At 38.3% G+C, this 57,671-nt stretch carries 62 protein-coding genes, 1 tRNA gene and 2 pseudogenes (1 of these 65 only partly in view); 37 read left to right on the top strand and 28 right to left on the bottom strand.

Going from position 1 to position 57,671, the window contains the following annotated elements:
• The first annotated feature begins 142 nt into the window (after positions 1-142).
• Complete coding sequence (locus XEN7305_RS26140) at positions 143-1,831, top strand: AIPR family protein (protein WP_006512573.1); 1,689 nt, start codon at positions 143-145, stop codon at positions 1,829-1,831.
• Between the two features lie 65 nt (positions 1,832-1,896).
• Here the strand turns inward: XEN7305_RS26140 and XEN7305_RS27170 are convergent, their stop codons facing one another.
• The 4 genes from XEN7305_RS27170 to XEN7305_RS26120 all read right to left on the bottom strand — a co-directional run bounded on the left by XEN7305_RS27170 (position 1,897) and on the right by XEN7305_RS26120 (position 4,173).
• Entirely contained in the window at positions 1,897-2,535 is a 639-nt protein-coding gene (locus XEN7305_RS27170; protein WP_006512572.1) for a rhodanese-like domain-containing protein, read from the bottom strand.
• 44 nt (positions 2,536-2,579) lie between these two features.
• A complete protein-coding gene (locus XEN7305_RS26130) occupies positions 2,580-3,263 on the bottom strand; it encodes a class I SAM-dependent methyltransferase (RefSeq protein WP_006512571.1) in 684 nt (227 codons plus the stop codon).
• 143 nt (positions 3,264-3,406) lie between these two features.
• Entirely contained in the window at positions 3,407-3,940 is a 534-nt protein-coding gene (petC, locus tag XEN7305_RS26125) for a cytochrome b6-f complex iron-sulfur subunit (RefSeq protein ID WP_006512570.1), read from the bottom strand.
• A 17-nt stretch (positions 3,941-3,957) separates the two neighbouring features.
• Positions 3,958-4,173, bottom strand: coding sequence for a DUF2892 domain-containing protein (locus tag XEN7305_RS26120; protein ID WP_006512569.1), 216 nt, complete (start codon positions 4,171-4,173; stop codon positions 3,958-3,960).
• 148 nt (positions 4,174-4,321) lie between these two features.
• Between XEN7305_RS26120 and XEN7305_RS26115 the strand changes: the two genes are divergently transcribed.
• The gene (locus tag XEN7305_RS26115; RefSeq protein WP_006512568.1) at positions 4,322-4,777 is read left to right on the top strand and encodes an FAD-dependent oxidoreductase; all 456 of its coding nucleotides are present in this window, start codon (positions 4,322-4,324) and stop codon (positions 4,775-4,777) included.
• Between the two features lie 23 nt (positions 4,778-4,800).
• Complete coding sequence (locus XEN7305_RS29215; protein ID WP_006512567.1) at positions 4,801-4,950, top strand: hypothetical protein; 150 nt, start codon at positions 4,801-4,803, stop codon at positions 4,948-4,950.
• Between the two features lie 51 nt (positions 4,951-5,001).
• Here XEN7305_RS29215 and XEN7305_RS26110 read toward each other — a convergent pair whose 3' ends face one another.
• The 3 genes from XEN7305_RS26110 to XEN7305_RS26100 all read right to left on the bottom strand — a co-directional run bounded on the left by XEN7305_RS26110 (position 5,002) and on the right by XEN7305_RS26100 (position 6,684).
• Positions 5,002-5,505, bottom strand: coding sequence for a molybdenum cofactor biosynthesis protein B (locus XEN7305_RS26110; RefSeq protein ID WP_006512566.1), 504 nt, complete (start codon positions 5,503-5,505; stop codon positions 5,002-5,004).
• 122 nt (positions 5,506-5,627) lie between these two features.
• Positions 5,628-5,966 (bottom strand): photosystem II reaction center protein Psb28, encoded by a 339-nt coding sequence (gene psb28 / locus XEN7305_RS26105; RefSeq protein WP_006512565.1) that lies wholly within the window; start codon positions 5,964-5,966, stop codon positions 5,628-5,630.
• A gap of 154 nt (positions 5,967-6,120) precedes the next feature.
• On the bottom strand, positions 6,121-6,684 hold the full coding sequence (locus XEN7305_RS26100) for a calcium-binding protein (protein WP_006512564.1): 564 nt from the start codon (positions 6,682-6,684) through the stop codon (positions 6,121-6,123).
• Positions 6,685-6,955: 271 nt separating this feature from the next.
• Between XEN7305_RS26100 and grxC the strand changes: the two genes are divergently transcribed.
• The 4 genes from grxC (at position 6,956) to XEN7305_RS26080 (ending at position 10,660) form a co-directional block, all read left to right on the top strand.
• Complete coding sequence (gene grxC, locus XEN7305_RS26095) at positions 6,956-7,216, top strand: glutaredoxin 3 (protein ID WP_006512563.1); 261 nt, start codon at positions 6,956-6,958, stop codon at positions 7,214-7,216.
• Positions 7,217-7,282: 66 nt separating this feature from the next.
• A complete protein-coding gene (gshB, locus tag XEN7305_RS26090) occupies positions 7,283-8,257 on the top strand; it encodes a glutathione synthase (RefSeq protein WP_006512562.1) in 975 nt (324 codons plus the stop codon).
• A 123-nt stretch (positions 8,258-8,380) separates the two neighbouring features.
• Complete coding sequence (locus XEN7305_RS26085) at positions 8,381-9,415, top strand: ABC transporter permease (protein ID WP_006512561.1); 1,035 nt, start codon at positions 8,381-8,383, stop codon at positions 9,413-9,415.
• A gap of 27 nt (positions 9,416-9,442) precedes the next feature.
• Positions 9,443-10,660 carry a DUF790 family protein gene (locus tag XEN7305_RS26080; protein ID WP_006512560.1) on the top strand — a complete coding sequence of 406 codons (1,218 nt, stop codon included), beginning with the start codon at positions 9,443-9,445 and terminating at the stop codon, positions 10,658-10,660.
• A 49-nt stretch (positions 10,661-10,709) separates the two neighbouring features.
• Here the strand turns inward: XEN7305_RS26080 and XEN7305_RS26075 are convergent, their stop codons facing one another.
• Entirely contained in the window at positions 10,710-12,059 is a 1,350-nt protein-coding gene (locus XEN7305_RS26075; RefSeq protein WP_006512559.1) for a tetratricopeptide repeat-containing serine protease family protein, read from the bottom strand.
• A gap of 143 nt (positions 12,060-12,202) precedes the next feature.
• On the bottom strand, positions 12,203-13,663 hold the full coding sequence (locus XEN7305_RS26070; RefSeq protein WP_006512558.1) for a tetratricopeptide repeat-containing serine protease family protein: 1,461 nt from the start codon (positions 13,661-13,663) through the stop codon (positions 12,203-12,205).
• A gap of 458 nt (positions 13,664-14,121) precedes the next feature.
• Here XEN7305_RS26070 and XEN7305_RS30465 point away from each other — a divergent pair.
• A pseudogene (locus XEN7305_RS30465) lies at positions 14,122-14,732 on the top strand (Uma2 family endonuclease).
• A gap of 179 nt (positions 14,733-14,911) precedes the next feature.
• Here XEN7305_RS30465 and XEN7305_RS26060 read toward each other — a convergent pair.
• The gene (locus tag XEN7305_RS26060) at positions 14,912-15,478 is read right to left on the bottom strand and encodes a COP23 domain-containing protein (protein WP_006512557.1); all 567 of its coding nucleotides are present in this window, start codon (positions 15,476-15,478) and stop codon (positions 14,912-14,914) included.
• A gap of 156 nt (positions 15,479-15,634) precedes the next feature.
• Here XEN7305_RS26060 and XEN7305_RS26055 point away from each other — a divergent pair, with 156 nt between their 5' ends.
• From XEN7305_RS26055 to XEN7305_RS26045, 4 genes and pseudogenes are all read left to right on the top strand, one after another.
• On the top strand, positions 15,635-16,189 hold the full coding sequence (locus XEN7305_RS26055) for a Uma2 family endonuclease (protein WP_006512556.1): 555 nt from the start codon (positions 15,635-15,637) through the stop codon (positions 16,187-16,189).
• Between the two features lie 44 nt (positions 16,190-16,233).
• Positions 16,234-17,715: a serine/threonine-protein kinase gene (locus XEN7305_RS26050; RefSeq protein WP_006512555.1), complete on the top strand. Its 1,482-nt coding sequence runs from the start codon at positions 16,234-16,236 to the stop codon at positions 17,713-17,715.
• Positions 17,716-17,772: 57 nt separating this feature from the next.
• Positions 17,773-17,907: pseudogene (locus tag XEN7305_RS30460) on the top strand (DUF790 family protein); the annotation flags it as partial.
• 262 nt (positions 17,908-18,169) lie between these two features.
• Positions 18,170-18,520 (top strand): hypothetical protein, encoded by a 351-nt coding sequence (locus tag XEN7305_RS26045; RefSeq protein WP_006512554.1) that lies wholly within the window; start codon positions 18,170-18,172, stop codon positions 18,518-18,520.
• Positions 18,521-18,580: 60 nt separating this feature from the next.
• On the opposite strand, the gene XEN7305_RS26040 is transcribed toward XEN7305_RS26045, so the two are convergent.
• On the bottom strand, positions 18,581-19,312 hold the full coding sequence (locus XEN7305_RS26040; RefSeq protein WP_006512553.1) for an ATP-binding cassette domain-containing protein: 732 nt from the start codon (positions 19,310-19,312) through the stop codon (positions 18,581-18,583).
• Positions 19,309-19,932 (bottom strand): tetratricopeptide repeat protein, encoded by a 624-nt coding sequence (locus tag XEN7305_RS26035; RefSeq protein WP_006512552.1) that lies wholly within the window; start codon positions 19,930-19,932, stop codon positions 19,309-19,311. Before XEN7305_RS26035 ends, XEN7305_RS26040 begins: the two co-directional genes overlap by 4 nt.
• A 387-nt stretch (positions 19,933-20,319) precedes the next feature.
• Here XEN7305_RS26035 and XEN7305_RS26030 point away from each other — a divergent pair, with 387 nt between their 5' ends.
• Positions 20,320-21,072 (top strand): hypothetical protein, encoded by a 753-nt coding sequence (locus tag XEN7305_RS26030; protein ID WP_006512551.1) that lies wholly within the window; start codon positions 20,320-20,322, stop codon positions 21,070-21,072.
• 298 nt (positions 21,073-21,370) lie between these two features.
• Positions 21,371-22,336: a glycosyltransferase family 2 protein gene (locus XEN7305_RS26025; RefSeq protein WP_006512550.1), complete on the top strand. Its 966-nt coding sequence runs from the start codon at positions 21,371-21,373 to the stop codon at positions 22,334-22,336.
• 182 nt (positions 22,337-22,518) lie between these two features.
• Here the strand turns inward: XEN7305_RS26025 and XEN7305_RS26020 are convergent, their stop codons facing one another.
• Positions 22,519-23,751: a glycosyltransferase gene (locus XEN7305_RS26020; protein WP_006512549.1), complete on the bottom strand. Its 1,233-nt coding sequence runs from the start codon at positions 23,749-23,751 to the stop codon at positions 22,519-22,521.
• 161 nt (positions 23,752-23,912) lie between these two features.
• Positions 23,913-25,688 carry a glycosyltransferase family 39 protein gene (locus XEN7305_RS27165; RefSeq protein WP_006512548.1) on the bottom strand — a complete coding sequence of 592 codons (1,776 nt, stop codon included), beginning with the start codon at positions 25,686-25,688 and terminating at the stop codon, positions 23,913-23,915.
• A 70-nt stretch (positions 25,689-25,758) separates the two neighbouring features.
• Between XEN7305_RS27165 and XEN7305_RS26010 the strand changes: the two genes are divergently transcribed.
• Entirely contained in the window at positions 25,759-26,391 is a 633-nt protein-coding gene (locus XEN7305_RS26010) for an acyloxyacyl hydrolase (RefSeq protein WP_238569049.1), read from the top strand.
• Positions 26,392-26,422: 31 nt separating this feature from the next.
• On the opposite strand, the gene XEN7305_RS27975 is transcribed toward XEN7305_RS26010, so the two are convergent.
• The 4 genes from XEN7305_RS27975 to XEN7305_RS25990 all read right to left on the bottom strand — a co-directional run bounded on the left by XEN7305_RS27975 (position 26,423) and on the right by XEN7305_RS25990 (position 29,646).
• Entirely contained in the window at positions 26,423-26,671 is a 249-nt protein-coding gene (locus XEN7305_RS27975) for a type II toxin-antitoxin system PemK/MazF family toxin (RefSeq protein ID WP_006512546.1), read from the bottom strand.
• A 55-nt stretch (positions 26,672-26,726) separates the two neighbouring features.
• The gene (locus XEN7305_RS26000; protein ID WP_006512545.1) at positions 26,727-26,972 is read right to left on the bottom strand and encodes a DUF2283 domain-containing protein; all 246 of its coding nucleotides are present in this window, start codon (positions 26,970-26,972) and stop codon (positions 26,727-26,729) included.
• A gap of 125 nt (positions 26,973-27,097) precedes the next feature.
• Positions 27,098-28,816: an ATP-binding protein gene (locus XEN7305_RS25995; protein WP_006512544.1), complete on the bottom strand. Its 1,719-nt coding sequence runs from the start codon at positions 28,814-28,816 to the stop codon at positions 27,098-27,100.
• 77 nt (positions 28,817-28,893) lie between these two features.
• Positions 28,894-29,646 carry a DUF6816 family protein gene (locus XEN7305_RS25990; RefSeq protein ID WP_006512543.1) on the bottom strand — a complete coding sequence of 251 codons (753 nt, stop codon included), beginning with the start codon at positions 29,644-29,646 and terminating at the stop codon, positions 28,894-28,896.
• Positions 29,647-29,673: 27 nt separating this feature from the next.
• Here XEN7305_RS25990 and XEN7305_RS25985 point away from each other — a divergent pair, with 27 nt between their 5' ends.
• Together XEN7305_RS25985 and XEN7305_RS25980 are read left to right on the top strand one after the other, a co-directional pair.
• The gene (locus tag XEN7305_RS25985; protein WP_006512542.1) at positions 29,674-30,789 is read left to right on the top strand and encodes a phosphotransferase enzyme family protein; all 1,116 of its coding nucleotides are present in this window, start codon (positions 29,674-29,676) and stop codon (positions 30,787-30,789) included.
• A 56-nt stretch (positions 30,790-30,845) separates the two neighbouring features.
• Positions 30,846-33,572, top strand: a complete 2,727-nt coding sequence (locus XEN7305_RS25980; protein ID WP_006512541.1) for a trypsin-like peptidase domain-containing protein — start codon at positions 30,846-30,848, stop codon at positions 33,570-33,572.
• A gap of 2 nt (positions 33,573-33,574) precedes the next feature.
• Here XEN7305_RS25980 and XEN7305_RS25975 read toward each other — a convergent pair.
• From XEN7305_RS25975 to XEN7305_RS27160, 5 genes are all read right to left on the bottom strand, one after another.
• Positions 33,575-33,656 (bottom strand) — tRNA-Leu (locus tag XEN7305_RS25975).
• 128 nt (positions 33,657-33,784) lie between these two features.
• Positions 33,785-34,606, bottom strand: a complete 822-nt coding sequence (locus XEN7305_RS25970) for a pentapeptide repeat-containing protein (protein ID WP_006512540.1) — start codon at positions 34,604-34,606, stop codon at positions 33,785-33,787.
• A gap of 132 nt (positions 34,607-34,738) precedes the next feature.
• Complete coding sequence (locus XEN7305_RS25965; RefSeq protein ID WP_006512539.1) at positions 34,739-35,335, bottom strand: sensor histidine kinase KdpD; 597 nt, start codon at positions 35,333-35,335, stop codon at positions 34,739-34,741.
• 92 nt (positions 35,336-35,427) lie between these two features.
• A complete protein-coding gene (locus XEN7305_RS25960; protein WP_006512538.1) occupies positions 35,428-36,105 on the bottom strand; it encodes a response regulator transcription factor in 678 nt (225 codons plus the stop codon).
• Between the two features lie 64 nt (positions 36,106-36,169).
• Complete coding sequence (locus XEN7305_RS27160; protein WP_006512537.1) at positions 36,170-38,713, bottom strand: PAS domain S-box protein; 2,544 nt, start codon at positions 38,711-38,713, stop codon at positions 36,170-36,172.
• Between the two features lie 334 nt (positions 38,714-39,047).
• Here XEN7305_RS27160 and XEN7305_RS25950 point away from each other — a divergent pair, with 334 nt between their 5' ends.
• The 13 genes from XEN7305_RS25950 (at position 39,048) to XEN7305_RS25890 (ending at position 48,455) form a co-directional block, all read left to right on the top strand.
• Positions 39,048-39,830 carry a pentapeptide repeat-containing protein gene (locus tag XEN7305_RS25950; protein ID WP_006512536.1) on the top strand — a complete coding sequence of 261 codons (783 nt, stop codon included), beginning with the start codon at positions 39,048-39,050 and terminating at the stop codon, positions 39,828-39,830.
• 188 nt (positions 39,831-40,018) lie between these two features.
• Positions 40,019-40,732: a V4R domain-containing protein gene (locus tag XEN7305_RS25945; RefSeq protein WP_006512535.1), complete on the top strand. Its 714-nt coding sequence runs from the start codon at positions 40,019-40,021 to the stop codon at positions 40,730-40,732.
• Entirely contained in the window at positions 40,729-41,085 is a 357-nt protein-coding gene (locus XEN7305_RS27155) for a hypothetical protein (protein ID WP_006512534.1), read from the top strand. Before XEN7305_RS25945 ends, XEN7305_RS27155 begins: the two co-directional genes overlap by 4 nt.
• Positions 41,086-41,094: 9 nt before the next feature.
• Positions 41,095-41,598, top strand: coding sequence for a hypothetical protein (locus tag XEN7305_RS25935; RefSeq protein ID WP_006512533.1), 504 nt, complete (start codon positions 41,095-41,097; stop codon positions 41,596-41,598).
• A gap of 2 nt (positions 41,599-41,600) precedes the next feature.
• Positions 41,601-42,266 (top strand): V4R domain-containing protein, encoded by a 666-nt coding sequence (locus XEN7305_RS25930; protein ID WP_006512532.1) that lies wholly within the window; start codon positions 41,601-41,603, stop codon positions 42,264-42,266.
• 66 nt (positions 42,267-42,332) lie between these two features.
• Complete coding sequence (locus XEN7305_RS25925) at positions 42,333-42,815, top strand: 2Fe-2S iron-sulfur cluster-binding protein (RefSeq protein WP_006512531.1); 483 nt, start codon at positions 42,333-42,335, stop codon at positions 42,813-42,815.
• A 35-nt stretch (positions 42,816-42,850) separates the two neighbouring features.
• On the top strand, positions 42,851-43,321 hold the full coding sequence (locus XEN7305_RS25920; protein ID WP_006512530.1) for a phycobilisome protein: 471 nt from the start codon (positions 42,851-42,853) through the stop codon (positions 43,319-43,321).
• Between the two features lie 24 nt (positions 43,322-43,345).
• The gene (locus XEN7305_RS25915) at positions 43,346-43,666 is read left to right on the top strand and encodes a 2Fe-2S iron-sulfur cluster-binding protein (RefSeq protein WP_006512529.1); all 321 of its coding nucleotides are present in this window, start codon (positions 43,346-43,348) and stop codon (positions 43,664-43,666) included.
• 75 nt (positions 43,667-43,741) lie between these two features.
• A complete protein-coding gene (locus tag XEN7305_RS25910) occupies positions 43,742-44,536 on the top strand; it encodes a tetratricopeptide repeat protein (protein ID WP_006512528.1) in 795 nt (264 codons plus the stop codon).
• A 110-nt stretch (positions 44,537-44,646) separates the two neighbouring features.
• Positions 44,647-45,465 (top strand): serine/threonine-protein kinase, encoded by an 819-nt coding sequence (locus tag XEN7305_RS25905; protein WP_006512527.1) that lies wholly within the window; start codon positions 44,647-44,649, stop codon positions 45,463-45,465.
• 136 nt (positions 45,466-45,601) lie between these two features.
• Positions 45,602-46,774 carry an amino acid ABC transporter permease gene (locus XEN7305_RS25900; protein WP_006512526.1) on the top strand — a complete coding sequence of 391 codons (1,173 nt, stop codon included), beginning with the start codon at positions 45,602-45,604 and terminating at the stop codon, positions 46,772-46,774.
• A gap of 20 nt (positions 46,775-46,794) precedes the next feature.
• Positions 46,795-47,847 (top strand): DUF3326 domain-containing protein, encoded by a 1,053-nt coding sequence (locus XEN7305_RS25895; RefSeq protein ID WP_006512525.1) that lies wholly within the window; start codon positions 46,795-46,797, stop codon positions 47,845-47,847.
• A gap of 5 nt (positions 47,848-47,852) precedes the next feature.
• Positions 47,853-48,455, top strand: a complete 603-nt coding sequence (locus XEN7305_RS25890) for a CPBP family intramembrane glutamic endopeptidase (protein WP_006512524.1) — start codon at positions 47,853-47,855, stop codon at positions 48,453-48,455.
• A 396-nt stretch (positions 48,456-48,851) separates the two neighbouring features.
• Here the strand turns inward: XEN7305_RS25890 and XEN7305_RS25885 are convergent, their stop codons facing one another.
• The 3 genes from XEN7305_RS25885 to XEN7305_RS25875 are packed head-to-tail and all read right to left on the bottom strand — an operon-like array spanning position 48,852 to position 51,300.
• Complete coding sequence (locus XEN7305_RS25885) at positions 48,852-49,715, bottom strand: urease accessory protein UreD (protein WP_006512522.1); 864 nt, start codon at positions 49,713-49,715, stop codon at positions 48,852-48,854.
• A gap of 23 nt (positions 49,716-49,738) precedes the next feature.
• The gene (locus XEN7305_RS25880) at positions 49,739-50,731 is read right to left on the bottom strand and encodes a glycosyltransferase (RefSeq protein ID WP_006512521.1); all 993 of its coding nucleotides are present in this window, start codon (positions 50,729-50,731) and stop codon (positions 49,739-49,741) included.
• 11 nt (positions 50,732-50,742) lie between these two features.
• Positions 50,743-51,300 (bottom strand): hypothetical protein, encoded by a 558-nt coding sequence (locus tag XEN7305_RS25875; protein WP_040899701.1) that lies wholly within the window; start codon positions 51,298-51,300, stop codon positions 50,743-50,745.
• Positions 51,301-51,570: 270 nt separating this feature from the next.
• Here XEN7305_RS25875 and XEN7305_RS25870 point away from each other — a divergent pair, with 270 nt between their 5' ends.
• The 5 genes from XEN7305_RS25870 to XEN7305_RS25855 all read left to right on the top strand — a co-directional run bounded on the left by XEN7305_RS25870 (position 51,571) and on the right by XEN7305_RS25855 (position 53,613).
• Entirely contained in the window at positions 51,571-52,395 is an 825-nt protein-coding gene (locus XEN7305_RS25870) for a hypothetical protein (RefSeq protein ID WP_006512519.1), read from the top strand.
• A gap of 55 nt (positions 52,396-52,450) precedes the next feature.
• Entirely contained in the window at positions 52,451-52,576 is a 126-nt protein-coding gene (locus XEN7305_RS30110; protein WP_006512518.1) for a hypothetical protein, read from the top strand.
• 92 nt (positions 52,577-52,668) lie between these two features.
• Positions 52,669-52,851, top strand: coding sequence for a hypothetical protein (locus XEN7305_RS25865; RefSeq protein ID WP_006512517.1), 183 nt, complete (start codon positions 52,669-52,671; stop codon positions 52,849-52,851).
• Positions 52,852-52,955: 104 nt separating this feature from the next.
• Entirely contained in the window at positions 52,956-53,117 is a 162-nt protein-coding gene (locus XEN7305_RS25860; protein ID WP_158500463.1) for a hypothetical protein, read from the top strand.
• 121 nt (positions 53,118-53,238) lie between these two features.
• Positions 53,239-53,613 (top strand): hypothetical protein, encoded by a 375-nt coding sequence (locus XEN7305_RS25855; protein ID WP_006512515.1) that lies wholly within the window; start codon positions 53,239-53,241, stop codon positions 53,611-53,613.
• 94 nt (positions 53,614-53,707) lie between these two features.
• Here the strand turns inward: XEN7305_RS25855 and XEN7305_RS25850 are convergent, their stop codons facing one another.
• Both XEN7305_RS25850 and XEN7305_RS25845 read right to left on the bottom strand, forming a co-directional pair.
• Positions 53,708-54,877: an FtsW/RodA/SpoVE family cell cycle protein gene (locus XEN7305_RS25850; protein ID WP_006512514.1), complete on the bottom strand. Its 1,170-nt coding sequence runs from the start codon at positions 54,875-54,877 to the stop codon at positions 53,708-53,710.
• 101 nt (positions 54,878-54,978) lie between these two features.
• Complete coding sequence (locus tag XEN7305_RS25845; RefSeq protein ID WP_006512513.1) at positions 54,979-55,473, bottom strand: thioesterase family protein; 495 nt, start codon at positions 55,471-55,473, stop codon at positions 54,979-54,981.
• A gap of 609 nt (positions 55,474-56,082) precedes the next feature.
• Between XEN7305_RS25845 and XEN7305_RS25840 the strand changes: the two genes are divergently transcribed.
• Both XEN7305_RS25840 and XEN7305_RS25835 read left to right on the top strand, forming a co-directional pair.
• The gene (locus XEN7305_RS25840; RefSeq protein WP_040899739.1) at positions 56,083-56,808 is read left to right on the top strand and encodes a 2OG-Fe dioxygenase family protein; all 726 of its coding nucleotides are present in this window, start codon (positions 56,083-56,085) and stop codon (positions 56,806-56,808) included.
• 37 nt (positions 56,809-56,845) lie between these two features.
• Positions 56,846-57,671: the 5' portion of a cysteine desulfurase-like protein gene (locus XEN7305_RS25835; protein ID WP_006512511.1), read on the top strand. Its footprint extends 497 nt past the window's final position; only the first 826 of its 1,323 coding nucleotides appear in the window; the start codon lies at positions 56,846-56,848; its stop codon lies beyond the right edge, outside the window.

Below are 57,671 nucleotides of genomic sequence, written 5' to 3'. Positions count from 1 at the left end.
ACTATACTTCCGACGATCAGCCACAGGCTGGCACTTCGTGAGCTTGCAAAATAGACCGAATTTGATTTATTTTTGGCCGCAAGCTTATAGTTATGCTAGATGAGAGAAGCGGACAAGGAGAGCAATCGATCAGCTGAAATTTATGAATATTTTCGCCTCTATTATTGATCAACGTTTGGGATCAGTCATTGAATCTATTCGACAACAGGCTGCTGAAGAACTAGGTATTAAAGAAGCAGGCAGGCTTAAGTCTCTGGCTTTTGTATATTTGTGTGTTCAAACCATCCTGGATTTAGAGGATTCAAGTGCTTTTGATTGTTTAACCGAAGGAGGTGGAGATTTTGGCGTGGATGCGATGCATATTTCCGAGGAATATGACGGTGAATTTACGGTTAGTTTATTTCAGGGGAAATATAAAAATAATCTCAAAGGCAATGCTAATTTTCCCGAACAGGGGGTCACAGCTCTCATCAATGCGATTCAGTATTTGTTCGATCCCACCGCAGAATTAGAGCATCTTAATCAACGTTTACTGACTAAAGTAGAAGAAGCTCGTAGTTTAATTCGTGATGGATACATTCCACAAGTACAAGCATTGACCTGTAACAATGGTTTGCTCTGGACTAATGCAGCGCAGGAAGCAATTGATCGGACTGGATTTGGGAATCAGGTTACCTGGGAACATGTCAATCATGAGCGCTTGGTAAAAATTCTACAGGTATCCAAACCAGTCAAAGATACTTTGCAATTAAGCGGTAAAGCCCTAGTTGAAGATATGAATTTTAGCCGCGTACTAGTGGGAAGAGTTGCCGTAACTGAAATCAGGGCTCTTATAGAGCGACATGGAGAACGGTTATTAGAACGCAATATTCGCCGTTACTTAGGGTTAAAAGGAAATCGTGTTAACGAAAGTATCCGCAGTACTTTAATGAGTGAGGAAAAGAACAATTTTTATTTTTACAATAATGGGATTACCCTAACTTGTGATGGTTTTTCCTACAATGCACTACAAAATGGTGATTATCAAGTCAGGTGCGAGAATCTGCAAATCATTAATGGAGGACAGACATGCATGACAATTTTCAAAACGCTCCAAGAGCCTAATGTTTCAAGTCTAGTATATGAAAATATCCAAGCCTATGTTTTGCTCAGACTCTATCAATTACCCAGTGATAATGATGAATTGGTACGGAAAATTACCTATGCTACCAATAGCCAGAATCCAGTTGATTTAAAAGATCTGCGGGCTAATGATGATCTTCAGCAAAGGTTAGCAATGGATATGGAGCAATTGGGTTTTAATTATCGCCGTAAGCGTTCTGAGACTAGTATTAAAACGACGGATATTACCTCGGGAGTGGCAGCTCAGGCATTGCTATCTATTTGGCGGCAAAAACCCCATCAAGCGAAGTTTTTTACTCGTGAACATTTCGGTAAATTATACAATTTAATCTTTACGGAACAGCTTAATGGTGCACAAGTTGTAATTGCAGTTTTACTGTACAGGATTGCAGAAAATCGGAGAAAAAGACCAGAACCTAATGATCCTGAATTGGTCCGCTATGCTTCTTGTTTTATTGCGATGCAAATGGGGCGAAGGCTGTTGAAGGCGATGAATCTTCAATTGAAGGAGCTTAACCACCAAAAGTTTCAGGATGCTCACCATATTATTGGGGAAAATGGGAAAGAATTTTTCAAGGTTTCAGTATATGATATTAAACAGGCACTTCGGGAGTTATATGGAGAGCAGGAAATTTCTTTGCAACAACTTTCTGCTACCTTCAGGCGTGGTGATTTGATCGAGAAGCTGCAAAATTTGGAAATTTGTTGAGCTGGATTAAGTAGTAGTGAAATCCCATAAAATATAAAACTCTAATAAATTGTTTTATCTGGCTATTATTCTTCTATTTGTTCCCCTGCTGCTTTCCAACCTTCAAAACTAGGAGGAAAACCTCTAACATTACTGTATCCAAGCATTTGAAGAGCTATAACGCCCATTGCAGTTCGATAACCCGTCGAACAGTAAAGAATCACAGGATGATTTTTCGGAATTTGGTTGAGATTTTGAGTTAGATCTCGCAAAGGAATATTAATTGCTCCTTTAATATGTCCAGAAGCATATTCTTCTGGTTCACGAACATCTACTAATAATGCTTGCTTTTCTTTCGCAAGAGTCTTGAGTGTGTCAATCTTTTTGACAGTGTAATAATTGTCAGGAATTGAAACCAGAAATTGTTGTACCTTGCTTAAGACTTGTTTATTCTTAAATCCGCTATTTCTCATCGCCCCATGCATTTCATCTATCCCAGACATTCCAAGTCTTGAGTGGGGACAGTCTGAAATTATGTCTGGACAATCACTTCGATTAAGATGGCGATAGGTTAGCTCTATTAGAGAATTTTTGTTGTCTACTGTCTCCACTTGATCTTTGGTTTGAGACGTAGTGATAGCAGCAACAGCAGGACTGATGCTTAAAAAACTACTAAAATATAACCAAAGTCCTAGTACGAAGGTTGTTAGAAGTTTCATCATCATTAATACATTGAAATAATAATTAGGTAAATTTTTTCGATTGACTACTACTTTGCGCAGAGTGATGGCACAGGTTTCTTGCTGAGGATTCCAGCAATATGGGGACTAACGATGGGAAAAGAAAGATGGAACTGCTGATAACTAACTATTTCCCAATCAGAATTTGCCAAACTTTGCCATGTTTCGCGGTTTGGGTGACAGTTATCAAAGATAGTTTTCCAAACTGGCTCAATCCCATCTTGAATTCTTCGTGTCCAACTGCCACATTCTCCAGCAACATGCTCGATGAAGATAAAATTTCCTTCTGGTTTGAGGATGCGTTTAATTTCTTGGAGGCTACGATCAAGATCCTTAACAGAACATAGAACATGAGTACTAACAACCGTATCGACACTCTTATCTTCGATTGGTAAATCTTCCGCCATTCCTTGATGTAGGGCGATCGCAGAAAGTCCGTGCTTTTGGGCTTCTTTTTCTAGATAAGAATGCATATAGGGATTGGGTTCTACTCCAATCCAATCAATTTTTTTGGGATAATAAGCAAGATTTGCTCCTGCACCAGGCCCAATTTCTACAACTTTATGGTTTAAATTGCCTAAAAACGCTTGTTTGAGTTCTCCTAAGCTCCCATAGTCAGGATAATCGATTAGCTTAATTGCCTGATCATCAGCAGCATTAGCTTTGCCCATACCCCAGGCGAATAGACGTTTTTGGAGCGTTGAGAGATTCATAATTTCATTCTTCAACTAAAATTTCTATCGGGATTTAATTTTTAAACAGTAAATAGGGAATAGGCAATAGATATCGGGAAATACCCTTAAATATTAATTATTCCTATTCCCTCATTGTCTTATTAGCTATCGGATAATTGTGATTAAACCCACCAAGGTTTGTCTCCTGTACGAGGATCGGTTTCTGTCCAAGGAGTAATCCGAATATAGTCTTCTTCAACTGTTACGTGAGCTAGTCGCAAAGGAAGAGGTGCTGGCCCTCGGACTACGTTCCCAGAAGAATCATAACGAGAACCATGACAAGGACATTGGAATTGATTTTCATTAGGATTCCAAGGAAAAGTACAACCTAAATGAGTACAGTTATCGACAATTCCCCAAGGATGTAATGTGCCATCCTCATTGACAGTAAGATAGGTTGGTTCTCCAGCCAATCCCGCGACCAAAGCACGAGTTCCCGGCGGTTTGTCAAGAATCTGACTAGCAGGAATTATATTCCCAAACTTATCTTTGGCAATAATCGAACCGTCCTCGCCTCCTTCTTGAGGTGGCACAAAAAACTTAGCCGCAGGATATAAGGCAGCACCGGCAGTAGTTGCGATCGCTGCTCCGGTAATAAAGTTAAGTAATTGCCTTCGTGACATTGAAGGCGATTCTAGAGGTAGACTTTCTTCCATTGTTAAACTCCTTTTTTCTAATTACCTTGGGGATTTTGTTTCCGAGTGTTGATCCCAAATAAGCCATAGAGCAGGCAAGAGCCAGCCAAAGCGCTAATCGCCATGACAACGCCAACAATAGTTAAGCCGACGCCTAAAGTAGAACTACTATAGACTAATAAACCGAAATAGAATAAAACACTAGCTATAACCAAACGGATCAAGCGATCTACAGCACCTAAATTGTTAAACATGATGTTTATCTCCTTTTCAAAATATGCGTTTAATATTTCGTAAAAGCGCAATTTTAAATTTACATTTCTTAGTAAATCTATATTTATTATATAACTTTTTAGTAATATGACAATATAATCAATAATTTTTGTAGAGATAGAATGAATAATGGCTCATGTTGTAGTAATAGGAGGAGGACTCGGTGGTTTACCAACTGCTTACGAATTGCGACATTTGTTACCAAAAGAACATCAGGTAACATTAATTTCGGATAAAGCACAATTTACCTTTATCCCCGGACTGATACGAGTTGCCCTTAATTTAAAACCCTTAGCAGAGATTCAACTTGACCTACAAACTCTTACCGAACCAAGAGGTATTCAGTATCTAGCAGGTAAAGTGATAGTTTTAGATCCAGAACAACAAATAATCACCACAGATCGAAAGCAACAAATTCATTACGATTATTTAGCGATCTCCACGGTCGCTTCCCTCACTTTTGACGCAATCCCAGGACTAGGGCCTCATGGCGGTTATCCCCATTCTGTCTGTACACCCGAGCATGCATTACAAGCTAGATCGGCTTGGCTAGAGTTTCTAGAAAATCCAGGTTCTGTGGTGTAGGTGCAAAGTATTTTTTGCTTAAAATGAACTATGGTTTAGGCATGCCTTGGTTCGAGAAATTGGGACTGCGTCTTTTATTTGGATTGTCGATGTTGAAATCTTTAGAAACGGCAGAAGAAAACAATTTACTTAAGGCGAAAATCTTGAAAAGCCAAGAGGTAGCCAAGAGCTAAAAGACAAAAGAATTATATCTTGGCTGTCAATCGCGATCGCGTTGAGATGAACTAACTTTTTAACTGTTGTACCAGATGAGTAATCTCTGGCAAAATTAATTCCGACATTGCCAGTTTAACTGCATTAGAAGAACCAGGAAGAGAAAATATCAACTTATTTCGATAAACTCCCGCAGTAGCTCTAGACGCGATCGCCCGTGAGCCAATATCCTGATAACTCAGATAGCGAAACAATTCCCCAAATCCTGGCAAAGTTTTCTCTAAAAGGCTGGAAATGGCATCATAGGTAGTGTCTCGTGGGGCAATTCCTGTGCCTCCATTAAAGATTAAGACATCTAATCGGGGATTTGCAGCCAAATCGATGATTTTAACCTTAATCGCTATTGGTTCATCCTTGACAATATCGTAAGCAACTATCTGATGGTTAAGCTCAGTGAGTGATTTTTGAATTATCTGACCGCTTTTGTCTGTGTCTGGGTTGCGGGTATCACTAACTGTAATCACAGCACAATTGACAATTATTTCTTCTGTATCAGGATGGGGCTGAGAATTCATAATTTTAAAGTTATTCACAGAGGGAAAAATATGTTAACAAGCTTTTGACCAACAAAAAGTTCCCCATTGCCCAATGCTAGGGGAGACATTTTGGCTTAAATAACTTCTTGATAACTTTGAGTTTATTCCGACTTTTGCAATCCTAAACCATTTTCCGCCGCATATTTATCCATAAAGCGAATAAAACGTTCCCATTCTTCAGCAGATCTCATGAGTAAGGTAGCTTCAATGGCTGATGCCTTGCCATTAATAAATTTACCTTTAACATCTCGGCTCACAATTTCCCCTTCGTCATCGATTAGATACATCCCTGTAATCTCATCAGTGCTATCTTGATCTAGTGCTTTAGGTGCTTCAAAGTAAAAGATAGCTTTTCCCCCATCAAGATTACGGGAGCGGGTAACTTTGATATCTGGGACTGCGTCTTCTATAACCCCTCTAGAAAATTGAATACTTGCCATAACTTTACTTTACATTGTTTAATATGTCTCTACATAATCATCTCATAACCTGTCACCCCTAAATGCAAGCAGTTAACTAGCTTAAATCGAAATAATTTTGTCTGGAGAGTCAATGATATTTGGAGATATGCACATATCGGAATAAGCTTAAGCTTTAAACGAAGATAAAATCCTGAGAGATAATCACATTGGTTGTATTTTCTACGTGACCAATCACATCACCATGATAGTTAATGTCAATTCCATTTCCCCAGGGAGTTAATGTATAGTCGTGAGCACTGCCATGGACTTGGATTTTATCTCCTTCATTCCAATTGAAGTCGGTGATAGTCGCATAGCCAGCACCTTCATAATAGGCTTCGTAACTGTCACCTAACACGAACTTATCGGCACCATAGCCTCCGCTCAAGACATCGTACTCACCATAACCAGAATCAAAGAAATCAGGATCAGAGCCAATCAAAGTATCGCTTCCGTAACCACCTGAGAGTGTATCATGGCCATAACCCCCAACTAGATAATCATGTCCATTTTCCCCGTAAAGTAGGTCATCACCACTGTCTCCATAGAGATCATCATTTCCCGACCAACCGAATAGATCATCATTTCCTCCATAGCCGAATAGAGTATCATTTCCTTCTCTCCCATCCAACCAATCATGACCATGAGTACCATGTAAATAGTCGTTATAGTAACCGCCGCTAAGTGTAATTGACATTTTGATTTACCGATTAATTTCAAATTGTTTGTTCTGTAAACTCTTATGTTTAAGCCAGAAGGAAATATGCAGTTTTGAAATCAAGAAGAAAAATAATAGGGAAAGATTTAGTTAAATAAGTTCATTTCTGCGATCTCGAAGAGATCCGCTTCGCGCGCCGCGAAGTGCCATCTTTTAGCCGAGCACTATGAAAAAATAATTAGTTGCCTTTACAATAGGAGTTACAATACTTAATACTTTTTGGGTGATTTTTCACCATAAACAAAGAAATATGACAAGCAAAGTAGAAATTTACACCTGGACTTATTGCCCCTTTTGTATCCGCGCCAAGGCCCTACTCGACAAAAAGGGTGTTGATTACGAGGATTATGTTATCGATGGGGATGAAGTAGCCAGAAGCGCCATGGCAGAGAGATCTCATGGGAGCAGGAGCTTACCACAAATCTTTATCAATGATCTCCATATTGGCGGTTGTGACGATTTGCATGATCTAGACAGACAAGGAATATTGGATAATTTGCTCGCAAAATAATTTTCCATTACCGAACTATCAACAGCCTCATATACAATGAGGGACTGTATTTAAGGGATAAAAAGAGTGAAGTTAGCATTTATTATCGATCCAATCAACAAGCTTGATCCAGGACATGATACCAGTGTGGCCTTGATGGAATCAGCTCAAACGATGGGTCATCAAGTTTGGGTGACCCAAGCCAATCAGTTAACGATTATTGATGGCAAAGCCTGGGCGACGATGCAACAAGTGCAGCTTAAACCAGTATCATTAGTTGATGGTATATGGCAAGCCGAAGCAGATTGGTATCAACTATCGAACGAGATTCTGACTTGTCTTGATGAGATGGATTGCATTTGGATGCGTACCGACCCTCCAGTAAATGTTCCCTATCTCTATACCACTTACATTTTAGATTTAGTTGATCCTGCTCAAGCTTTAGTCATTAACTCTCCCCAAGGATTGAGAAATGCCAACGAAAAAATCTATGCTTTGCAATTCACTTCAGTCATACCCGAGACTATTGTCAGCCAAAGTAAAGCCGTAATTGAGAAATTTGTCACCGAGAAAGAAGCTGCTGTGCTCAAACCTTTAGGTGGCAAAGCAGGAGAGGGAATTTTATTCTTAAAATCCGGCGATCGCAATTTTAATTCACTCATCGAGATTAGCACCAAACAAGGTCAAGAACCCGTGATGGTGCAAGAATATTTGCCCGCAGCCAAAGATGGCGATAAAAGAATTATTCTGCTTGATGGAGAACCTATTGGAGCTGTCAATCGAATTCCCACAGGCAAAGAGTTTCGTGGCAATATGGCAGTAGGAGGAAGAGTTGCCGCTGTAGATATTACCGAACGGGAACAAGAAATCTGTAAAGTGCTGGGACCGAGGCTACGCAAAGATGGCTTATATTTTGTAGGAATTGATGTTATTGGTGGTTATTTGACTGAGGTTAATGTCACTAGCCCCACAGGCATTAGAGAAATAGATCGCCTAGATAATGTTAATTTGGGGACAAAAGTTATCACCTGGATTGAAAAGACCGTGAAACAGCGGAAGTAAGTAATAAGTAATAAGTAATAAGTTTTTAACCTCAAACCTATCACCTATCTAAAACCTACCACCTAAAACCTAAAACCTAAAACCTATCTTAACTAAACCATAAATCACTAAGTCCTGTATCTTATGATTGCTCATAGAGATGACTCTATTAGTCTTGCTAGTATTCTAACTAGTGAAACAACATTATATATCGTAAAACGCTTTCTCCAGGCTATTTTAACTCTTTTTCTAGCCTCTGCTTTGAGTTTTGCCATCATTCAGCTAGCACCAGGAGATTATCTCGATACATTACGCAATAATCCACAAATTTCTCCTGAGCGTTTGGCAGAATTACAGCGACAATTTGGCTTGGATCAGCCTGCCATAATTCAATATTGGCGTTGGTTAGTTAGGGTTATAACTCGTTTTGATTTTGGGGAGAGCTTTGTTTATTTTCGTCCGGTAGCTTCCCTGCTCCGTGAAAGAATCGGCGCTACTTTACTACTTGCAGTTTCTTCCATTATTATCACTTGGGCGATCGCACTACCCTTGGGTATTATTAGCGCTGTGAAGCAAAATACCTTTGTTGATCGAGCTTTAAGGGTATTAAGTTATTTAGGTCAGGGCTTTCCTAGCTTCATCACAGCTTTAGTCCTATTGTTTTTTGCCCAATTAACTTCACCTCTGTTTCCCATCGGCGGCATGACGAGCATTAATCATTCGGATTTTTCCCCTTTGGGTAAGGTTCTTGATATTGGTTGGCATATGATTCTTCCGACTATTGCTTTGAGCGTTACTAGTTTTGCGGGGTTACAACGTCTGACTCGCGGGCAGTTACTTGATGTTTTGCGACAAGATTATATTCAAACCGCTAGAGCAAAAGGACTACCTGAAAATAAAGTTCTCTATGTCCATGCTTTGCGCAATGCGATCAATCCCTTAATTACTCTGATTGGTTTTGAGTTTGCCAGTCTCTTGAGTGGTTCTTTTATCGCGGAATTCTTCTTTAATTGGCCTGGGTTGGGTCGTCTAATTTTACAAGCAGTGCAGGCGCAGGATCTCTATCTCATTATGGCGAGTTTGATGATGGGTGCCACGATGCTGATTATTGGTAATTTGTTGGCAGATTTACTCTTGAAATCGGTTGATCCTCGGATTAAGTTGGAAGACTTGAAGTAACTCAAAATAAATTTTTTAGGTGAGAAAATGCTCCCTTCAGATTTACTAATTTACCGACAAAACGGCGAAACAGTAGTTCCCAAAAAGTTGCCCCTCGATAGTCGAAGCATTGGCTTAGCAAGCGATCGCATAGAATGCTTTCAGGAATATGTGGGCAAAACTCAGGGTGAACTGAATGAACAATTAGCCAAAATGGAAGGTGATAGTCCCGATTATCGGGTAAAAAGAGGACTAGCCCATATTCTCAGGAGCAGCTTTTCTACTTTTGAAATTGTTAGCCCTTTAGAACCACCCGAGCTGAGACAAACAGTTTTTACTGAGGCTGCCAAGCAAACTCCCATTCCGAAAAATCGCAGTCAAGTTTTAGACACCATATCCCATAAGCTAACCACAAAATTAAATCGCAAAGTGCCTCGTGAGGACATAGAAAAGGGATTGTATGCCGATTTGCAAGAAAATCGGATTTTGACGGAATTTGACCCACCAATTCCTGATGCCTTGATTCATCGTTACAATCTTTCTCAAGTTCAGGGTATTTTCTATCGTGCCAGTAATATAGTGATCAATGCCCATCGCAATGATCCTGGAGAATATAAACTTCTGTTTCGCTATCTTAAATTATTTCAATTGATGTCCTATATTGAGGGCGATTCTGATACCGGTTTTACGATTACTTTAGATGGGCCAGCAAGTCTTTTTAAAGCTAGTACTAGATATGGATTATCATTGGCCAAAATGATTCCTGCCTTGCTTCATGTTAGTAAATGGAGCCTGCAAGCGAAATTACAACAAAAAGATCCCTATTCGGGCAATGTTAAAGCTGGAAGATTTGCGATCGAAAGCGATCGCTGTTATTTGGTGACTCATTATCCCCCAGGAAAACCCTATGACAGTATGTTGGAAGCCTCCTTTGCCAAGAGTTGGGCCAAAGCCAAGACCGAATGGCGTTTAGAAAGAGAAGTGGATCTGGTTCCTCTTCCGGGAAGCGTCATGATTCCGGACTTTCGGTTAGTTCATCCTGATGGTAGAGATTTTTTGTTGGAAATAGTTGGTTATTGGCGACCAGAATATTTAAGGAAAAAGTTCTATCAAGTTAAAAATTCTGATGTCACAAATCTAATTTTAGCTGTTTCTGAAAGGTTGAATTTAGAAAAGGCTGGGGTGAGTTTTACTGATCTACCAAATCGGGTTATTTGGTTTAAAAATAAACTACAACCTAAATCTGTATTGCAAGTGTTGGAGTGAAAAAATGCAGTGCCAATGTAATGTGAACTACATTACCTGGCAATTTTCATCATTGCAATTCTCTAATTCTATCGAGAGCCTCTTGATACCAATAACCTGTATTTCCTTGTTGTTGATATAAATCTGCTGCTTGTTGAAAATCTTGAACTGCTCTTTGATTATCTCCTAAATTTTGATAGATATAGCCGCGACCGTAGTAAGCATTTGCATGTTGAGAATCGAGACGAATTACTTCACTATAATCCGTGATCGCTTTGTCATATTCTCCCAAATTGATGTAGCTACTACCGCGATTATTGTATGCCTCTACAAAGTTAGGATCGAGACGAAGTGCTTCATTATAATCTGCGATCGCCTTATCATATTCTCCTAGTTTACTGTAACTAATACCACGACTGTTATATAGAGATGCATTATCAGAATCAATACGGATAGCTTCATCGTAATCTGAGATCGCTTTATGATGTTTCCCTAACTCATCATGAGCATATGCCCTGTACCATAAAAAAGTAGAATCATTTGGATTTTGTCGAAGTACATCATCAAAATCTTTAATTACCGCAGGAAAATCTTTTAACCAATAGTAGGCTTCCCCTCTTCCCGATAAAGCATCAAGATCATTAGGATTACTAGCCAAAGCTTGATTAAACTCTTCAATTGCCCCTCGATAATCTTTCTGATTTAACTTCCGTCTGCCCACACTAACAAAATCTTGAGGCGGATCAATATTTGTGGGGATCGCAAAATTATTCCTAGCGGCAAGATAAACTTGTAAAGGAATCCCTAACCCATAAGCAGTTCTTCCTGTCTCATCTGAAGTTGTTCGTCCGTTAATTCCCACCAAACGACCATTATCATCGAATATGCCACCACCAGAACTACCGCCCGTTGTGGGATTACTGTGAACTATCTGATAACCATATTCTCCTGTTGCGAGTTTACTGACTATATTGGCATCAAGAAACATATAAGCTCGTTCTGGGATGCCAGGAATCGGATCAGGGTAACCAACTATATAGCTACTAGTTCCTGCAATAATACTTTGAGAATTACCCAACTCGGCTACTTTATAGCTTGTATTGCTAGTAAATTTAATTACGGCGAGATCGACATCGGGAAGATTTTTCACCTCAGCTACGCGATGGGTTGCTCCGTCAATGGTTGTCACCTCAAAGCTTCCTTCCTCATTGACCACATGCCAACAAGTTAGGATTGTATAACTATTGCCATCGCGTTGAATTATGGTTCCAGTGCCTGTGAGTTTTCCTTCTATTTGCACTGTAAACTCTTTCGCTTTCGCGGCAATTTCAGCACGCTCTAAAGCGAAAACGGGCTGAGATTGAAGAGTGATCGTGGTGACAATTCCCAGAACAGGAACTAAAGGTAGATATCTATTCACAGTAGAAGAAGTTTTCGTAACTTATGCCAGTGTTATTTTCATTCTACGTAAAAACCCCGAAGATAATCTAGGAAATTACATTAATCGCAAACTAAGTCATCAACAAATCAATATATCTGCGTTTATCTGTGTTCATCTACTGACTATTCATATAATTGCAAATCTCTAATTGTATCCATTGCTTCTTGATACAACTGAGTATCTCCTTGTTTTTGATATAGGTCGGCTGCTTTCTGAAAATCATCAATAGCTTTCTTCTCATCACCTAGATCATTGTAGCTAAGACCTCGGAGAACATATGCATCTGCAGAGCTAGGGTCAACACTGATGCCTTTTGTACAGTCTGCGATTGCTTTATTGTATTCTTCTAGACGGTAGTATATGAGACCCCGAGACAAGTAAATTTCTGTAATTTTAGGGTTAAAACTTATGGCTTCTGTATAATATCCAATTGCTTTATCGTATTCTTCTAGATTCATGTGGAGCATCCCTAAAAATGAATAGGAGGCGACTGCAAAATCTGAACCCAGACGGATGGGTTCTTGATAATCTGCAATTGCCTTATCGAACTCTTTTCTCGATGCGTAGATAGTACCTCGCAAAAGATAAGCTAAGCCAAAATCAGGATTAATGCTTATTGCCTGTGAAAAATCAATGATCGCTTTATCCTTTTCTTCTGAAATCATATAGGTGACTCCTCGATACAACAAAGCATTAATGTTATTCGGATCTCTTTGCAGCACAGCATCAAAATCTTTATTGGCCATTGAGTAGTCCTTCAATATAAGGTAAGCTTCACCCCTTCCCGATAAAGAATCTAGGTCATTAATATTACTAGCTAAAGCCCGATTAAATTCTGCAATAGCACCCCGATAATCCTTCTGTTTTAATTTCCGTCTACCTAAACTGACAAAATCTTGAGGTAGCGTAATATTGGTCGAAATAAATAAATTACCTCGTTCTGCTAAGTAAATTTCTAGGGGAATTCCCGCACCATAAACTTTCCCCGTATTTCCTTCCGAGATAAAGCGACCATTAACTCCAATTAAACGAGCTTCACTATCAAAGATTCCTCCTCCGGAACTTCCAGGAGTGAAAGAACCATTATGAATAATCTTATAACCCTTTTCTGCTTTCGACAGCCTACTTTGTATTTCTGCACTGCTAAATAAATATGCTCTTTCGGGAAAACCAGGAAAAGGATTAGGATAACCAACCACATAAGTGTTTGTTCCTGGGTTAATTGTTTCCGATTTTCCTAATTCAGCGATAGAATAGGTTTTCCCACTCGTAAAAGTAATTACTGCAATGTCAATATCAGGAAGGTTTTTGACTTCTGTTACTTGATAGGTTTCTCCGTCAGGAGTGATCACCTGATAGTTTCCTGGAGTATCCATGACATGCCAACAAGTGATGACGGAATAACTATTTCCATTACGTTCGATAATTGTTCCTGTGCCCGTTTCTTCTCCATCGATTTGCACTGTGAACTCCTGAGCCTTCGCTGAAACTTCAGCAGGTTCTAAAGCTGATAAAGGCTGAGATTGCAAGGCAATAGTGGTCACAATTCCCAGAAGAGGAACAAAATAGAGATATCTATTCACAGTAGAAGACTTTCTCTTAATTTAAGTCAGGATTATTTCAATTCTACGTAAAAACTCGGAAGAGAATCTAAAAAACTATATTAACTTTAAATTAAGCTTTATGAAAGAGTGATACTAAGCTCTCGTTTATTAGTACAAAAATACCTAGCGCTACAGTTAGAGAATTTTCCGCCCAGCACAAAAATATAGCACTACGTAATTTGATTAGGACATTAGTGAACGCTAAAGCCTATGATCAGTAAACTTTTGACTCTTGAATTTCAAGAAACTAAAAAATTAATAGAATAAGCTAAAAGCCCTGCTATGACTAGTTTATGCCCCTTTTTTTCGGGCGAGTAAATTTACTTTTGACTTTTGACTTCCCCGTCAGGGGCTTTTGACTTGCGCGTAGCGCTATATCTTACGATAGAGTTTTAGAAGTTCCGTTTTAAGCTCAACGCAATCAAACCGATATTGATATGACTTCGGCAATACTAAGTGATTAGTTTCAACTAAAACTTGAAACTAATGATCCTGAAGAAAGATTTCTTACTTCCGATGTTACTTGGCAAGCCTATGAATCACTTCTAGCTTCATTAGGCAATAGTTCTCGTTACCGCTTGGCTTACCTTTCAGGCATTTTGGAAATTATGTCTCCTAGTCGTAGTCACGAATTAGATAAAAAAGCTATTAGCAGATTATTAGAAGTCTATCTATAAGAAAAGCGGATTCGTTTTTGGGGATTAGGTTCAACTACTTTCCGTAAAGAAGATCAACAAGCCGGAAAACAACCAGACGAATGTTATTGTCTCGATACAGATAAAGATATTCCTGATCTGGCGATTGAGGTTATTTACACCAGTGGTGGAGTTGATATTCTAAAGATTTATCAGTGTTTAGGTGTTAAAGAAGTTTGGTTCTGACAAAATAAACAATTTATAATTCATTGTTTACAGGATAATAATTATCAAGAAAAAAACATAGTCAATTATTGCCAGATTTAGATTTAGCTTTGATGGCAAAATATATGACTATGAACGATCCTTTAGAAACAATTATTCAATGGCGTCAACAAGTCCGAGATCGATAACTATTGGACATGAGCGTAAATACAACAACTAATACAAATAACTAAGAATTATGCTTATCTGCAAGCGCTAATAGATAATCGCGATTAGCAGCCAGGGAATAAATTCTCTGTCTAGATAGCCAAAGTCTCTTGAAACGGACTTCAAATCTTCAGTGTACCCGAATGCAATGGGGATAAAATTACTCATCTTTAATTATGCGATCGCTGCTCTCCTGTTCCAATATTAATTGCTCCAGTACTGCAATATCATAATAAGCTTTACCATCAATATAACTCTCCAGCTTACCTTCTTGCCCACTAACATCAATAACATTGCCTCTAGCTAATCCTCTGGTATCCATCAATTTTCTTGCTGCTTCAATAGGGTCGCTCTGCGGAGGCAGAGTTACTAACACATTTGTTGCATTGCACAATTGACCCTTTTCTGCCACAGCACAAAGCACGGGTTCTTGGTTGACATAGCCTGAGCCAATAAACTTCAAAATATCGTTATCGGAGAATCTTTGAAACCTTTTTGATACTGCTTCACAGCGATTTTCAATCGACCAATCTGGATTAATATCCCGCTTAAAATTTAACAAACGCATATAACCTCGTACAGTACGAGAGTAGATGCCATGTACTCCATCAACCTCTCTGCAAGAATACTTATCACTCGATGCCTGCAAAGATAGAGATATTGTCAAAATGCTAGCACCAACAGTAACCGCCGTAATAATTTTGGCCGGTGGAGAAAATTGCATCATAAAGCATTGATGAAAAAATAAAGTGAGTTGAAAATTTATAGTTAAAATTGATAGTTACTTCTTCTTAATAGTACAATTATTTAACATAGCCTCAAGAAATCTCAAATATTTTTTAATTCTGGTCAAAACTGACAATCTCATTTGAACTTATTATCAATGCTGACAACAAAAGAACTGACATTGCAGGAATATTTAGCATTACCCCAAGATGATAACTATTCTGAACTCATAGAAGGACAAGCAATTCCCAAAATGGCTCCCAAAAGATTTCACTCCCGTTTAACTGGTGCGCTTTATATATTATTAAGTGAGTGGAGTGAAGATAAAGGAGAAATTGGTATTGAATGGGCTGTAATCTTGAAGCGCAAAGGACAAGATTGGGTTCCCATTCCAGATTTACTTTATATTTCCTATGAGAGGCTTCCTTTAGAAAGATTTGAAGATGAAGCTTGCCCTATTGCGCCAGAATTAGTCATTGAAATTATTTCGCCCAGTCAATCTTTTGGTAATCTCAGCGAAAAAGCTACAGATTACTTACAAGCAGGAGTGGATAGAGTGTGGCTATTAGATTCCCATAGCAAAACTGTGACTATTTTTTATCCTGATGCTCCACCACAAACTAAGCGAGAAAATGATACTTTACAAGACAATCTACTTCCAGGATTAGAATTAACAGTACAACAAATATTTAAACAAGCAGGATTCATTTAGATTGATATCACAATACTCAAAGACAGACTTGTTATAACAGTCCTATGGAAAATATTTTAAGAGGAAAATATCAGCTTATTGATGGAGTTCCAAGGAGAATTCAAGGAGGGCAAGGAACTATCCATTATGCCAAGGATCTTAGCTCTTCGATTGACAAGACATATATTGTGAAGCAGTTTACCCCAAGATATGACTGTGATGATCAACTACAAGTAGCTAAGCGTTTATTTGTCCAAGAAGCCGAAATCTTACAACAACTTGGAAGTCATTCTCAAATACCCCAAATTTTTGATTATTTTGAAGAAGATGAGCAATTTTTTTTGGTACAGGAATTGATCGAAGGTCAGAATCTTCAGCAAGAACTAGAAGAGAAAAAATACTTCACTGAGTCTGAAACAATTGATTTTCTAAAAAATACCCTAGAAGTGTTGAAATTTGTACATCAAAATAGTTATATACATCGAGATATTAAGCCTGCTAACTTAATTAGAAATAAATATGACAATAAAATATATTTGATCGATTTTGGGGCAGTCAAAGAAAAAATAAAGCCAGAGAATTTGGACGATCAAGGCAATTTTACCCTCACCGTTGCTATTGGCACTCCTGGTTATCTTCCTGATGAACAAAAACTTGGTAAACCAGAATTTTGTAGTGATATTTATGCTCTAGGAATGGTTGCGATTCAAGCGCTAACCCAAATCCACCCTGGAAATTTATCCTATGATCAAGATGGAAATCCCCTCTGGCGCGATCGTTTGCCAACTAGTGACTATAATTTTAATCCCGAATTTATTGAGCTAATTAATAAGATGGTTCGATGCAATTATCGAGAGCGTTATCAATCTTCTAGGGAAGTTTTACGAGATTTAGAAAATCTGGTAGATAGCCCAAGCCCAGTAAAGTCAGGGAAAATTGAAATAAATAAGCAAGAAATCAACTCCATTGATCGCGATATTAATAACCAAAAACCCCAAAAATGGTGTGAGAATAAGTTATTTTTGCCAATAATATTAGGATTAGGAACAACATTCATTGGGGTAGCTGCTTTTTTTCTCGCTTCAAAAGCTCCTGTGCCTAGAGAAGATACATATATAAATGCTAATTATGGAATTAAAGTTGAATACCCTCAGAATTGGACAATACAAGAAACAGATGATCCTCTTTATCCGGGAATAATTTTTCTTTCCCCCGAAGAAAATAATACAGATAATTTTTTAGAACAGGTTAAATTTTCTGTGGAAAGATTATCTATCATTTTGTCTCTTAATGAATATACAGAAGAAGCTATTAAGGAAATCGCAACATCGAATTCCATCATTGAGCCACCCAAAAAGATCACCGTGGCCAATCGAGAAGGCAGAAAAGTAATTTATCAAGGTCAAGATGGCCTAAAAAGACTGGAAGTTTGGACGATTAGGAATCAAAAAGCTTATATCGCTACCTATACAGCAGAGACAGATAAGTTTGGGAAGTTTTCTAAGCAGGCAGACAAAATAATCCAATCTTTAGAAATCGGTTATTGAAGCAGAATTTTTCGGCATAAATTCATACTTTTTTGGCGAATATATGAAGTTTCCTTATCAGGACTTTATCTAACAGTTTCTGAAAGGTTGAATTTAGAAAAAGCGGGAGTAAGTTTTACTGATATGCCAAATCGAGTTATTTGGTTTAAAAATAAACTACAACCTAAATCTGTATTACAAGTATTGGAGTAAAAGAACACAGAGACCATAAATGTGGGCGTGACGTATAGCAAAAGTGCAATGAGTCACAGCAAGAAGCGGAGCCTATTGAGAAAAGTAGATTCAACAGCTCCAAGTTGATGGGATAGGTTCTGATACTAAATTTTTTATATTTCTTGAGAATTTAGGTATTAATATTATAAATTTTGTAGTATTTATTACAACAGAAGTGATATTGTGGATTTAATATTATTAGTATAAGGATTGCTAACGGATATAAATTCAATTTTTTATTATGATTACTTTTACTGCTGAGAGTCTAAAATGGCAAAATATTAATGTAAATGCTTCAGAAATAATCTTTGAAAATATTTCATATATTAAGAAAAAAGTATTATCGAAAAAGTTTAAAGAGCAAGCTATTAATTTTGCCAAAGAGCACGAATCCAGTATGTTACGGTCTATGGTAGTTGAACATAAACTATATTTTAGTGTTTGGCTAGAAAAGGCTAAATCTCTTACTGACAAAGAGCAGCCTGATCCGATATCTGAGAAACGGAAAAATCTTTTGGATGAGCAAATGATTGAAGATTATAAAAATCTTGATTCTTTTCTTGATCAAAAGTTTAGTGAGCTTGGTCTTTGATTACAATTAATTGTTAAATATAAATGGGGTTCATTAATATTAGGCGTTAGTTATCAGTTATTAATTGTCCGCCATCTCCAAAAGTTTTTCTTGCAATTGTCGCCATTTAGTGGCGCTTGCAATCGTATCTTCGAGCAAAATCCCATTCTCTAAATATAAAATGCGCTCGGCGAACTTGGCACTCAATGCCAATTGGTGATTCACCATGACAATTGTCATCTGATGATTGGCAACCAAAGAATCTAGTACAGACAACAGACGCTCACTTGTTCCTACATCCAAAGCCGATGTCGGCTCATCCAAAAGTAAAATCAGCGGTTGCATTCCCAAAGCACGAGCGATCGCTACTAATTGTCTTTGTCCAAGCGATAACTCAAGTTCACGGCGTTCTAGCCAGATTTTGGGTATTTTTAAAGCTTCGCACCAAACAGTAATTCGCTGTTTAATTTCTGAGGAGGTTAACTGTTGCAACTTTAGGGGATAGATGAGGGCATCTTGAACTGTCATTCCCAATAATTTTGGTTCTTGAGGTACTAAAACTATTTGTTGGCGGAGTTTAGTAATCGAGCCTTGGTCAATCTCGGTTGGGGAAAAGCTGATTTTCCCCTCGGTTGGGCTATGGAGGATATTACACAATCTCAGAAGAGAGGTTTTACCTGCGCCAGAAGCCCCAGCGATCGCAATTTTCTCTCTCGAAAAAACCTTAAAAGAGATGTTCCGTAATATATAACTAGTGGCAACGGGAGTAGATAGGCCGACATTTTGCAGTTCAAATAGAGGGTTGCTTGTCACTTGACTATTTGCGCAAGATATCGATGAGCTGGCAAGTAGTCACCATCTATTGCGATCGCTTTGTGATAACAGGAGATGGCCTCTTGAAACTGCTGATTTTTATGGTAGAGTCTTCCCAAATTAGTTTGCATAACTGCCGAATCGGGATTTAATTGGGCTCGATAACGATACCGACTGATAGCCGACTTTAATCTATCAGATGAAGAAGAATGTTCGGCGGAAACAGTAGCCAAAGATTGAGTTTCTGAGTGCTTAGCTCTAGGCTGTATCGTCTTGTTTGTTGCTCGCTGCATTTCCTGTGAACGAGGTTCTATCAGCTTAGAACTCACTTTGGCCTGAGAAGATCTCCAATACCCTGAATTTTTCCTCGCAAAATTGGCCAGAGAAGCTCTCCCTGGGGATTTGCCAGGAGCATAAAACCTTGACACGTCAAAATTCTTATCCCGAGAGTGGTTTGAAGAGGAAGCATTTTCTATAACAGAGGAAGCATTTTCTATAACAATAGTCTGACAATTATTAGATACTGCTTCGGCAAAATCTTTTGTTTTCTGTAGGGAGAAGTTGTCTCCTAACTTCGAATTGTAATTTCCATTGAAAACTTCGTGGGAATGTTTGGTCATGGCTTAATATTAAAGTGGGATCGAAATACCAAGTGTTACTGTGATAAAAAGATTTTAAAGAGCTTGAAAGCAAAAAGGGGTCTAGTATCTATTAGACAAGGGAATCTAAAAAAACAAAGTATCTTTTGATACTTGCAATGCGAAGAAAGCACGCAGTGCATTTGAGGAAACGCTATCATAATTTTTTTTGGTTGATGGGCAATGTCGTGATCCCCTGGAGGTTTTGTCGCAAAATTTTACATAACTTAATATTTAGACGTATATAGCTACGAAAATACATCTAAATTGATTTGCTTTCCCTGGAATTTAGCGCAACAAGAAAATCAAATCCATCTAGGATAGAATTAAATCAAATTTGACGAAAGATTGCATCTAAGGAGCAAAAGTTTGAGTTGGCGATTAAAATTATCTAACTGGTTATCTGATGGGGCTTTATCTAGAAGCCAGAAGCAAGCAGAATTAGCTAAAGCCAAACTAAAACAACAAGAATTGACTCTCGAAAAATTACATGGGGAGATAAAACAAGAGCGGATCAAAGTTGAGCAATTGGTGGCGCAATTACAAATTAGCCAGGGATTCCAAGTCGAACTGGGAGAAACTCAACAGCAGTTGAGAAAAGCAATTTCTGAATCAGAAGATTGTCGTCAAAAATTGCCAGCAGCACAAAAGCAATTAGCTCGGCTAAAAAAACAGTTACAAAAAGCAGAAAAAAATCTGTCTAAATCTCAAGATTGGTTAGAGCAGCTCCAAAGTCCGATTCGAGTAGCAGAGATTCAGAAGCGCTTGCCAAAACAGGAATTTGATACTCTCTGGGGTTTTGGGGTGAATAGTCCAGAAGTTGATACCAAAATAGACTCAGGTTCTGTGCTAATTAAAGGATGGGCATTGGGAAGAAGATCCCCAGTGGCTCAGATTCAAATTTCCTATAAAGAACATGCCATTGTAGGAACTCCTGTAAATCTTTCTCGTCCAGAAGTAACAAATAAATATCCTGAGATTCCCAAAGCCAATAAAAGTGGATTTGAAATGGCACTCTCTTTAGTGGGAATGCCCTCAGAAGTAGAATTAGAACTTCAAGCAATCTTAAAAGATGAAACCGTACTTCCTCTTTGTGCTATTTTCCTTAAAAGAGAAGATTAACCATGAAGTTGCTTAAAGGTAGATTTATTAATAAATATTACGCAATGCATAAAAATAAGGATTTTTAGCGAAGTAATTAGATGGTTTGGTTCATGCACAAACCGATTGTTGATTCATACCTTGGATAGAGGGTAACTGTTGGGTTCAGCAGTTGCCTTTTTTATTGTCGGTACAGTAGTTATTATTTATAGTTTTCTCTCGCTCACGAAAAAGCCCCATCGCAATTAGGCTGAATTACAAGGGGAATATTGAGTAAATGGTAAAATTCCCCTAGCAAACTCTGGGCAAAAAAAATAGTATGGCGACGGTCAAAAAATTAATCATTCAAATCCCTTGTTATAACGAAGAAGCAACTTTGGGATTAACTCTTTCCCAACTACCTCGTCAGATTCCAGGTGTTGCCCAAGTAGAATGGTTAATTATTAATGATGGTAGTCGCGATCGCACTGTAGAAGTTGCCCAAGCCTCGGGGGTAGATCATATTGTCAATTTTGAACAAAACCAAGGATTAGCCAAAGGTTTTATGGCAGGAATGGAAGCTTGCCTGAAAGCTGGGGCAGATATTATTGTCAATACCGATGCCGACAATCAATATTGTGCTGATGACATTCCCAAACTAATTCAGCCTATTCTCGATGGGACAGCCGAAATTGTGGTGGGAGCAAGACCCATTCAAGAAATTAAAGATTTCTCTCCAGTGAAAAAATTTCTGCAAAAGTTGGGCAGTTGGGTGGTGAGAATTGCCAGCAACACAGATATTCCCGACGCGCCCAGTGGATTTCGGGCGATCAGCCGTGAGGCAGCTATTAGATTAAATGTATTTAATGAATATACCTATACTTTAGAGACGATTATTCAAGCAGGCCAAAGGGGCATGGCAATTACCTATGTCCCGATTCGCACCAATGGCTATCTACGTCCTTCACGTCTGGTCAAAAGCATCCCGGCATATATCCAGCGATCGATTATTACGATTATTCGGATATTTATGACCTATCGTCCCCTGCAATTTTTTATGATGTTGGGGACTGTGCCGTTTAGCGCAGGGATGTTGCTTTGTCTGCGCTGGTTATTTTTATTTTGGGAGATTTTTGGTGATAATCCTGCAAAACCTCGGGTTCCTAGTTTAATATTAGCAGCAGTTTTGATATTAATTGGCTTTCAGTTATGGATTCTCGGTTTAGTGGCTGATTTGATGTCTGTTAATCGTAAGTTACTCGAAGATATTCAACTAAAAATGCGCCGCAATGATTTGAACGGATAGCAATCAAAGTAACGCTAATAGTAATGTTAACAAAGTAGTCAAGTGATTCACTGTTTACTCGTTTGGCTCCCCCACATTTGGTGGCTGGGGGCTTAATCGAACGACATTGCGATTTGTCCTAGTCATCTGTCTTGGACAGTCCAGGACAAGTCAACAAACTTTTGAGTCAAGACTCAACAGAATCATCTATTGTTCTCGACAATTTCTTGTGACCAAATTTCCACCAAATTATCAACAGTTTGTTGCCAACTCCATTGCTTGGCTATTTCTTGAGCGTTCGCTCCCATCAACCGACGCAAATCGCGATCGCAAATCAACAAAGTCAATTTCTCTAAAAAATCTTTTTCACTTTGTGGTTCATACAAAAAACCTGTTTGACCATCTTGAATCGTGTCAATTACTCCTCCAGTAGCAGGTGCGATCGCAGGAATTCCTGCTGCCGCCGCTTCAATAATCGTTAAACCTCTAGTTTCTTTCTCCGAAGTCGTCACAAAAATATCGCTATTAGTTATTAGTGCAGGAACAGATTCAGGAGCTATTCTTCCCAACAGATAAACATTAGTCGTGATTTGCTTTAAGCTTTCTTCAATTTGCTCCTTCATGGGGCCATCTCCCGCAATGATAATAGCAATTTGCTCCAAAACTTCTGATGGTAAATTAGTCAAAGATCTGAGGGCAAAGTCCCAGCCTTTATCTGGGGTCAGGCGTCCGAGAAAGATTAGTTTGATTTTGGATTCTATGTTGTTAGATAACTTATATTTTTCACTGAAAAAGTTAGGAGTTTTTTCTTGATTCGTAAACCGACTTAAATCGCAACCTAAAAGTTCAGCACAACATAAATTCTTAATACCTATCTCGGATAATTTTTTTGCGGTGACAGAACTAGAAACTAAAGTTAAGTCATAGGAGTTATAGATTCTGGCAAAAATCAGGCTCAGTGTACTTTTTATGAGCTTATTAATTCCCAAAGGTAAATTAAAATAATCATCAAAATAGTCAAGATAATTAGTATGAAACCAAGCAACACAGGGAATATTATGTTGTTTAGCAAATTTAACTCCAGTCAGTTTGAAAAAACAAATACCTAACCGTTCTGCTTCATCTACATGAATAATATCGGGTTGAAATTTCTCTAGCTCATTTACAACAATATTATAGGATTTACTCGTGACATCTCGCTCAAAATCTAGACCAATCGATGCAGTGCTAGGAAGATTAATAACTTGAACACCAGGGAAAACTTCCCCTATATAATCTTGCCAGTTCGGATAAATATGACTAATCACACTATAGTCTGGACAAAAAATCTGTACTTGATGTCCTAGAAGACTTAGCTGCTGCAATCTATTAAATACTGCGATCGTTACACCATCAATTACAGGAAAAAAACTAGAACATATTATTGCTATTTTCATAAAAATCTAAACTGATTAATAGTCAATGATCCAATAAAGATTGAATTTACAAACCTAACGAGTTGGGATTTGGGGTTTTAGGGGTTTGGGGAATAATAATAGCTAGACTTCCCTAGTTCCCTAAATCCCTATTCCCCTAAACAAGCAGTATTAGTCAATGGTCAATGTAAAAGCCAAAGATCTAGGGGGATTTCATCCAAGCTGAATAAATGAGACTGATATACTTTTTCAAAATTAACCTGACTATTTTGAGCTATTCTATCTTGCAATTGAGCAGAAGCCTTGACAATAAAAATACCTTCAAAAATATTGATATATTCCATCAAATTATCTTCGGAGTTAATGACCTTAAATTTAGTTTTGGGAGACAATGAATAGGCTAAAGATAAAACATCCATGGCATTATTCGGTTCCACAAGCACTAAAGCTGAATTATATTGATTAATTATCTGTGCGATCGCAGGGTTATTAATATTTCTACCCTTCTGATAAAACGGCGATATAGTCAAATTTCTCACGCAGGAAAAGACTCCTAAAGTTAGAAACATCATAGTAGTTAGTTTCCAGAAATTTTGTCTGGCGATCGCTGTAAGCTTATTAAAAGTCAAATTACTTGCTAAACAATATGCCACTGCTATTTGAATCCCCAGTTGGAGAGGAATTAAATATCTAGGAGCCGTTGAACTTTGTCCTTGATTGATAATATCAGTCACAATCAAAGATATGGGCACAGAAACACTTAAAGTCAGAAGAAATAACCAGCGATCGCGAGAAGTATTAACGACCAAAAAATATAAGGCATAACCAGATAAGCTGAGAATACATAAAGCGACTAAAGCCCCAATTATAGTTACCCAATCCAGATAAATATAGTTAGCAAACAAAATAATAACGACCGGAATAATAAATAATAAAAAGAATATTATTAATCGTTTGTTTTGCATCAAGAAATGCCGCAGGTCAGAGGACAAAGTAATAACCAGAAACGAAGTCACAATCAAAATTAAAACAATTGCTAGTTGAATAGGATTAGAATCCTGGGAAATTGGTAAATCGCCAAATGTTAATAGGTTAGTACCAATCAAGACCGCAACAATATCAAAGATATTAAAATTCCCTCTCATCCAACTAGTATTGTCATGAAATAAACCTAAGTAATTGATAATTATAGCTATCCAAGGACTAAAAGCTAGTAACGCGATCGCGCCAGATCCTAAATAATTCCTAATGATTTTGATCTGTTTCGGAGCAGTAATAATTACCAGATAAAGACCCTGAAAAAATGCAATATAAATAGAGAATAAAGAAGTATAAAATCCTAATATCAAACTAAAACTATATAACAGCCAAGATTGCCAAGTATTAAGTCTGATCGCTCTTAAAAAACTTGCTCCCATCAATAAAATTGTGATTGTCCAAAGACTATAGGGACGTGCTTCTTGAGCATAGGCGACATAAAAAGGAGACACACTCATCAACATTACCGCAAGCCAACTAACTAAAGGTTTGTTGAATAATTCTTGGCATAACCAATATAAACAAGGGAAAACTAGCAAGCTTAAACAAACTGAGAGACTCCTCATATTACTAATTGAACTACCCCACAACTGCATCCAAAATCTGGTCAGGATAAAATATAGTGGGGCATGTTCAGGACTTTTGGTTAAAGCATTAAAACTATCAGAAAATGTTTTGTCGGGAGATATTATTTGGTAATTGCGTAAGGCATTCGCTTCGAGAATATCCTGTTGCTGTAAATTATTAGTAACTTCTGGGATGGTATAACCTGAAACTCTGACTGCGGTGGCGACCTCATCTACCCAGAAAATTTTGGCTCCCAAATTAGCAAAACGGAAAAAAATCCCTAATAATAAAATAATTACTAGCAAAATAATTCGGGTGTTCGAGAACAGTTTGGGATAGTTTTTCAGCGACATTTATGCTCACATAGGCTAATGTGGGAATTCTCGATTCAGTGTAGTAAATCCCAGCCACAATAAAATTACAATGCTAGCTAACAGAAATAATATATATCATGGCATGCTACTTTTTTGCACTATGTTCTTGATCTTGCTGCGATCGCCACAGGCAGCCCAAGCAAATCCTGAGCAGCAACCCGAACACACTACCACTGAATTGGAGCAAGACGAGCCACCGACCTTTGGCAAAAGGGGAGAAAAACGCTGGTATTTCCAAGGAGCTTTTGCCACGACCCTAGACGATAATGAATCTGATCCGCGTCGCTTTGGGTTGGTGGGAGCGGGACTTTCTCAGTTTTTTATCAATGGCCATAGTGTGAACTTGGAGTTGAATAGTATCTATTTCAATCAACCTGGGGATGATGCTTTGGGGTTAAATTTGAATTTAATAATGCGATGGCATTTTGTTCGTCAGCAAAATTGGTCTCTTTATCTTGACGGAGGGGCAGGAATTTTGGGGACAACGAATGATGTGCCCACGGATGCGGCGAGTTTCAATTTTACGCCTCAAGTTGGTGGTGGTGCGACTATTGGGCTAGCAGATCAAAAAAGGCTGATGTTGGGCTTGCGCTGGCATCATATTTCCCATGCCGATTTGTTTGAGAATAATCCTGGACGAGACAGCATTCTGGGTTATGTTGGGTTGAATTTTTCCCGTTAGATTTAGCTAAAATCCGGATAGATCAACAATTCTAGTTAAGGATAGTGTGTAAAGCATCGATTATATTTTTCATTTCTTTTTGAGAAAGAGTTCCTAATTTACGGACTAATCGTTGTTTAGCGATCGAGCGTATTTGAAAAGTATCTGCTGCTGATCTTTTGGCTAAAGCATTCTCGGTAGTTGCTTCTAGCTGAACCATCCAGTCTCTATTTCTAAATCGCTCTTGCCATCTGTTTAAGACACTGCAACTTAAGACGCTACAACTACTGTCAATAGACATTTTTTGCCATTCAATATTTTCTCGTTAGATCTAGTTGCAATTTGGATAGATCAAACTAAGTAAAAGCATTAATTAAAAACTCTCTAAATTTGGCCTTTTCCTCTTCGGAAAGTGGAAAAGCAATACCTTTGGTCTCCTCTGGAGTTCTTTTGTTCAGAGACAAAACTTCTACCCCGACAATATTATCATCCTTATCATAGTCATAAATTATGACAGGAGAAACTTCTTCAGATTCTAAGATCTGAGTATTGAGTATCTTAAAATAAATAGCATCAGCCATTTTGTCATATTCTATTTTCATATTTTGCCCCTCATCGAACGATCAAGGAATTGTTGCTTATTTCTAGCTACAACCTAATTGTTTTTCTGAAGTACGGTTTGTGGTCTCTGGATTGGGGTAAGCAGTTTTGTTTTTATGTGCAACACCTAAAACCCTAGATCAGCTTTAGCTAATTCCGCAGCAGCAAACACCGCCTCATCTTCCGTATTTTCCCAATCATTACAACCCAACTCACTATAAAATTGCGCATCATAAGCCCGAGTTCTCACCACCACTGGCATTGGCACTGCATGACCCAATAACAAAGCTTGTTGTTTAGAATCCAACTTTGCCAGAACCGATCGCAGACCTTGTGCCCCCGAAACTCCAGTAAAGATCGCATCAATATCTTTTTCATCATTCAGCAAACAAGTTACCCTAGTTCCCACCTGCGACATCACTTCATTATCAATTCCTGAAGGACGTTGATCCACCACCAACAAAGTTACAAAATACTTCCGCATTTCCCTCGCGATCGTCCCAAAAATCGTTTGATGCACAATACTAGAATCGAGAAAACGATGGGCTTCCTCGATGGTAATTACCAACTGACGAGGACGATCCAAAGGATTTTTCGACTGTAAAAAACGATCTGCTTTTTTGACATAACTAGAATGAATCCGTCGAGTAATCATATTAGTTGCCAACATATAAGAAAGCATATTTGATTGGGAACCAAACTCGATAATTACATGTTTCCCTGCATCAAGACATTGCAAAATATGGTCAATATAATTATGGGGGCAAGCAGTCCGAATATATTTCAAATTATCGAACCGCATTAACTTGCGTTGCAGTGACATAATCGATCCAGGATGCCCTTGCTTTTCCTCACAAAACATCTTGATATCTTCATTGGTCATGTTGAGTAGACGAGTAATCCAAGCCTTACCATATTCATTGAAGAGAATATTCGCATTATCCACCGCCGCATCAGAAAGACCCAATTCTTTAGCTACAAGTTTGAGATCTTCAATTTCAATTTGTTCATAGCTCAGATACATTTCTTGTGCATCTCTAACACCCCGACGTTTAGTCGATTCAGGGTCTAAAGTATAGATTTCTACTTGTCCTGGAAATAATTGCCGCAAGCCTTTGACTGTACTGACTTGCTTCCCTTCCTTCATTGCTTCCCAACCATATTCCGAATGCATGTCAAACATCAGATTGACCGCAGCTTCTTTGCGAATAATGCCTGAAATCAGCAAACGAGTGAGAAATGATTTACCGGTTCCCGACTTGCCAAAAATACCGTTACTTCTTTCGACAAAACGATCTAGATCAATACAAATTGGGACATCCATATCTAGTGGTTGCCCAATGGAAAAATTGCGGCGATGGGGATCATCTTCCCAACCAAAAACAGAACGAAAATCCCTTTCTGTCGCTTCGTAAACCTGACTGAAATGAGCAGGAATAGTTTTGACTGGCAACAATTCTAATTCTGTCCCCTCAGCCATGCCTAAAGAGGCTAATTTATTATTTACTTCATCGAAACTGAAACTTTCTGCGCGCTCGCTTTCTGTATTGGTCGGCGTAAACATCAACATGGGAGCTAGTTCAATAGTGCCAAAGGTACCACTTCCTGCCAAAACATCCCGTAAAAATGTGTCTTCGATCGCGGGGGGATTGGCTAAAATACGATCGCTGGATGTTCCCAATGCCACATCAGTTAAAAGACAGAAAAAACGAGATCTCACCCCTTGAACCACCAGAAACTTCCCGACTCGCATATCCTCGACGGAAACATCAGGATGTAGTCTAACTTCCAATCCTTTGCTTAAAGATCCTTGAATGACCGAACCGAGAGGGATTTCTGAACTCATAAGTAATAAATAATGAGTAATGAGTAATAAGTAATAGGTAAGCTAACACAACTATTTGAGATCCAACAGCTTACAGCTTAGAGCTTTGATAGATCTAGATGATAACGATAAATGGCTACAGGGCGATCGCCTGCTGTGAAATAATCGGGATCTTGAGGTGAAAGATAAATAGCTGTGACTTGGGTTGCTTCGATGTTTTGAGGATCTATTAAATGATAATCGGAAGTGGTTTCTACTTCGTTGAGATATATTTTATTCGGAGATTTAAATAGTTGTTGGGTGACCTCTGTGGTCACAAAGCGATCGCGTGCTGGTCTCTCTGTAGCTCGTTTTGTCACTTGAGAAATAGATTTGATGCCACCTTGGAGTAGGGTTATTTGTTTATTAGGATCTTTGGGATCTACGGCAACTCGAAAAACGCTATCAGCACCTAAATAGGCTTGGGCAATGCTTTTGCCATTAAAAGTGCGATCGGCTACTACGGGGTTTTCTGTTTTAATTAAGGGAATTAGGAACCATCTTGATTGAGGAACATAATATTCCTGCCCAAATCTGACCGGAAAGATAATCGGTTCATCGATGTATTTTTGATTATCGGCAAACCCAGGGGAAACAATCTCGGGAGCTAAAGGGGCAACTTGGGTTTCCAAAATATTCGTAACTTCCCAAGTGCCTGCCATCCAATCGGGATAATATAAATCTCCTTTCGCTTCTTCTACAATTGGTTGATGATACCAAGATGGCAAATTATACTCTGCTGAATAGACAGGATTGATGCCACTCAAGAAAATTATCAGAATTAAGATTGTTTTAGTTATTTGTTTGCGCATAAAATTCATTCACACCAGGTAGAATAAATGATTAATACCCTAGACAATACTCTGGTTGCCATTGCCGAAAACTTTCAATTTCCGGGTCAAGTCGCCAAAATTCGCGAATATGGCCAGGGAAATATCAATCATACCTATCTTGTCAACTTAAATGATGATCAGGCGTTTATTTTACAACGCATCAACACGAAGGTGTTTCGGCAACCAGCATTGGTCATGGCCAATATGGGTATTCTCGGTGAGCATATTGAGCAAAAATTACAAGGGCAAGCTTTCGAGCAAGCTTTAAATAATCATCGCCGTTGGGAATTTCCGAAAATTCTGCGATCGCAAGCTGGTGCGGATCACTATATTTGCGAGGCTGGTAATTTTTGGCGGGTGATAAGTTTTATCGGTAATTCTCAATGTTTTGATGTTATTACGAATTCTGAGCAAGCCCAAGAAGTTGGTTATGGCTTGGGTAAATTTCATGCTTTGGTGAGCGATCTTCCCGTAACTAAATTGGCCGACACCTTAGAGGGTTTTCATATCACGCCAAACTATTTGCAAAACTACGAGCAGGTTCTCTCTCAAACCATTATGCCTTCTTCTTCGGAAAGTGATTATTGTCGGAAATTTATTCACGATCGCGCTGACTGGGCTAATGTTCTAGAAAATGCTAAGGCCGAAGGTATTCTGCAACTGCGCACGATTCACGGAGATCCCAAGGTTAATAATATTATGTTTGATCGCGAGCGCGGTAAGGCGATCGCTATGATCGATCTCGACACAGTTAAACCAGGTTTGGTTCATTACGATATTGGAGATTGTCTGCGATCGGGTTGCAATCTTTTGGGAGAAGAAACCAGCCAATGGCAAAAGGTTACTTTCGATCTAGAACTAGCCGAGGCTATTTTAGAAGGCTATTTTAAAATTGCCCAAGAATTTTTAACTCCTCAAGATTATGCCTATATCTACGATGCGATCGCCTTAATTACTTTTGAATTGGGATTAAGATTTTTTACCGACTATCTAGCAGGTAATATTTACTTTAAAGTCAACTACCCAGAACATAACCTTATGAGAGCCTTGGTGCAGTTTCAGCTCACAACCAGCATCGAATCTCAAGAAAAGTTACTGCGGCAAATAATTGCTCGCTATTGAGTACACTAGAAAGAGCCGATTCAATATTAATAGAAATAGTAAGGTAGACTGCGATCGTGACGAATCAAAAAGCCCTTATTCCCTTGACTGGACTGAGTTTTGTGGTGGGCCTAATTGTGCTATCTAGCCCTTCACCCATAGCAAACCAAGCTGAGAAATTTACTGTACAGGTCAATGGCGAAAACACAGGCTCAGGAACGATTATCGATCTAGATCGAGAACAAGGTAAATATACAGTGCTGACTTCTTGGCATGTTGTTAAATATCCAGGAGAATATTCCATTACGACTTTTGACGGCAAAAAACATAAAGTCAAATCCTCCACAATCAAAAATCTGCCCAATATCGATTTGGCTTTAATTGAGTTTGAAGGCAAATCCAAAAACAAACAGCCTTATAAAGTAGCAGAATTTGGTGACTCCAAAAATATCACATCAGGGGTTCCTTTATATTTATCGGGCTATCTCAACCCCGCTGGCAGAAGACCAAGACGCAATTATGTATTGCAACCTGCTCGCACCCTGAGCTTGCAATCTCTGGCAGAAGAGGGTTATCGCATAGTACATGATCGTAGATTAATTCCGGGGACTTCAGGGGGACCGATAGTTGATCGACAAGCTAATCTGGTTGGAGTGAACGGAATTCGCACCAAGGAAGGTACGAATGATCTTAGTCTTGGGATTGGCATTCCCATCCAAATTTATCAAGCGAGTCAAGACAGATTTGTCAGTGTTGAACAAGCAACAGAGCCAGAACAGTCAGATACTCCCCAGAATACAGAGAATCTGGCCTTATCATCAATTGCAGATCTCAAAACCAAACCTGCAAAAACTAAATATGAGTCGGTTTACACTTCTCCTGCGGGTCATTTTGGGGATGTGAAAACCGTTGCAATGCAAGGCGATATTATTGTTACCGGTAGTGAAGATACAACGATTAAGATTTGGGATCGTTCTTCTCGCACATTGAAAACTACTCTCATTGGGCATACAGCTCCAATTTCTGGTGTCGTAATTACCAAAAACAATACTGTTATTAGTAGTTCTCAAGATGGCACGATCAGATTTTGGGATCTCTCAACAGGAGAGGAAGAACGAGAATCCAAGAATCATCAGTCACCGGTTGATGCGATCGCCTTGAGTAAGGATGAGAGCCTCTTAATCAGTGGGGATGGAGATGGCAATGTCAAGATTTGGGATCTCCAAGATCCGAGCGCGGAACAACCCATTGAAACCAAACAAGTACATAAGGCTCGAATTTACGATCTTGCAATTACTGCCAATAATCAAATCATTGTTAGTGGCAGTGAAGATAAAACAATCAAGCTGTGGAATCGTAGCACCGAAAAAGACCCTCGGATTCTCATTGATACTAGGCTTTCGAGGCGATTAACCCGCCAAGCAATTAGAAGACAAGCCAGGAAAAGAACTGGCAAAGAAACTAAGCCTTTTAAAGTGAGTCATGAAGCTTCGGTTGATCGTCTCGTGATTAGTAATGGCAATAAAGAAGACAAAACATTTATTATCAGTGGTAGTAGTGACAATTTGATTAAAGTTTGGGATTTGGAGACAGGAGAATTAATCAGAACATTAAAAGGTCATAGTAGCTCAGTCCGAGACTTAGCCGTTACCGGAAATACTTTGGTCAGTGCTGACAACAATAATGAAACTATTAAGGTTTGGAATTTTCTCACTGGCAATCTCAAACACAGTTTTAAGAGTAACCATTACTTTTGGTTTTCTAGTATCGCGATTAGTGAGGATGGCTCTACCCTAGTTAGTGCCAGTCAAGATGAAGCGATTAAAATTAGAAACCTCAAAACAGGTAGACTTGAAACAATTAGAGATTCTATTACAGGGAAAAAAGAACATCCCTTGAGTGCTAATAGCCATTCTATTCGCACTGTTGCCATTAGCGACCATCATATTTTTAGTGCCGATCGCGATAATACGATTACTGTTAAAAATTTGGCAACGGGAGCCCTAGAATATAGTCTGGAAGGGCATAAAAATTATGTCAACAGTCTAGCTGTCAACGGGAATGTGTTAGTCAGTGGCAGCAAGGATAGAACTATCAGGATTTGGAATCTTCAAACCTGGGAATTAGAAAAGACCATCCGCAACCTTCTCGATCCGATTACCCGTAGTATTGCGATCAGTGAAGATGGTAGTAAATTAGTTACCGGAAGCTATAAGGCCATCAAAATTTGGGATTTACCCACAGGGAAATTGGAACAATTTCTGGAAGCTCATAATGATGGGGTCAATGCGATCGCAATCCAGGGAAATACAATTGTGAGTGGCGGTGGGGATAAGAGAATTAAAATAATTGACCTGGCCACAGGGGAATTAAAACATAGTTTGCCGCTAGATAAAGATCAAGAGCAAGGCCATAAGGCTTCAATCAACAGTATCGTCATTTACGAAAATAAAATCTATAGTGCTAGTTACGATAAAACCATCAAAGTTTGGGATCTCACAACAGGGGAGCTAAAACAAACCCTCACAGATCATCAAGCCGCGGTGAATGCTTTAGCAATCAGTGGCAATATCTTAGTCAGTGGTAGTCGGGACGGCGAGATCGAAACCAGAAACCTTACCACGGGTAAATTAGAAAACATTATTCAAGCTCACCCAACTTCAGTTAATACTGTTGCCATGAGCGAAGGCATAATTGTTAGTGGCAGTTCTGACAACACGATTAAGATCTGGCGCATTCCTGACGAGAACAACTCAGCGACCAATCCAGAAGCACAACAAACTTCTACTGCTACAAACAAGTAATATGCGGATGGCGAGACTCGAACTCGCATGGCGTGAGCCACACGCCCCTCAAGCGTGCGTGTCTACCGATTCCACCACATCCGCGATCGGCACAAACCAATCTATCATACTTTCGCTAAGACTCACAACATGATTTTCCTGTGAATTGATTACGGATGAAAGACAAAGTTTTAACTTTGCAAAATTTATTCAACAAGAAATAATCTCTATGATTATATTTTGAAAATTATTTTTTCTGGTTCGATAATATAGGGAAAATTGCGAATAACCTTAGAACAAAAGTTAATAAAATCAATCATCCATTGTTGAGCAAGATGTCGTTGCGAATTGTTAATCGTTTTGTTTGACATATCAGCACAAATGATTTGACCAGAGGTCTGAACTGTTAGTTTATTTAGCCAATCGGATTTTGGACGCGAAGATTCCCAATTTTTCGCAGTGATTATTGGTCCAAAATAGCGACTTCCATAATTAGTTAGGTAATTAAATTTTTCAAGCAATTCTTCGATACCAATCTTGGCATCTATACACATATTAGAACTAATAGGATCAAAATCATCAGAAGCAAAGTGAGTTTGTCGACTATAATAGGCGCCATCGAGAATTGCATCTTCCAGGTCTGCTCCTCTGAGATAAGCATCGCTTAGATCTGCTCTTTCTAGGGTGGCTCCTCTCAAAATAGCTGCATCTAGACTGGCTTTTCGCAAATCGACATCGCGTAGACTCGCAGCGATTAGAGAACTACAAGCAATGTTTGATCCATGAAAAAAAGCACCGTCTAATTTAGCTCTATCTAATTTAATAAAGTTGATGTTAGCCTTCTTAAGATTAGCTCCATAAAGAGTGGCATCACTTAAGTCCGAATTACTTAAATCTGCTTCTTTAAGACTAATATATCTTAAATCAGCGTTTTTCAAGCTGACTCCCCGCAGAGAAATCTTGTCAAAATTTCTTTGTCCTGAGGCGTATCTCTGTTGCAATTCATCTACTGTTAATGTATTTGTAGTTGAGTTGACAATTTTCCGTCTAAGCATAACTGAACCAAAAGTTAAAGATAATTCATTTGCGACTAAATCAATCTTCTGTCTTCCTAGATATCTCTAAGCTAAACGGACTAGGTGAAAAAATCAGGGAGATAATCGGGAAGAAATCGAGAAGTTTTTAGCTCAGACAAATTCTTCCAGTGGGATAGAGACGATGAATTGAGAGCCTTTTCCCAAATCACTCTGGACGACGATTTTACCTGCATACAAGTCCAAACATCTTTTCACAACTGTTAATCCAACTCCTGAGCCTGCAATGTGGTCTGTGTTGGCACTTCGATAAAAACACTCAAAGATATGAGCTTTGTCCACGGCGGGAATCCCTATTCCGTAATCTTGAACAATTAAATATACTGCTTGAGCTTCAACTATGACTGTCAAGTCAACTGTAATTTCGGTCCCTCGAGAATATTTTGCCGCATTGTCTAGTAGATTAATTAAAATCGGTAATATCAGGCGTTGATCTAGCAAAATATTGTTGCTATTGCCTTTAAAAGTAAAGTTAATAGTAATATCATTCTGAAATCTTTCCTCGATTTCTTTAATAACGTCTAAGCATAATTTCTGCAAATTTAGGGAAGTAAGCTCTAGTTCTATAGTTGAAGTTGTAGTTTTGGCAATAGTTGCATTCTGCAGGAAATATTCGATTTTTGATCTGGGTCTTGAGTTTATTTGTTGAATATTAATCCTAGAGAAAAGGGAGGTCTCTAATATATTCATAACTTGGCCTTGAATTTACAATTTGATATTTCCAGCGTAAAAACATCGGGGGCAAAAAGTAGGTAGATAATCGGGAAGAAATCGGGAAATTTTTAATTGTCGGATTTGAGACGATAGCCTAAACCGCGAATTGTTTCAATAAAATCATCAGGCATTCCAACTATTCTCAGTTTTTTTCTCAGGTATTTGATGTGAGCCTTAACTGCCTCTTCACTTGGGACATCACCCGTTGCCCAAAGATGACTAATAATTGCTGGGCGACTTAATAATCGTTTGCCACTGCGCAGAAATAGTTCAAGTAAAGCAAACTCTTTCGGGGTAAGGTCTAAGTTTTTCTCGTTGTATGTGACTTCGTGACTGCTAGGGTTTAAAATCAAATCTCCCCACACAAGGTTCGTCTCAGCAGCAACCTTCCCACGTCTCATTAAGGCCCGAATTCTCGCCATCAATACTATTATATTGACTGGCTTGACCATATAGTCATCAGCCCCAGCATCCAAACCAATTACTTTGTCAATGTTCGCATCCCGAGCTGTGATCATCAAAATGGGGACTGTATAGCCACGGGAGCGTAAACGTTGACATAATTTAATCCCATTTAGCTTCGGCAGATTAACATCAAGCAAAATTGTACTATAATTCCCCCTAATAGCTTGTTCCCAGCCCATTTCTCCATCATGGACAACATCAACGATATAACCATAATCACTTAAGGATTCTACTAGTACTTCAGCTAAACAAATATCATCCTCAATTAAAAGAAGTCTCATAAAAAAAATTTTGGAAAGCAACTATAAACAAGAAAGTGAATTATAAATTGGATTTTTAAGATCTTCAATTCACTACTATTGAGTCTTGTAAATTAAATGGAATCGCAATAACAAAGGTTGTTCCCTTTTGGGGTTTACTATCACAGATGATTGTTCCGCCTTGTAAATCAACATATCTTTTTACTATGGCTAATCCTAATCCTGTTCCCTCGATTCTGCCAACATTATTGCCTCGACAAAATGCTTCAAACAAATGTGTTTGTTTATCTTCAGGGATGCCAATTCCTTGATCTTGAATGGTAAATAATACTGATTCAGCTTGTAATTTCACCACAAAGTTTACTTTTTGTCCTTGAGGTGAATATTTAACAGCATTAGAAAGAAGATTCATTAAAATTGAATATAAGAGTTTTTCATCTAGATAAACCTCATCATTGCAATATCCCTCGTAAACAAAAGATATTGCACAATCTTCTGACATTTGGGTTTTGATTGCTTCTAAAATATCCTGACAAAATTGCTTTAAATTGAATTTTTTTTGTTGGAGCTCTAGTTTTTCGGTTTCGGCTCTAGCAAGCATTAACACATCCGTCAGCATCTGAGTTATTTTGAGGGCAGAATCCTTAATTCGGTTAATATTACGTATTTTTTTTGCGTTAAGCCATTCAGGTTCAGAGTTTTCCAAAATTTGAGTGGCTAAAGTAATAATGCTCAGAGGAGTCCGAAATTCATGGGAAGCCATAGAAAAGAAGCGTAGTTTGAGTTCGCTCATTTTCTTTTCTTGCTCTAAAGCCTGTTTTATTTCTTTTATTTTCAGTCTTTCAGTAATGTCGGTGACGGTTCCGATATATCCGATGATGCTGCCATCACTCGTTGTTTCAGCGATCGCATTTACATAAAACCAAGTAATCTTGTCATTAGAATCTATAAACCGAGACTCAGAACTAAAGGACAGATTATGCTGAACAGCTTGCTGCCATTCCGTGAAAAGGCGATCACGATCCTCAGGATGTAAAGTCTTGGTCCAACCCTGTCCAGCGGCTTCTTCCGCTGTTATGCCCGCAATTTTACACCAGTATTGATTTACGTAGTAGCAGTTTCCCTCAATATCGGTTAGAAATATGCCTACAGGAGCCGTTTCGGCAAGAGTTGCCCAACGTAGCTGGCTCTTCTGTAAAGAGATTTCCGCTTCTTGACGCTGCAACTCGTTTTGATGAGCAGTAATAAACTTGCCAATGCTTTGAGCCATTAATTCAATCGCCTCTATTTCTTGAATCTCAAAATTGTCAGTTTTGGGTTGGGTTGAAGAAAAATTGAGAGTGCCATAAATTTCGCCGTTAACATAGATAGGAGTACCAATATAGGACTCTAACTGTAGATTTTGATAAACAGGGTTATTTTGCATTGATTCGATATCTCCCACCCGAGGATAAGTAATCGTTCTTTTTTCTTGAACAACAGCTGTACAGTAGGTATCTTTGAGGCAAGATTCTAAGCCAACTTCTAGACATTCCAGTTGCGATCGCACAGCTTGGACGATATAAGATTTACCCTTAATCTGACCAATAACTCCAGTTGACATTGCAAACATCGAACATCCTGTGGTGAGACAGTCACTAAATAAATCATCAAAATTCTGATAGTCAGTGGTATTAATGCGATGCAGATGTTTGAGGTTTTGTCCAAAGTTGGCGAGAGCCTTGACTAAATTACTTTGGCTTAAAGCAATCGCAATCTGATCGGCGATTTGTGTTAAGAGGTCGATTTCCCAGGTAGACCAATTTCGACTAGGGAAACATCGGTGAATCACAATCACCCCCCATAATCTTTCCTGTGACAACAAAGGAATCGCCAAATTAGATTGGTCCTGAACCTGACGGAGAAACTCAAGTAAATATTGACGTCCGTCAAGCTTGTCAAGATTGAATATTCCACAAAGCCTTTCCTGCAAATACTTAATGAAGTACTCTTCATCTGAACATTCATCTAAATAGGCTTGGTCAATCACAGAATCCAATTCTGGGTTGACAGTTTCTTCAATTACGTATAAATTTCCTGGTGCTTTGAAACGTAAGATGACGACTCGGTCAGCTTCTAGTAGCTTTTGCAACTCAATAGCCGTAGTTTTTAGGATATCTTCTAACTGCAAAGACTGACGAATTTTGAGAGAGATATCTGCAAATAATTGCGATCGCAGTATTTGAGTTCTGAACTGTTTTTCTGCTAGCTTACGCTCAGTCACCTCTCGTTGTATCGCTATCCAGTGAGTATAGCAACCTTGTTCGTCCGCTACTGGATTAAGATTAATTTCAACCCAAAATTCAGAACCATCTTTACGATAGTTAATTAACTCTACTCGAACCGACTCCCAGTTTTCTAAAGCATGGCGAATTTTATCGAGTTCTGAACGTTGAGTTTTTTTCCCCTGGAGAATGCGTGGAGTTTGATTTCGCACTTCATCGGCAGTATAGCCGGTCATCCTGGTAAAAGCTTCGTTAACATAGATAATTCTTGGCCCTGGCTCATTGATCGGTTCTGCCTCAGAAATCAAAATTACATCATTGGCATTAACTACAACTGATTCGAGAAGTCTTAACCTTTCATCCATTGCCTGGTGCTCCGTAATATTTAGTATGTAAACCAATCATCTTTAAAGAATCTCTAGCTTCCCAAAAGAGAGCGTTTCCTCGATCTAAAATTAATTTTATCTTTTAATTTAGTTATCAATTCACAGATGATTTATGATTTTAAGCATAATATTTAAGCTTATAAATTTCATAAACAATAATTAAAATAAGCATTTGTAAGTAATAGTAATTATCATGGTATTAAAAACCACATATTAGTTTAAATCAAAATTTCGTAAAAATACCCAAGAAAATTCAAGAAGCAAAAGTTACGATCAAAAAAAGCCATAATTACCTTAAAGGGAATAACTCTCTGTGCATCCGAATAACAATATTTCTGTTCTTGAATTCTGTCAACAATATTCCTCAGGAAAAAGACAATTTCCTAAAGCACGACTTCAAAAAGCAGATCTTAGAGATAACTCTTTGCGCAATGTTGATTTGAGAGAGGCAGACCTAAGTTATACCAACTTCAAAAATGTTGATTTGAGTGACGCTGATTTGAGAGCATCTTCTTTGATTAGAGCAGAACTTAGTGGGGCAAATCTCAGCAGAACAAATCTTTCTGGCACTGATTTAAGCAGAGCTAACCTTGCTACAGCCCAACTAATAGAATCTAATTTATTCGGATCTTGTCTCAATAAAGCTTGCCTAACTGCCGCAAAATTAGTCAAAGTTAATCTTGGTTATGCCAACTTAACTGGAACTTACTTAATCGGAGTTAATCTAAGTGAAGCCAACCTAGTGGGAGCTATTTATGATAATGAAACAATTTTCCCTCCTAATTTTGATCCCGTAAATGCGGGGATGCTACAAGACCAGACTATCGAACAATTATTAGCTCAGTTTAACCATATCTGCCAATATAGCAATCGTTATTTAGGCAATATAATGACTGCTAAATATTTACATTCTTCTCGCCCGAATTTTGATTGGTTAGAGCAGTTTCAAATAAGTAAATCTAATCAGATATCTTTTGAAGGAGTTATGGAAGATTCTATTAGTCAGACACAATTACTTTGGTTTTACAAATGGATACAATCTTTTATTGACTTATGCTCGCAAATAGTCAAAGATTTTGCGAAATTAATTGTTTAAAAAATAAAATTCATGCGTAAAAATACGATAAATCAATCTGTATTTCAATAGAAAAATGCTTGTAAATACAGAGGCACTATCAAATTTTTTGTTCTAAGTTAATAACCTAAGACTCTGGTTAAATAACGATAGACTCTGGCTAAATAACGATACAAATCACTTAGTTATATCTAACTAAATATAAGAAAATGACCTTATCGACAATAGCTCAAAAAGAAAAAAAAGTAATTACGAAAAATGAGCATTTCCTAAAAAGTAAATATCCAAAAAAACATCATCACTATCGCCTAGAAGATTTTTTCTGTTTTCAAAATAAGACGGGCAAAATTATTGATTGGAATGAATCCCGAAATATTCTGGTAACAGAGGATTTTATTATTGGCTTAATTGAAGGCTTAGAACAAGAAGTAGGTAGTGCTTCTTCTGTTGTGATGTATAACATTGGTGCAGAGTGGGGGAAAAAGGATGCAGAATTTTTTCGTGATTGGTTTGAAAAAGAATATGAATACGGTATCAATGATATCGCCCTTCCTCATATCCTAGAGGCTTGGTGGTGGTCCTTTACTAGTCAAGGATGGGGCAACTGGGAAGTAGATCTCAGTGACCAAAAAAATGGGTTCATGTTTATCAACATCTTTGATTCTGCTGTAGCTCGGACTTTAGGCGATGTTGAAAAGCCAGTTTGTCATATCTATGCTGGTCTGTTTGCTGGTTTCTTTAGTAACTTGATACAGAAGGAATTAGACTGTATAGAAATTCATTGCTACGCCATGGGCGAAACTTATTGTAAGTTCCTTTTGGGAAAAAAAGATACTATCGATGCAGCTACCTTTTGGCAAAATGAAGGTGCTACAGCTAAGGATATTGAAAAACAGCTACAGAATGGAGAGTACCTTAAATGAGCGATTCATCCTCATGGCAACGTTCTTCAGTACAGAAATTTTTTAGTCAAAGTAATTGGGAAGGCGGTCATCAAACCAAAGATGTTGATGAGATTTTTCAAGATATCTCCTGGCTATGTCTAAAAATAGAAGATTTTTTTAGTCAGAGTAACTGGCAAGGCAAACTCCTAACAGAAGTTCGACGTCCTTTTTTAAAATTCTCTGTGAAATTATCTGTTAGTGACTTTTTTCAATGCTTTGTCTGGGAAGGTAATTCCGAAATTGCTGCACTACCAGAATTGAAATCCATCCCCGAGCCGGATTCATTAGGCGACGATGGAATGACATTAGACGACTTATCTGAACTATTTTAGGGTAATACTATGCAATCTGATATTCAAGCCATTCTGTATAAAGCAGAAGAACATTATCTACAGAAACCGGAAATACTAGATTTTCGCAATGCGGTTTCCTCCTTAGCTGAGCGATTAGCAACCTATGAATTTTTACGCGACCAGGAGATTGTTATCTTTCAGCCGATTGCTGAAGAACTTGTAAGAGCCTATCCAGAAGAAAATCCGAAGCTTTTAGAGAAAGCCTTAAAACATTGGCTAGCTATCATGCGATATAGTTCGATGGCAATGTTACTAAATAATCCAGAATATCTTGATCGCCAAATTCTCGACTGGCTAACGGAGATGGTACAAGCCCATCAAATGCAATCACTAGAAAATACTATCTATGATTTATTACTCTCGCGTTTGGAAAAGGTCTTGTCTCGAAAGCAATTGCTCTTAATTCACCCTTTTTTAGAGCAAGCTCAAACAACCCTTTTGGGTGAACAAGATCTTATTTCGGAACAAATTCCCATGACAGTAGGAGGATAGAAATGATTGAAGTTGCTGAATTAATTAAGGATAGCTCTTTAGGCGGAAATTACTTTGCGACCGATGCTTATGTACAAGGAGATTATGAATTTGGCTTAATTGAAAATCGTCAGGGATCCCGACTGTTAGCTTTGCCCGAAGTTTTGCTAAAAGCAATTCATACGAGTTTAGAGAACGAAGTTGGCCCTGCTGCTGGATTGGTACTTTTCAATTGTGGTCGTTGGTGGGGGAAAAACTTCTATCGGCGGTTTAGCGAGGAATTGAGTAATTATTATGGTAAACCAATAGCTCAAATGGAAATGGTTGAGTTACTACAATGTTTGAAGCAATGTTGGAAAAGCCATGGTTGGGGAACTATGGATCTAGATATGGATTATTACCAGCAAGGATTTTTAGTTGTTAAAGTTTGGAATTCTGCTTTTGCGGAGACAGCAACTTCCGGAGATACGCCCAAATGCTTTCTCGAAGCTGGTATTTTTAGTGTATTTTTCAGTCAAATAACCGGGCGGAATCTCCATTGTGTTCAAACTTCCTGTGAATCTATGGGGGCAGAGTGTAACCATTTTGTTGTGGGTTTGATTGACAGACTTAAGCCTGTAGAAGATTGGCTAAAAGCAGATCAAGACCATAGCCAAATTATGAATCGTCTTGCAGTTGCCCAGGAATAATAGCCGTGCTGGGTAGTCAAGATAAATAAGTACAGTCTGAAATCAATGTAAGAAGGAGTAGTAACCTTGGCCAAAACAGTTAAGCTCGACCCTATTAATAAAGAGACGTCCATTAAGACAAACGATAATCTGTTATCTGGGCTCTTGGGCAGTGAAATAAATGTGTTGAAAGAGTGCGGTGGTCGAGGCATGTGCTCCACTTGTCATGTTTACATTAAAGAGGGAATGGAGAGTCTTTCTCCTCTTAATCGTCGGGAGCAGCGTACCCTAGAAACCATTACTAGCTGTAATATGCTTTCCCGCCTTGCTTGTCAAGCTAGGGTAATAGGAGAAGGCGTCGTGGTAGAGCTGCCCTCTGGGATGTATTTCAGTGATATTGAAGACATTGAAGCTTTGATTGGTCGTCGAGCAGAGCAAGATATTCTCCATCCTCTCGATGGGAAAGTTTTGGTTGAGCAAGGCAAGTTAATTACACGTTCGATGATTAAGCAACTCAATGATACGCAAGTAGAAGTTAGCGAATATCTTGCAAATACTCAAGAGGCATAAATCCATTTACCAATCACAAGAGGGGAATCTTACTAATGTTAAAACAACTAGATCGTTTAAATGTAGAAGCTGATAGTCGCTATGCTTCTGAGCAAGAATTACAATTTCTTAAAATCTATCTTGGGTCTGTAGACCAACGGATTAGTGCCTACAAAAAAATTTGTGATTCTGAAGACAAAATTTTGGATCAGACAAAAGCTCAACTTGATGCTAAAAATCCTAACTTATTTAATTCAGGCTCTAAAGACCATAGTGAAATTTGGCGTAGAGACATCAGTATTGTTTTGCGTTGCTCCGCTGCTGCAATGCTCATTAACGACTTAGACTACCTAAGAGAAAACCTATTGCTCTGGCATCGGACTATTGTAAATGCTAATAAGATGGTGCATATTTCCCGGGCAACCTATGAAGTACTACCAGGAATTATTAAGCAGTTTCTAACTCCAGACGAAGCAGAATTAATGATGCCGATTATACAACTTGACAAAAGCATTCTTAGCCAGTGATTCCACTTAATACAGTATTGACTTATGAATAATACTAATAAATCCTTTGCTGTTACTTTAGTAAACGAAGCTAAAGGTCTGAAGGAAACTATCCAAGTTACAGAGGAAGAATATATTCTTGATGTTGCCGAAGCACAAAATATTAGTCTTCCCCACTCTTGTTGTAATGCTTGTTGTTTTGATTGTTTGGGAAAGGTTATAGAGGGTCAAGTCGATCAGACGGCTAAGGCGTTAAGCTTTTTAAAGCCAGATGAAATTGAGGCAGGCTATGTTCTTATCTGTGCCGCTTTTCCGACATCAAATTGTACTATCCTCACCCATCAAGAAGAGGAATATTTATCATGATTTTGGAGATAATCTTCAGATGATTGAGGTACTAAAAAAATTAATTTATTTGATTAAAAATTATTTTTAAGGATCATGGAAAAACAAGAAAAAAACAAATTAAATTTTCAAAATAGCCATTGGTTGGATATCGCTGAAACGGCTTCTGTAATTGGTTCTATTGGCGGCTCGGTTGCTTCTATCTTTATTAAAGAGATTTTCTTGGCTTCAATTCCCTTATCTGTTTGTGTTGCACTTAATTTAACAAATCGTAAACGGCTTTTAAGTCTGACAAAAGCAGAAACACAAAAGGCGATCTCTGAATTGGCTCAACAAAATCAAGACGAAAATACCAATCTTTTGCAACAATTGGCAAAACTGAAAAAATCTAGCAATAATCAGCTGGCGAAACAACAAACTGACCTGTTACAACAGATAAATAAACTAAACACGAGTTTTAATGAGCAGACTCAAGAACTTCAACACCAAGAAGACAAGTTAGCAACTAGGCTAGAATATTTGAGTCAAATTGAAAGTGCTTCGCGGGGTATCCAATCTTCTCCCAACTCCGCGGAATTATATTGTCAAAGAGGGGTCAACTACCAAAAAATGGATCAGAAGGAAAGAGCTATTGAAGATTATACAAAAGTAATCGAGTTAGACCCTTCCTCTGCATTGGCCCATCATAATCGAGGTTTAGTAAATTCTGAATTGGGGAATAGAAAGGCAGCAGTGGAAGATTTACGTAAAGCAGCAAAATTCTATTTTGAACAAGGAGATCTCAATAACTACCAAGTAACAAGAAATATGAGTCAAGCTCTTCACGAATTAAATTATACTTCTGGCGAGCCAGATTCTGAGAAGGTATTCGCAAATAGCTTATTTTCCTAATCTTTTTTCAAGTTTTCTTATTTATTATTTATTGCTAATCCCCTTTATCTAACAATTATTGCTATTGCCAAAGATGCGGGGATTTTTGCTATCTAACTAAATTTAACCTAATGTTCTCAGAGGAAATATCCCATTCTCAATACCAAATTCTTCACTTGCTTGGGCAGGGTCAATTTGGTAAAGTTTTCTGCGCAGTTCATCGCCCAACTGAAGAGTTAGTAGCTCTAAAGAAACTTGATCGAAAAAGATTTCCTACTAAAGCATTTTTGCGCGAACTCGGCTTTTTGGTGACCTTGCAACATCCCAATATCGTTAGCTGTCGAGGTTTGGAATATGGCCCAACAGGACGATATCTGGTGATGGATTACTGTCAGGGAGGTACTTTACGGGAGTTAATGGAATCGGAGCAGCAACTAGATTTGCTTGAAAGTCTTAAGTTAATCGCCGATATTTTAGCGGGTTTAGAATATGCCCATGATCGCGGAATTGTGCATTGTGATCTCAAACCAGAAAATATTTTATTGGAACCGCAGGCAAAGAGTTGGACTGCTCGCATATCTGATTTTGGCATTGCCCGTCTAAGTGAAGAAGCAAATTCTCTGGAAGTAAGTATGGGAGATACTGGTTCTCCTGCTTATATGGCTCCGGAAAGATTTTATGGTCGTTATTCTTTTGCTTCCGATCTTTATGCTATTGGTGTAATTTTGTTCGAACTTGTGATGGGAGAACGACCTTTTTCTGGCTTATTTCGTGATCTGAGAAACGCTCACTTAAACCAAACAATTACTGTCCCTGCTACCGTTCCTTTTGTCCTGCGCTCAATCATTTCTAAGGCTTCGCAGAAGTTGCCTCAAAGAAGATTTGCCTCTGCCGGTGAAATGCTTAAATCTATTCAAATGGCTACTCATGTTGTAAGTAGTTTAGATTGAAATACTTTGATCTAAATCTGGTCGCGGTTTGTGCGATCGCAATTTTTGACGTTTTGATATTTTAATGATGTTAGGATGATTCGTCTAGTGGGTGCTAGGTTGAGAAAGTTGGGTTTGAGGATAGAAGAAAGTACCAATGATTAACAAATTAGACGCGATCGCTTGGTTGCGGAAAAATCTTTTTAGTAGTTGGTACAATGCCATCCTGACAATTATCAGCTTGAGTTTGCTTTATTGGATAGGCACCGGTTTTGCTCATTGGGCAATCACCGAAGCTGAATGGGGAGTAGTCGAGGCCAACTTTCGGTTATTTTTTGTTGGAGATTATGGCAGAAGGCAACTTGCCCTATTGTGGCGACCCTGGCTAACTTTGGGCATCATCATGTCCATGGGAGGCTTATCTTGGGGTTTATTATCTCCTGCTACGGCAAATTTATTCAGCCGCAAAAATCTAGTTTTTGTTGGTCTGATGGCTATCGTTTTTACTCTAGTATCTATTCCTAGTAACATTACCGCTAGTGTTATTCTCTGGGGTTTTTTATTGTTAATGATTGCCAATGCGATCGCTGGTAAAAAACTAAGTAATAAAATTCCTCAACTTATTAGTTGGCTACCTTTATTATGGATAGCTATATTTTTTATTAACCTCTGGATCTTACTCGGAACAAAATATGTCAAGCTAGACGATCTTAGTGGCTTAATCTTAAATATTTTAATCGCGGTAGTTAGTATTAGTCTCTGCTTTCCTTTGGGAGTAATACTCGCTTTGGGCAGACAAAGTAAATTGCCGGTAATTCGTTGGTTATCTATTGCTTATATTGAAATAATTCGAGCTTTACCTTTAATCGGTATTCTTTTTATGGCCCAGGTAATGCTACCGCTTATTTTACCTGTAAATATGAGACCAGATCGGGTTATCAGGGTTATTGCGGGGTTCACTATTTTTAGTTCAGCTTATCTAGCAGAAAATGTTCGTGGTGGTTTACAAGCTGTTCCCCAAGGGCAGGTAGAAGCAGCTAAAGCTTTAGGTCTGAACTCTTTTTATACTATTGGTTTTATCGTTCTTCCACAAGCGATTAGAGCCGTAATTCCCAGCATTGTAGGCCAGTTTATTAGTTTATTTAAGGACACTTCCCTCTTGGCTATTGTAGGTTTGGTTGATTTGCTGGGTATTTCAGAAAAGATCGTCAAAGGTAATCCCAAATTTCTGGGGGATTATCAAGAAGTTTATGTCTTTATTGCCCTAATTTTTTGGCTTATTTGTTATGCCATGTCCCTGGTTAGTAGAAGGCTCGAAACTAAAACTTAGGTCACTATAAATTCCAACTTATGAATAAACCTTTCACAACAGTTCTGATTGTTCCCACGGGTATTGGTGCGGCCATTGGTGGCTATGCGGGTGATGCTTTGCCTGTCGCTCGGGCCATGGCGCAAGTTTGCGATCGCCTGATTACCCATCCCAATGTGCTTAATGGAGCACAATTATACTGGCCAAGGGATAATATTTATTATGTCGAAGGCTATGGATTAGATAAATTTGCTGCTGGTCAATGGGGCTTGCAACCGGTCAGGCAGAATAAAGTTGGTTTATTATTAGATTCGGCGATCGAGCCGGAATTACGACTGCGTCATCTACAAGTGGCCGATGCTACTAGAGCAACTTTGGGTTTAGAACTTACCGATTATGTCATTACCGATGCGCCATTGGATGTCGAGCTCCGAACCTCTTCATCAGGTGCTAGTTGGGGGACGATTGGCAATGCAGCATCTTTGTTGCGAGGGGCAGAAAAACTAATTACTCAAGCAGGGGCTGAGGCGATCGCGATCGTGGCTCGTTTTCCTGATGATATGGATGCTGTTCAATTAGATAATTATCGTCAAGGAACCGGTGTTGATCACCTTGCTGGGGCAGAAGCTGTTATTTCTCATCTCATTGTGCGTCAATTTAAGATTCCTGCCGCCCATGCACCTGCTTTATCCCCTATTCCTGTCGATCCTAATGTTGCTCCCCGAGCTGCGGCTGAGGAATTAGGCTATACTTTTCTGCCCTGTGTCCTAGTGGGATTATCTCGCGCTCCCCAATTTGTTACGAATCGTAATAATAGCTCTAATTTAATTTGGGCAGATCACATAGATGCTGTGGTTATTCCTGCCAATGCTTGTGGTGGCAGTGCTGTCATGAGTTTCAGTGATTCACCCACAACTATTATTACTGTGGCAGAAAATTCAACCAAAATAAAAGTGCCACCAGAGCCTTTAGGGATGAAGACTATTAGAGTACACTCTTATCTAGAAGCTTTGGGCGTATTAGCTGCTTGCCGTGCTGGTATTAGCATTAATGCTCTACGTCCTAAAATCCAATCTCTGCGTCGTTTATCATAAAATCAGTGGGAAATTCTAACAATTTTGAAATCGAACCCCTAAATCGCACTCAGATTTTAGTCGTAATGGGGGTCACTGCGATCTTGCTGTTGGGGGTATCCAAAATATGGCAGAAAATTGGTTCAGTAGAATTACTACCTTTAGTTTTTGATACTAATGCTTTAGTCTGGGGACTTGGTTTAGCAGCAGGCATTACAGTTGCTAGCAGTATCATTTATCGTTTATGGCCAGCCTATCGCGAAAGTGCCAATATTTACCTCAATATGGTCATTAGACCATTGCTTTGGCCAGATTTGATCTGGTTAGGTTTATTGCCTGGGCTCAGCGAAGAATTATTATTTCGGGGGGTTATGCTACCTGCACTAGGACTAAATCTGACTGCTGTAATTATTTCTAGTCTTTTATTTGGCATCCTGCATCTCAGTGGTGCCGGACAATGGCCCTATGTTGTTTGGGCAACGGTAGTTGGTTTTGCCCTCGGTTATGTTGCTTTGATTACAGGAAATTTATTAATCCCTATATCAGCTCATATTATTACTAATTTGGTTTCGAGTTGTTTATGGAAGTTTAGTCATGCCGATAGTAATGGCAATGGGAGTAATGAGTAATAAGTAATGAGTTCCGGGCAATCGCTTTTTGTCTCAGGTTTTTTCTTTACTATTCCCGATTCCCGATTCCCTAATTCCCGATTCCCGATTTCTCTGTACTTAAAGCTATTGATATCAAAGTTTAAGTAAATAGATATAATTATAAGTTATCTAACTTATAGGTAATAGTAATGCTTCTTATATTTATTAGAACGTATGATTAAATAAATATACAAAGAAAAAAATCAATACCAGATTTAAATTAACAATAAAATTGGAGAAAGGCTATGGAATTAAGTGAGTTTAATCTATGGGCAATGATTTTGTTTAATACTGCATTTTGTATCTCTCTGCCTAAAATAGTTTCTCTAAATTGGTTCAAGACTTTAACTAAATAAATCTCATATTTTCTGTTATTTATTTAGCAATATAAGGCAAGGCTGAATCGTCTTGCAGTGAACGGATTGAATTTAAAGCAGACCGAAAGTAATTTTTGATCTGTTCACTCTTATTTGATAGTGCTCGGATGATAATGCCTTGCTCATAGGGTAATGTTGAGGTTGCGACTATCGCTTCGTTTTTGTCAGCAATGACTATATTGTCTATGGCCTTTTGTAGTTTATGACAGCCAATTTCTGGATATACTGCGATCGCTGTTCCCATGATCGAGTGAGCGGCAAATAAGGAACTATTTTTAAATTGATTATTTTTTCCTTCTAGATAGCTACGATCTTTGAATAATAATTGGCCTTCTGAAGATGTGACATTTAAACAACTATCATAATAATTAAACTTATAAGATTCTCCTCTAGCAAGTCTGCCAGGAATCACAATCTCACTCCAGAAAAGATTAGAGTTGGGATATATTGTAATGTTTGTTGTTTGTTTCAAGGCGGCATCAGCATAAAGGATTAGAGGTTCGGGGACAAATTCTAAACTGGCATTTTCGGCAATTGTTATTTGATAATTGACCTGGGCCGCAGCATTTTGCTCTAAAACGGGATGTACTTTTGTCGCCGCTTGTTCTGTTAGATACAGTTGACTACCCTGTTCTAGCTGAACAGCCAAATTTAGCTCATCCTCGGCTAATAATCCTGGAGAATTATTTCTCAGGTAGAGATAAAGACGATGGGAATTATTTTTATCAAGACGAAATGGATTGGAAACTCGTAAAGGATGAGTTGTATATTGATGAAAAATTTTAGTTTGACCAGAAAGTGAGCATCGTACTTTAAGATCTAATTTAGATGTTGCTAAGTTATTAATTGTCCTGGATATCACTATTTTTCCTTCACATAGCCGAGTTATTTACTTCTCGGATCAAATTGTTTGAGCCAATTATAAACAAGATACCTGATACTGGGTGGCAATATTCCCAGAACTAATGGTTTTGTGACACCTAAATAAGCCCAAGGGGATGCTTTAACCAACCAACAACCTTGCCAACCAATTAATACATGAGCTAATAAAAATTGGAGATTGTTCCTCACAAAATTTTCCTCAGAAAACCGATAATAAATCAAAGGTTCAGGTAAATTGGCAAACTGTAAACCCGCAGCACAAGCACGAAACCAAAGATGATAGTCTTCAGGAATTCTTTTGCGAACTTTATCGGAATAGGAACCTATGTTTAAAATTGCTGAGCGCCGAAATAATACTGTCGGGTGAATCAGGGGATTCGTCCAAATAAACTGAGTAATCTTTTGATTGGAAATCGGCACTTTTCGGGTTCCCAAGATTTCCCCCTGCTCATTAATATTTAATGCATAGCCACCTAAGATATCTATTTCAGGATTTTCTGCAAGATATTTCATCTGTTTGGCTAGGCGATCGCGAATTGCGATATCATCAGCATCCATTCTGGCAATCCAAGATGTTTGAGCTACCTCTACTCCCCGAGCCAGACTATAAGCTAGTCCATAATTTTGGTCGTTAGTAATGATTTTAATGCGCGAGTCCTGCTGGGCAAACTTTTCTAAAATAGTTCCAGTTGCATCAGTAGAAGCATCATTAATAATTAAAAAATCAAAATCAGAAAATGTCTGGTTTAAGATACTTGCGATCGCTTCTGACAAATAAGTTTCTCCGTTATAAACCCCCATCAATACCGTCAAAGGTTTGACGGGCTTCGCCCTTGAGGGCAGATGGCAGAAGGCAGAGGGCAGATGGCTTAATTTCGCTTTCTCCTTCTTTCCTTGTTTAGCTTTAATGGGACACATATCACTTTTCGGGACTTTCTGTCCTGATACATCAGCTAATCTTTTAGGACTAGGGCTGTCTTCAAACTTCTTGACCATAGTTTTTAGCCTTAACTAACTGAGCGATTATGCAGCAAGAAATATCCTGGGTGAGATTCGATCACGATTCCCGTAACTCTCTGATAATAGGCAATAAGTTCTTCCCAGCTCATCTCCATCGCTATTTCTAAATCCATACTCCAAAGTTCTCCTTGGGGATTTTGAAAGATAACTTTCCCCCCAAACCAAAAATTATCTTTCACATCAACAATCAAATTTTTCAGAATATCTATGCTACGGGCTTGCTCCCACCATTTTTCAGCTGTGCTCTTAAATTCATCATTATGCAGAAACTCTTCGCGCCATTCAAAAGGTTGCCATTGTTCATAGAAAGCTTGCATTAATACCTGATTTGGAGCCACAAGTTCTCGCTGTTGATTTTGTAACCAATACCAATATGAGATAATAGCTTGAAATCTCACTTCAAGTTCATAATTACAATTTCTTATATAATCAATGACCAACTCATCCGATAGATCTACCCCAATCGCTACTAAAGCATTTTTATATTTGGCAAAAACTGGATTTCTCTCTTGATCTAACATTTGTTCTGGATAGGAATGACCCACTGTGTCAGTTTAATACATTCGCCCTTGAAGGGAGGGGGCAGTGTGAGATGTTGAATGAACATAATAAGGCGATCTCGACTTATGAGGCTGGGGCATATAATTTCTGGAAAATTAAATATTAGTTAATTTTGATGTTTTGTTAAGTATGGAGAATAAGACATAAATTAAGTTATAGTATTAAGATGCTTTAGTCTCTTGCGAGACAATTTTAATAAATTTTTTTTAGAACATAAGAAGTTATTTTTATCTTATTTTGGGGCTTTTTGTGCTATGACAACAATTAATAATAATCAAGAGATAATAAAACAAAATGTAGCTAAATTTGCTGAGGCAGCCGAGAGTTTTGCGAATAAATCTACAAAATTTTCAGCAGAGCTTAGGGAAGAAATAATTAAACAAAATAGTGCGGTTAATGAAAATATTGTTTCTTTGTTTGAGAAATTAAAGCAAAGAAATGAAAATTATTTTTCAGAAATTCAAAGTAAAAACCAAGAAATTATCTCTACTGTTGAAAATAAAATATTAGAGGTATCTGTTAAGAATAAAGATCTTGGAGAAAAAATAGAAAATTTTACTGAAAAAACTAGGGAACTAAATTTAAGACTTGATCGATTTGCGGCTAAGACTGAGTTTCTTGAAGAACGAGTAGGAATTCTAGCTGATAAGGAACACGTTGATAATAGTATTAGTGCTGCAACAGCTCAGCAAAGTTTATCACTTATTAATCAACTTGCATCGAAGGAAATCTTAGAGAAAATAGAAAAAAGAATAGGCGGTGATGATGGAGAACAAGGCTTAAATGGCAAAATTTCCACATTAGCAAACAGTATTGATAACCTTAATACGCAGTTTTCAGGTAAATTAAACGATGTAGAAAATACTCTGGCTGGCAAAACAACTAGTAAGGAATTTTGGGGAGGTATTTGCGTAACTATAGTTCTTGCTGTATTTGGTGCAGGTGCAAGTGCAAGTTGGGTAATTAATAATGCTGTATCTCCTTTTGAAGATTTGGATACTAAAGTTGAAGAGCTGGAGTCTCAGAATAGTAAAATACTAGAACAACTGGAGGAAATCCAACAACAAATTAAAAAATAACTGGCAATCGCATCTCTCTATTCCAAACTGGGAATAACTCCACCTGTTACTGCTTATGTTCTCGATTATTCATGCAGCGATCGCAGTATCCGCAACTTATCTTACCTTTAGAATTGGCACAGATAACCCTGTAGTTCTCGGCTTAGCGATTTTTGGCTCCCAGTTTTCCGATTTGAATTGAACCATGTCTCTGTTAAATAATTTCTGATGAAAAACATTGTAAAGCTTAACTAAAGCTGTATTATTGTTGTACTTAGCAACTAATCAAAAAAGATGGAAAATAAAAATATTGAACTTTTCTTTCAAATAGTTCTGAGTGTTGTAGTTATTGCTGTAGTTGGTATTTTTATTCAGAATATAATAGGTTTTATTCTTAACCATGCTAAAGGTATAGGTTGGGTTACAATTATCTGTGCATCTGTGTTAGTTTTCATTAAATTCAAAGAGCTTAAATAATCGCTGTAGTTATTATGGTCATAACCTGTGGATTAAGCTTCACTATCACACTTTTATCACCCTAGAAAATTGCCTTAGTTCAAGAAGTGCAAACCCTTGCTAATGTGCTCATAGGGTCTCGTGGAACAGCCTATTCAAATCGCATCGAAATTACTGTCAGAATCTCAGCTCATAAGGATCTCAAAATTGCTCAAGATATGATGATCGCAAAAGGACAAGTTATCAGCGATCGCGATCGCAATTGTCAATCAAATATGATTGTTTGATTTGGTCACTATTCTGAAGTATTGATATATCGAGTGCTCTAGAATTTCTAGGGCATTTTTTTGCAGATCGGAATCTATATAGTTAGGTATTTTGCAATCCATCAATTCATTAAGGAGATCTATGAACGCAAAAATTAAACTTCCCGATCGTGCTGCTGCTATTCCTGAAATCGAGGTGCCAATACAGCGTAATTCAGAATCTGATATTCAACCTCTATCCACCGTATCAGACAGCGGACATGCACTGATCGGATCTCAACCTGGAGATGTCACAGTCAAAGTTTCAGGATTCAATATTGTGGAAATTCCATCAGTAGTTATCTGTCAAGCACGACAGAGCACTAACTTTGATCGCGGATACACAGATCAATTTGCGATTCAAGTTATTGAAACGGCAACAACTTTCATCCGATTCCGTGTCCGAAGAATCGATGACGGCACTGGAAGTTCTGGTTGGGGACAAAATTTACGAGTAGATATACTGGTTATCAACTAGAGATATAAGCATAATCTGCTAAAGATGGCACAAAACGATCGCAGTTTTTCGTAAAATTGAAGAAGTTGCGATCGCTATATTTTTTTGAATCTCATCAAGTTCTCTGTTCAATTTTCAATTTAAGAACTTTACCCTTAGAGCCTTCTCTTGCAACCCGAATCAGTAAACCAGCAAGTAATAAGCTAGCCACAATAGAATTAATTCCATAGCTAAAGAAAGGAAAAGGCAGGCCAGTAGTAGGTAAAGAGCCGGTGGCAACCGCAATGTTAATTAAAGACTGTCCGACAAGAAACACCATAACCCCGATCGCAACTAATCTTTGGATTTTACTCTTGGATTTGAAAGCAACTCGCAGCGCAATTGTTCCGTAAAGAATAATAAAAAGCAGCAGGAATAGACAACCAATAAACCCGAATTCCTCACTATAAACTGAGAAAATAAAATCCGTAGAGCGAATTGGTAAATAGGACAGTTTTTGTTGTGATAAACCTAAACCAGAACCAGACCAACCACCAGACGCGATCGCAATTAAACTTTGAATTAATTGATAACCCTTTCCTTGGGGATCATCCCAAGGTTCTAGAAAAAAAACAATGCGATCCCATTGATAGGGATTGTGCCATAAACTCAATCCGGCAACACTTAATCCCCCTAAACTCACAGACAATAATTGAGGCCAAGGTAGCTCTGCCGCCACTGCAATCAACCATAAACTCATGCCGCATAAAGCTGTGGTACTTAAATTGGGTTGGATTAAAATTCCTGCCAGGGTAAGACTAAAAATTGCTAACCAAGTTCCGCGAATATTCCAGGTTAGATTTTTCCAGCGAGCAAATAAATAGGCAGCTTGCAGCACTAAAAAAGGTTTAATCAACTCTGAAGGTTGCAGAGAAAAAGGGCCTAAAGCAATCCATCGCCTCGCGCCATATACTGTTTTTCCAATTCCAGGAACAGTGGTCAGAAAAATTAGCAACAGTAAAAAAAGAACCATTATAGGAGATATTTTCAATGTTTCTTTCAAGGGTTTATTCGTTACGATGTTAAACGCAATAATCCCCACAATAATTCCAATTAATTGGCGTTTTAGAATATAAAATCCATCTTGATGTTCAATAACCCCTTCTGGATAAGAAGCTGATATTAGAGTAATCAAACCAACCAGCAACCAAATACAAGTTAACCAATTCAGTAAACGAGCTTCCCATGTCCAGTTCCGAACTTGAGGATTTATAAAAGGAATTAAATATTTTAAATATTGCAGCACGGGTTTAATTGAAAATTAATCGTTCACTGCAAAAGTCTATCTCACAGATCCAGGAGCCGCTACAGCTCTTGAAGCTAAAAAACTGTAATATAACAACATTCTTAGCCCTGCTTTAATTTACCCAAGGCATTTTGCAGATGAGCTGGTAATTGGCGAACAATTTTGCCCTTTTCGCGATCAACTCCCACCAAAGTCACTCTTCCTGAGACAAATAATTTTTGAGTATCGGGAGATTGAATTTTATAATCCCAATGCATGCGGACTCCTTGGGTTTGATTCAAACGAGTTTTTACAATTGCCCTCATGCCCAACTGAATAGGAAGATGATATTTCAGAGATAGTTCAACTACAGGGAGATCGCAACCTAAAGCAACCAATTCGGCAAAATCCACGCCAATAGAACGCAAGCATTCCACTCTAGCCGATTCCATCCAAGTTAGATAGGTTCCATGCCAAACGACCCCTCCATAGTCAGTATGATGAGGTTGAGCAATCACTGGGTATTCAAACCAATGTTCTGTTTCGGCGCGAATTCCTGAATCAGTTTGAATCGCTGATGTTGGTAATTTGGGAGTTTTATGGGGTTGTTCTGTCATATCGCATTGGGTTTGCTAAGGTTCAATGGTAGAGCATGAATCTCTAATTTTTCAATAATATTATTGCTTATTTTAGAATCACGGCGACATTCAATAATAGCGTCTCTCAAATTAATAAGATACAGTTTACTGTTCCCTATTCCCTATTCCCTATTCCCTAAAGCAGAGCTTTATATATCTCACCAATTAAAGAAGTGCTATACAACAATGCGATAATTTAAAGTTTTGTTTTTTGATTAATTTCCATAAGTTATAATGAAAGAGAATTATAGTGATTCTCAAAACTAAGATACACTGAGCATATATAGGTAGTCTTAACAAGTAGATAGGGTCGAGTATAGGCATTAATAGCAGTAGATGTTATTGTCGCAAGAAGTCTTTTATTGCTGCATCTATACAAGTAATAGTAATAATTTTCCGGTGTTAATTCAATTGAGAACCAGTGCTTAATCGTTTCTTAGTTGTCCAAATGAGGAAACAAAATTTAAATGGTGAAGGTTGTTACTAATATCTATCTAAGAAAAAAAGCTTATAACTGATAACGAAGCAATTTTGAAAATAGACTGAGATTAACTTTCCCATTTTACGTTGATGGAGAAGGTGTTTGTCATGCAAAATACATTTCAAAAACAAAGTTTTAGTTGTATTACTGATTATGCTTTAGAGATTATTAATGCTGTTGATTTAGAGCAAATTACTCATTTCTTTGATAATTTAATTGGTGATCAATATTTGGAGGATAATTATCGTTTTAGACGTTTATCCAGATTCAAAATAGACGAGCGACCCTGCCGAGGTTCCCTCGGCAAAGGAACGCGCGAGTTTGATAACAAAATAGTCAAGTTACCTCATAATTATCTGTTTCAAAGCAGTGACTATAATCCCATTCTCGGCGATGTAGTTAGAGAGTATCCCGAAATCGAAGCCGAACTCATCAAGCAAAAAGATTTTAAGAAAATTATTTTGGAGTTTTACGAGTTTTGTAAACTTTGTTCTCAGTTTAATGAAATTGCAGTTCACCAAATCAGAACGATAACTTCTGAGTCTAATATTGGCGAACCAGCCCCGGAAGGAGTTCATCAAGATGGCGTAGATTTGGTTGGTATCTTTTGTGTCAATCGAGAAAATATTACAGGAGGGGTCACGAAACTTTCCCAGTCAAAAAACGGCAGTCCTGTCCTAACAAAAATCCTGAATCCTGGTGAATTTCTGGTCTTCGCCGATAGTCAGTTTTGGCACTACACTTCACCTATCACTACCAAGTCTACAGGAACAGGCGTTAGAGATGTCTTTGTGCTTACTTGTCCTGGTCTGTTGCCGCCTGCGGCTAAGTAATTTGGACTATCAACTATTAATTAAAAGAGGCGTATTTATGATGGCTTTGTTTGATGTAGAAAGCGTACGAGCACAATTTCCTGCCTTAACTCATAAAGTTCATGGCCAACCGATAATTTTTTTTGATGGCCCAGGAGGAACACAAGTACCAGCTTCGGTGATGAAGGCAATGCAAGAATACCTTTTGAGCTCTAATGCTAATGCTCATGGGGCTTTTATTACTAGTATTAGAACTGATGAACTCATGAATGCTGCGCGAATTGCGATCGCGAATTTTTTGGGTTGCGATCGCGATGAGGTTGTTTTTGGCGCTAATATGACCAGTCTGACTTTTACTTTAAGTAGGGCGATCGCTCGTGAGCTCAAACCAGGAGATGAAATTATTGTTACTCGCTTAGATCATGATGCTAATGTGGCTCCTTGGTTAGCATTAAGGGAACAAGGAGTAATTATTCGGACTGTTGATCTCAATCCTGAAGACTGTACCTTAAATTTGTCTGATTTCGCCGCCAAACTAAATCAACAGACAAAATTGGTGGCTGTGGGTTATGCCTCAAATGCTGTGGGGACAATTAATGATGTCAAGAAAATTATCACCATGGCTCATGAGCTCAAGGCTCTAGTTTTTATTGATGCAGTGCATTATGCGCCCCATGGCCTTATTGATGTACAAGATCTTGATTGTGATTTTTTGGTTTGTTCTGCTTATAAGTTTTTTGGCCCCCATGTCGGGATTCTTTATGGCAAGAGGGAACATCTCAATCGCATTCCTCCCGACAAAGCTCGACCAGCACCGCAAGAAAGCCCTGCTTGTTGGGAAACAGGAACTCCCAATTTTGAAGGACTTGCAGGCTTAGTGGCCA

It is taken from the genome of Xenococcus sp. PCC 7305, from assembly GCF_000332055.1.
Classification (GTDB): Bacteria; Cyanobacteriota; Cyanobacteriia; order Cyanobacteriales; family Xenococcaceae; genus Xenococcus.
The sequence above is the reverse complement of the archived record's forward strand: the minus strand, read 5'-3'. Positions and strand labels throughout refer to the sequence as shown.

Coding starts and splice junctions, on each gene's coding strand:
- XEN7305_RS26110 (WP_006512566.1), bottom strand. CDS start 5,505: ATGAATTCTCAGCCCCATCCTGATACAGAAGAAATAATTGTCAATTGT.
- XEN7305_RS25905 (WP_006512527.1), top strand. CDS start 44,647: ATGTTCTCAGAGGAAATATCCCATTCTCAATACCAAATTCTTCACTTG.
- XEN7305_RS25915 (WP_006512529.1), top strand. CDS start 43,346: ATGAATAATACTAATAAATCCTTTGCTGTTACTTTAGTAAACGAAGCT.
- XEN7305_RS26050 (WP_006512555.1), top strand. CDS start 16,234: ATGGAAAATATTTTAAGAGGAAAATATCAGCTTATTGATGGAGTTCCA.
- XEN7305_RS26130 (WP_006512571.1), bottom strand. CDS start 3,263: ATGAATCTCTCAACGCTCCAAAAACGTCTATTCGCCTGGGGTATGGGC.
- XEN7305_RS25865 (WP_006512517.1), top strand. CDS start 52,669: ATGGAAAATAAAAATATTGAACTTTTCTTTCAAATAGTTCTGAGTGTT.
- XEN7305_RS26010 (WP_238569049.1), top strand. CDS start 25,759: ATGCTAGCTAACAGAAATAATATATATCATGGCATGCTACTTTTTTGC.
- XEN7305_RS27165 (WP_006512548.1), bottom strand. CDS start 25,688: ATGTCGCTGAAAAACTATCCCAAACTGTTCTCGAACACCCGAATTATT.
- XEN7305_RS26080 (WP_006512560.1), top strand. CDS start 9,443: ATGCTCCCTTCAGATTTACTAATTTACCGACAAAACGGCGAAACAGTA.
- XEN7305_RS27155 (WP_006512534.1), top strand. CDS start 40,729: ATGAGCGATTCATCCTCATGGCAACGTTCTTCAGTACAGAAATTTTTT.
- XEN7305_RS25960 (WP_006512538.1), bottom strand. CDS start 36,105: ATGAGACTTCTTTTAATTGAGGATGATATTTGTTTAGCTGAAGTACTA.
- XEN7305_RS25990 (WP_006512543.1), bottom strand. CDS start 29,646: ATGCGCAAACAAATAACTAAAACAATCTTAATTCTGATAATTTTCTTG.
- XEN7305_RS25985 (WP_006512542.1), top strand. CDS start 29,674: ATGATTAATACCCTAGACAATACTCTGGTTGCCATTGCCGAAAACTTT.
- XEN7305_RS25870 (WP_006512519.1), top strand. CDS start 51,571: ATGACAACAATTAATAATAATCAAGAGATAATAAAACAAAATGTAGCT.
- XEN7305_RS26045 (WP_006512554.1), top strand. CDS start 18,170: ATGATTACTTTTACTGCTGAGAGTCTAAAATGGCAAAATATTAATGTA.
- XEN7305_RS26120 (WP_006512569.1), bottom strand. CDS start 4,173: ATGTTTAACAATTTAGGTGCTGTAGATCGCTTGATCCGTTTGGTTATA.
- XEN7305_RS25840 (WP_040899739.1), top strand. CDS start 56,083: ATGCAAAATACATTTCAAAAACAAAGTTTTAGTTGTATTACTGATTAT.
- XEN7305_RS25935 (WP_006512533.1), top strand. CDS start 41,095: ATGCAATCTGATATTCAAGCCATTCTGTATAAAGCAGAAGAACATTAT.
- XEN7305_RS25930 (WP_006512532.1), top strand. CDS start 41,601: ATGATTGAAGTTGCTGAATTAATTAAGGATAGCTCTTTAGGCGGAAAT.
- XEN7305_RS26140 (WP_006512573.1), top strand. CDS start 143: ATGAATATTTTCGCCTCTATTATTGATCAACGTTTGGGATCAGTCATT.
- XEN7305_RS25895 (WP_006512525.1), top strand. CDS start 46,795: ATGAATAAACCTTTCACAACAGTTCTGATTGTTCCCACGGGTATTGGT.
- petC (WP_006512570.1), bottom strand. CDS start 3,940: ATGGAAGAAAGTCTACCTCTAGAATCGCCTTCAATGTCACGAAGGCAA.
- XEN7305_RS25995 (WP_006512544.1), bottom strand. CDS start 28,816: ATGAGTTCAGAAATCCCTCTCGGTTCGGTCATTCAAGGATCTTTAAGC.
- XEN7305_RS26000 (WP_006512545.1), bottom strand. CDS start 26,972: ATGAAAATAGAATATGACAAAATGGCTGATGCTATTTATTTTAAGATA.
- XEN7305_RS26055 (WP_006512556.1), top strand. CDS start 15,635: ATGCTGACAACAAAAGAACTGACATTGCAGGAATATTTAGCATTACCC.
- XEN7305_RS30110 (WP_006512518.1), top strand. CDS start 52,451: ATGTTCTCGATTATTCATGCAGCGATCGCAGTATCCGCAACTTATCTT.
- XEN7305_RS27170 (WP_006512572.1), bottom strand. CDS start 2,535: ATGATGATGAAACTTCTAACAACCTTCGTACTAGGACTTTGGTTATAT.
- XEN7305_RS29215 (WP_006512567.1), top strand. CDS start 4,801: ATGAACTATGGTTTAGGCATGCCTTGGTTCGAGAAATTGGGACTGCGT.
- XEN7305_RS25855 (WP_006512515.1), top strand. CDS start 53,239: ATGAACGCAAAAATTAAACTTCCCGATCGTGCTGCTGCTATTCCTGAA.
- XEN7305_RS27975 (WP_006512546.1), bottom strand. CDS start 26,671: ATGTCTATTGACAGTAGTTGTAGCGTCTTAAGTTGCAGTGTCTTAAAC.
- XEN7305_RS26060 (WP_006512557.1), bottom strand. CDS start 15,478: ATGATGCAATTTTCTCCACCGGCCAAAATTATTACGGCGGTTACTGTT.
- XEN7305_RS25900 (WP_006512526.1), top strand. CDS start 45,602: ATGATTAACAAATTAGACGCGATCGCTTGGTTGCGGAAAAATCTTTTT.
- grxC (WP_006512563.1), top strand. CDS start 6,956: ATGACAAGCAAAGTAGAAATTTACACCTGGACTTATTGCCCCTTTTGT.
- XEN7305_RS26085 (WP_006512561.1), top strand. CDS start 8,381: ATGATTGCTCATAGAGATGACTCTATTAGTCTTGCTAGTATTCTAACT.
- XEN7305_RS25970 (WP_006512540.1), bottom strand. CDS start 34,606: ATGCTTAGACGGAAAATTGTCAACTCAACTACAAATACATTAACAGTA.
- psb28 (WP_006512565.1), bottom strand. CDS start 5,966: ATGGCAAGTATTCAATTTTCTAGAGGGGTTATAGAAGACGCAGTCCCA.
- XEN7305_RS27160 (WP_006512537.1), bottom strand. CDS start 38,713: ATGGATGAAAGGTTAAGACTTCTCGAATCAGTTGTAGTTAATGCCAAT.
- XEN7305_RS26025 (WP_006512550.1), top strand. CDS start 21,371: ATGGCGACGGTCAAAAAATTAATCATTCAAATCCCTTGTTATAACGAA.
- XEN7305_RS25845 (WP_006512513.1), bottom strand. CDS start 55,473: ATGACAGAACAACCCCATAAAACTCCCAAATTACCAACATCAGCGATT.
- XEN7305_RS25945 (WP_006512535.1), top strand. CDS start 40,019: ATGACCTTATCGACAATAGCTCAAAAAGAAAAAAAAGTAATTACGAAA.
- XEN7305_RS26100 (WP_006512564.1), bottom strand. CDS start 6,684: ATGTCAATTACACTTAGCGGCGGTTACTATAACGACTATTTACATGGT.
- XEN7305_RS25965 (WP_006512539.1), bottom strand. CDS start 35,335: ATGAATATATTAGAGACCTCCCTTTTCTCTAGGATTAATATTCAACAA.
- XEN7305_RS26020 (WP_006512549.1), bottom strand. CDS start 23,751: ATGAAAATAGCAATAATATGTTCTAGTTTTTTTCCTGTAATTGATGGT.
- XEN7305_RS26035 (WP_006512552.1), bottom strand. CDS start 19,932: ATGACCAAACATTCCCACGAAGTTTTCAATGGAAATTACAATTCGAAG.
- XEN7305_RS25880 (WP_006512521.1), bottom strand. CDS start 50,731: ATGGTCAAGAAGTTTGAAGACAGCCCTAGTCCTAAAAGATTAGCTGAT.
- XEN7305_RS25920 (WP_006512530.1), top strand. CDS start 42,851: ATGTTAAAACAACTAGATCGTTTAAATGTAGAAGCTGATAGTCGCTAT.
- XEN7305_RS26115 (WP_006512568.1), top strand. CDS start 4,322: ATGGCTCATGTTGTAGTAATAGGAGGAGGACTCGGTGGTTTACCAACT.
- XEN7305_RS25910 (WP_006512528.1), top strand. CDS start 43,742: ATGGAAAAACAAGAAAAAAACAAATTAAATTTTCAAAATAGCCATTGG.